The organism is Bacillus luti (assembly GCF_001884105.1).
GTDB classification, from domain to species: domain Bacteria; phylum Bacillota; class Bacilli; order Bacillales; family Bacillaceae_G; genus Bacillus_A; species Bacillus_A luti.
In genome coordinates this window covers 1-56,111 of record NZ_MACI01000059.1, presented here as the reverse complement: position 1 = coordinate 56,111, position 56,111 = coordinate 1, and the positions used below count along the sequence as shown (strand labels likewise).

At 39.2% G+C, this 56,111-nt stretch carries 72 protein-coding genes and 2 other annotated features (1 of these 74 running past the window's edge); of the genes, 70 read left to right on the top strand and 2 right to left on the bottom strand.

The features are described 5' to 3' along the window. From mcsB to BAQ48_RS13635, 68 genes are all read left to right on the top strand, one after another. Positions 1-283, top strand: the 3' end of a protein-coding gene (gene mcsB / locus BAQ48_RS13970; protein WP_071711520.1) for a protein-arginine kinase McsB. 782 nt of this gene lie to the left of the window's left edge; the window shows 283 of its 1,065 coding nt (coding positions 783-1,065); the start codon falls outside the window, past its left edge; it ends in the stop codon at positions 281-283. A 22-nt stretch (positions 284-305) separates the two neighbouring features. Next, a complete protein-coding gene (gene clpC, locus BAQ48_RS13965; protein WP_000971178.1) occupies positions 306-2,741 on the top strand; it encodes an ATP-dependent protease ATP-binding subunit ClpC in 2,436 nt (811 codons plus the stop codon). A 96-nt stretch (positions 2,742-2,837) separates the two neighbouring features. After that, entirely contained in the window at positions 2,838-4,214 is a 1,377-nt protein-coding gene (gene radA / locus BAQ48_RS13960; RefSeq protein WP_071711519.1) for a DNA repair protein RadA, read from the top strand. Positions 4,215-4,217: 3 nt separating this feature from the next. After that, a complete protein-coding gene (gene disA, locus BAQ48_RS13955) occupies positions 4,218-5,291 on the top strand; it encodes a DNA integrity scanning diadenylate cyclase DisA (RefSeq protein WP_000392167.1) in 1,074 nt (357 codons plus the stop codon). Between the two features lie 160 nt (positions 5,292-5,451). Beyond that, positions 5,452-6,561, top strand: coding sequence for a PIN/TRAM domain-containing protein (locus BAQ48_RS13950; RefSeq protein ID WP_000919690.1), 1,110 nt, complete (start codon positions 5,452-5,454; stop codon positions 6,559-6,561). Positions 6,562-6,577: 16 nt separating this feature from the next. Next, positions 6,578-7,258, top strand: a complete 681-nt coding sequence (gene ispD, locus BAQ48_RS13945) for a 2-C-methyl-D-erythritol 4-phosphate cytidylyltransferase (RefSeq protein WP_071711518.1) — start codon at positions 6,578-6,580, stop codon at positions 7,256-7,258. A gap of 116 nt (positions 7,259-7,374) precedes the next feature. Then, a complete protein-coding gene (gene ispF / locus BAQ48_RS13940; RefSeq protein WP_000488395.1) occupies positions 7,375-7,851 on the top strand; it encodes a 2-C-methyl-D-erythritol 2,4-cyclodiphosphate synthase in 477 nt (158 codons plus the stop codon). Between the two features lie 89 nt (positions 7,852-7,940). Next, a complete protein-coding gene (gene gltX / locus BAQ48_RS13935; protein ID WP_071711517.1) occupies positions 7,941-9,398 on the top strand; it encodes a glutamate--tRNA ligase in 1,458 nt (485 codons plus the stop codon). 47 nt (positions 9,399-9,445) lie between these two features. Further along, positions 9,446-9,693, top strand: a binding site (T-box leader). Between the two features lie 148 nt (positions 9,694-9,841). Next, positions 9,842-10,507 (top strand): serine O-acetyltransferase, encoded by a 666-nt coding sequence (cysE, locus tag BAQ48_RS13930; protein ID WP_000476499.1) that lies wholly within the window; start codon positions 9,842-9,844, stop codon positions 10,505-10,507. Then, positions 10,488-11,885 carry a cysteine--tRNA ligase gene (cysS, locus tag BAQ48_RS13925; protein WP_071711515.1) on the top strand — a complete coding sequence of 466 codons (1,398 nt, stop codon included), beginning with the start codon at positions 10,488-10,490 and terminating at the stop codon, positions 11,883-11,885. The genes cysE and cysS overlap by 20 nt, the downstream gene beginning before the upstream one ends. A gap of 2 nt (positions 11,886-11,887) precedes the next feature. Further along, entirely contained in the window at positions 11,888-12,295 is a 408-nt protein-coding gene (locus tag BAQ48_RS13920; RefSeq protein ID WP_000564261.1) for a Mini-ribonuclease 3, read from the top strand. Next, positions 12,292-13,035, top strand: a complete 744-nt coding sequence (gene rlmB, locus BAQ48_RS13915) for a 23S rRNA (guanosine(2251)-2'-O)-methyltransferase RlmB (RefSeq protein ID WP_000093767.1) — start codon at positions 12,292-12,294, stop codon at positions 13,033-13,035. The genes BAQ48_RS13920 and rlmB overlap by 4 nt, the downstream gene beginning before the upstream one ends. Positions 13,036-13,038: 3 nt before the next feature. Beyond that, positions 13,039-13,551, top strand: coding sequence for an NYN domain-containing protein (locus BAQ48_RS13910; RefSeq protein ID WP_000997881.1), 513 nt, complete (start codon positions 13,039-13,041; stop codon positions 13,549-13,551). A 67-nt stretch (positions 13,552-13,618) separates the two neighbouring features. Continuing rightward, complete coding sequence (locus BAQ48_RS13905) at positions 13,619-14,278, top strand: RNA polymerase factor sigma-70 (protein ID WP_000387198.1); 660 nt, start codon at positions 13,619-13,621, stop codon at positions 14,276-14,278. Positions 14,279-14,408: 130 nt separating this feature from the next. Further along, complete coding sequence (rpmG, locus tag BAQ48_RS13900) at positions 14,409-14,555, top strand: 50S ribosomal protein L33 (protein ID WP_002070160.1); 147 nt, start codon at positions 14,409-14,411, stop codon at positions 14,553-14,555. 32 nt (positions 14,556-14,587) lie between these two features. After that, a complete protein-coding gene (gene secE / locus BAQ48_RS13895; protein WP_001241321.1) occupies positions 14,588-14,767 on the top strand; it encodes a preprotein translocase subunit SecE in 180 nt (59 codons plus the stop codon). 131 nt (positions 14,768-14,898) lie between these two features. Further along, positions 14,899-15,432, top strand: a complete 534-nt coding sequence (nusG, locus tag BAQ48_RS13890) for a transcription termination/antitermination protein NusG (protein ID WP_000415794.1) — start codon at positions 14,899-14,901, stop codon at positions 15,430-15,432. Positions 15,433-15,598: 166 nt separating this feature from the next. Next, on the top strand, positions 15,599-16,024 hold the full coding sequence (gene rplK / locus BAQ48_RS13885; RefSeq protein WP_001085872.1) for a 50S ribosomal protein L11: 426 nt from the start codon (positions 15,599-15,601) through the stop codon (positions 16,022-16,024). Positions 16,025-16,201: 177 nt separating this feature from the next. Further along, a complete protein-coding gene (gene rplA, locus BAQ48_RS13880; RefSeq protein ID WP_002020168.1) occupies positions 16,202-16,894 on the top strand; it encodes a 50S ribosomal protein L1 in 693 nt (230 codons plus the stop codon). A 49-nt stretch (positions 16,895-16,943) separates the two neighbouring features. Further along, positions 16,944-17,088: a sequence feature (ribosomal protein L10 leader region), on the top strand. A 39-nt stretch (positions 17,089-17,127) separates the two neighbouring features. Then, entirely contained in the window at positions 17,128-17,628 is a 501-nt protein-coding gene (gene rplJ, locus BAQ48_RS13875; RefSeq protein WP_000048723.1) for a 50S ribosomal protein L10, read from the top strand. 67 nt (positions 17,629-17,695) lie between these two features. After that, positions 17,696-18,055, top strand: coding sequence for a 50S ribosomal protein L7/L12 (gene rplL, locus BAQ48_RS13870; RefSeq protein ID WP_000159737.1), 360 nt, complete (start codon positions 17,696-17,698; stop codon positions 18,053-18,055). 76 nt (positions 18,056-18,131) lie between these two features. Further along, a complete protein-coding gene (locus BAQ48_RS13865; protein WP_000763285.1) occupies positions 18,132-18,731 on the top strand; it encodes a class I SAM-dependent methyltransferase in 600 nt (199 codons plus the stop codon). A gap of 290 nt (positions 18,732-19,021) precedes the next feature. Next, the gene (gene rpoB, locus BAQ48_RS13860) at positions 19,022-22,555 is read left to right on the top strand and encodes a DNA-directed RNA polymerase subunit beta (protein ID WP_071711514.1); all 3,534 of its coding nucleotides are present in this window, start codon (positions 19,022-19,024) and stop codon (positions 22,553-22,555) included. A 37-nt stretch (positions 22,556-22,592) separates the two neighbouring features. After that, positions 22,593-26,204, top strand: a complete 3,612-nt coding sequence (gene rpoC, locus BAQ48_RS13855; RefSeq protein WP_000567935.1) for a DNA-directed RNA polymerase subunit beta' — start codon at positions 22,593-22,595, stop codon at positions 26,202-26,204. A gap of 113 nt (positions 26,205-26,317) precedes the next feature. Continuing rightward, the gene (locus BAQ48_RS13850; RefSeq protein ID WP_000121827.1) at positions 26,318-26,566 is read left to right on the top strand and encodes a 50S ribosomal protein L7ae-like protein; all 249 of its coding nucleotides are present in this window, start codon (positions 26,318-26,320) and stop codon (positions 26,564-26,566) included. A gap of 114 nt (positions 26,567-26,680) precedes the next feature. Continuing rightward, positions 26,681-27,103, top strand: a complete 423-nt coding sequence (gene rpsL, locus BAQ48_RS13845; protein ID WP_001142341.1) for a 30S ribosomal protein S12 — start codon at positions 26,681-26,683, stop codon at positions 27,101-27,103. A gap of 29 nt (positions 27,104-27,132) precedes the next feature. Beyond that, complete coding sequence (gene rpsG, locus BAQ48_RS13840; RefSeq protein WP_001137492.1) at positions 27,133-27,603, top strand: 30S ribosomal protein S7; 471 nt, start codon at positions 27,133-27,135, stop codon at positions 27,601-27,603. Positions 27,604-27,810: 207 nt separating this feature from the next. Further along, positions 27,811-29,889, top strand: coding sequence for an elongation factor G (fusA, locus tag BAQ48_RS13835; RefSeq protein WP_071711513.1), 2,079 nt, complete (start codon positions 27,811-27,813; stop codon positions 29,887-29,889). A 117-nt stretch (positions 29,890-30,006) separates the two neighbouring features. Next, positions 30,007-31,197: an elongation factor Tu gene (gene tuf, locus BAQ48_RS13830; RefSeq protein ID WP_001029613.1), complete on the top strand. Its 1,191-nt coding sequence runs from the start codon at positions 30,007-30,009 to the stop codon at positions 31,195-31,197. Between the two features lie 401 nt (positions 31,198-31,598). Beyond that, positions 31,599-31,907 (top strand): 30S ribosomal protein S10, encoded by a 309-nt coding sequence (rpsJ, locus tag BAQ48_RS13825; RefSeq protein ID WP_001040596.1) that lies wholly within the window; start codon positions 31,599-31,601, stop codon positions 31,905-31,907. A gap of 34 nt (positions 31,908-31,941) precedes the next feature. Next, positions 31,942-32,574, top strand: a complete 633-nt coding sequence (rplC, locus tag BAQ48_RS13820; protein WP_000160207.1) for a 50S ribosomal protein L3 — start codon at positions 31,942-31,944, stop codon at positions 32,572-32,574. Between the two features lie 25 nt (positions 32,575-32,599). Then, positions 32,600-33,223, top strand: a complete 624-nt coding sequence (rplD, locus tag BAQ48_RS13815; protein WP_001127258.1) for a 50S ribosomal protein L4 — start codon at positions 32,600-32,602, stop codon at positions 33,221-33,223. Then, entirely contained in the window at positions 33,223-33,513 is a 291-nt protein-coding gene (gene rplW, locus BAQ48_RS13810) for a 50S ribosomal protein L23 (RefSeq protein ID WP_001205558.1), read from the top strand. The genes rplD and rplW overlap by 1 nt, the downstream gene beginning before the upstream one ends. Before the next feature lie 28 nt (positions 33,514-33,541). After that, complete coding sequence (gene rplB / locus BAQ48_RS13805) at positions 33,542-34,372, top strand: 50S ribosomal protein L2 (RefSeq protein ID WP_000511585.1); 831 nt, start codon at positions 33,542-33,544, stop codon at positions 34,370-34,372. Positions 34,373-34,432: 60 nt separating this feature from the next. Beyond that, positions 34,433-34,711, top strand: coding sequence for a 30S ribosomal protein S19 (rpsS, locus tag BAQ48_RS13800; RefSeq protein WP_000124454.1), 279 nt, complete (start codon positions 34,433-34,435; stop codon positions 34,709-34,711). Positions 34,712-34,728: 17 nt separating this feature from the next. Next, positions 34,729-35,070 (top strand): 50S ribosomal protein L22, encoded by a 342-nt coding sequence (rplV, locus tag BAQ48_RS13795; protein WP_001148024.1) that lies wholly within the window; start codon positions 34,729-34,731, stop codon positions 35,068-35,070. 3 nt (positions 35,071-35,073) lie between these two features. Continuing rightward, a complete protein-coding gene (gene rpsC / locus BAQ48_RS13790; RefSeq protein WP_000529956.1) occupies positions 35,074-35,733 on the top strand; it encodes a 30S ribosomal protein S3 in 660 nt (219 codons plus the stop codon). A gap of 1 nt (position 35,734) precedes the next feature. Next, positions 35,735-36,169, top strand: a complete 435-nt coding sequence (gene rplP, locus BAQ48_RS13785) for a 50S ribosomal protein L16 (protein ID WP_000928969.1) — start codon at positions 35,735-35,737, stop codon at positions 36,167-36,169. Then, positions 36,159-36,359 carry a 50S ribosomal protein L29 gene (rpmC, locus tag BAQ48_RS13780; RefSeq protein ID WP_000855718.1) on the top strand — a complete coding sequence of 67 codons (201 nt, stop codon included), beginning with the start codon at positions 36,159-36,161 and terminating at the stop codon, positions 36,357-36,359. Before rplP ends, rpmC begins: the two co-directional genes overlap by 11 nt. 20 nt (positions 36,360-36,379) lie before the next feature. Further along, positions 36,380-36,643, top strand: a complete 264-nt coding sequence (gene rpsQ, locus BAQ48_RS13775) for a 30S ribosomal protein S17 (protein WP_000004106.1) — start codon at positions 36,380-36,382, stop codon at positions 36,641-36,643. Between the two features lie 43 nt (positions 36,644-36,686). Continuing rightward, the gene (gene rplN / locus BAQ48_RS13770; RefSeq protein WP_000615912.1) at positions 36,687-37,055 is read left to right on the top strand and encodes a 50S ribosomal protein L14; all 369 of its coding nucleotides are present in this window, start codon (positions 36,687-36,689) and stop codon (positions 37,053-37,055) included. Between the two features lie 38 nt (positions 37,056-37,093). Further along, on the top strand, positions 37,094-37,405 hold the full coding sequence (gene rplX / locus BAQ48_RS13765) for a 50S ribosomal protein L24 (RefSeq protein ID WP_000558200.1): 312 nt from the start codon (positions 37,094-37,096) through the stop codon (positions 37,403-37,405). Between the two features lie 26 nt (positions 37,406-37,431). Then, positions 37,432-37,971, top strand: coding sequence for a 50S ribosomal protein L5 (gene rplE / locus BAQ48_RS13760; RefSeq protein WP_001080829.1), 540 nt, complete (start codon positions 37,432-37,434; stop codon positions 37,969-37,971). Positions 37,972-38,004: 33 nt separating this feature from the next. After that, positions 38,005-38,190: a 30S ribosomal protein S14 gene (gene rpsN / locus BAQ48_RS13755; RefSeq protein WP_001085700.1), complete on the top strand. Its 186-nt coding sequence runs from the start codon at positions 38,005-38,007 to the stop codon at positions 38,188-38,190. 29 nt (positions 38,191-38,219) lie between these two features. Continuing rightward, positions 38,220-38,618 (top strand): 30S ribosomal protein S8, encoded by a 399-nt coding sequence (rpsH, locus tag BAQ48_RS13750; RefSeq protein ID WP_000245511.1) that lies wholly within the window; start codon positions 38,220-38,222, stop codon positions 38,616-38,618. A 32-nt stretch (positions 38,619-38,650) separates the two neighbouring features. Beyond that, on the top strand, positions 38,651-39,190 hold the full coding sequence (rplF, locus tag BAQ48_RS13745; protein ID WP_000086557.1) for a 50S ribosomal protein L6: 540 nt from the start codon (positions 38,651-38,653) through the stop codon (positions 39,188-39,190). A 33-nt stretch (positions 39,191-39,223) separates the two neighbouring features. Next, on the top strand, positions 39,224-39,586 hold the full coding sequence (gene rplR, locus BAQ48_RS13740) for a 50S ribosomal protein L18 (protein WP_000628818.1): 363 nt from the start codon (positions 39,224-39,226) through the stop codon (positions 39,584-39,586). Positions 39,587-39,607: 21 nt separating this feature from the next. Continuing rightward, positions 39,608-40,108 carry a 30S ribosomal protein S5 gene (rpsE, locus tag BAQ48_RS13735; RefSeq protein WP_000554646.1) on the top strand — a complete coding sequence of 167 codons (501 nt, stop codon included), beginning with the start codon at positions 39,608-39,610 and terminating at the stop codon, positions 40,106-40,108. A 13-nt stretch (positions 40,109-40,121) separates the two neighbouring features. Then, entirely contained in the window at positions 40,122-40,304 is a 183-nt protein-coding gene (rpmD, locus tag BAQ48_RS13730) for a 50S ribosomal protein L30 (protein WP_001085231.1), read from the top strand. Between the two features lie 33 nt (positions 40,305-40,337). Beyond that, positions 40,338-40,778, top strand: coding sequence for a 50S ribosomal protein L15 (gene rplO / locus BAQ48_RS13725; protein ID WP_000766083.1), 441 nt, complete (start codon positions 40,338-40,340; stop codon positions 40,776-40,778). Further along, positions 40,778-42,079 (top strand): preprotein translocase subunit SecY, encoded by a 1,302-nt coding sequence (gene secY, locus BAQ48_RS13720; protein ID WP_000490116.1) that lies wholly within the window; start codon positions 40,778-40,780, stop codon positions 42,077-42,079. Before rplO ends, secY begins: the two co-directional genes overlap by 1 nt. Before the next feature lie 56 nt (positions 42,080-42,135). Next, positions 42,136-42,786 carry an adenylate kinase gene (locus tag BAQ48_RS13715; protein ID WP_001048996.1) on the top strand — a complete coding sequence of 217 codons (651 nt, stop codon included), beginning with the start codon at positions 42,136-42,138 and terminating at the stop codon, positions 42,784-42,786. Further along, positions 42,786-43,532: a type I methionyl aminopeptidase gene (gene map, locus BAQ48_RS13710; RefSeq protein ID WP_000582539.1), complete on the top strand. Its 747-nt coding sequence runs from the start codon at positions 42,786-42,788 to the stop codon at positions 43,530-43,532. The genes BAQ48_RS13715 and map overlap by 1 nt, the downstream gene beginning before the upstream one ends. Before the next feature lie 68 nt (positions 43,533-43,600). Then, positions 43,601-43,819, top strand: coding sequence for a translation initiation factor IF-1 (infA, locus tag BAQ48_RS13705; RefSeq protein ID WP_001029884.1), 219 nt, complete (start codon positions 43,601-43,603; stop codon positions 43,817-43,819). Positions 43,820-43,854: 35 nt separating this feature from the next. Beyond that, positions 43,855-43,968 (top strand): 50S ribosomal protein L36, encoded by a 114-nt coding sequence (rpmJ, locus tag BAQ48_RS13700; RefSeq protein ID WP_000868344.1) that lies wholly within the window; start codon positions 43,855-43,857, stop codon positions 43,966-43,968. A 21-nt stretch (positions 43,969-43,989) separates the two neighbouring features. Then, the gene (gene rpsM / locus BAQ48_RS13695; RefSeq protein WP_000090790.1) at positions 43,990-44,355 is read left to right on the top strand and encodes a 30S ribosomal protein S13; all 366 of its coding nucleotides are present in this window, start codon (positions 43,990-43,992) and stop codon (positions 44,353-44,355) included. A gap of 24 nt (positions 44,356-44,379) precedes the next feature. Continuing rightward, positions 44,380-44,769, top strand: a complete 390-nt coding sequence (gene rpsK, locus BAQ48_RS13690) for a 30S ribosomal protein S11 (protein ID WP_000101798.1) — start codon at positions 44,380-44,382, stop codon at positions 44,767-44,769. 181 nt (positions 44,770-44,950) lie between these two features. Beyond that, positions 44,951-45,895 carry a DNA-directed RNA polymerase subunit alpha gene (locus BAQ48_RS13685; RefSeq protein ID WP_000569643.1) on the top strand — a complete coding sequence of 315 codons (945 nt, stop codon included), beginning with the start codon at positions 44,951-44,953 and terminating at the stop codon, positions 45,893-45,895. 35 nt (positions 45,896-45,930) lie between these two features. Beyond that, the gene (rplQ, locus tag BAQ48_RS13680; protein WP_000331490.1) at positions 45,931-46,293 is read left to right on the top strand and encodes a 50S ribosomal protein L17; all 363 of its coding nucleotides are present in this window, start codon (positions 45,931-45,933) and stop codon (positions 46,291-46,293) included. 103 nt (positions 46,294-46,396) lie between these two features. Then, positions 46,397-47,239, top strand: coding sequence for an energy-coupling factor ABC transporter ATP-binding protein (locus BAQ48_RS13675; protein ID WP_000711779.1), 843 nt, complete (start codon positions 46,397-46,399; stop codon positions 47,237-47,239). Further along, entirely contained in the window at positions 47,215-48,096 is an 882-nt protein-coding gene (locus tag BAQ48_RS13670) for an energy-coupling factor ABC transporter ATP-binding protein (protein ID WP_071711512.1), read from the top strand. Before BAQ48_RS13675 ends, BAQ48_RS13670 begins: the two co-directional genes overlap by 25 nt. Beyond that, complete coding sequence (locus BAQ48_RS13665) at positions 48,084-48,878, top strand: energy-coupling factor transporter transmembrane component T family protein (RefSeq protein ID WP_001186522.1); 795 nt, start codon at positions 48,084-48,086, stop codon at positions 48,876-48,878. The genes BAQ48_RS13670 and BAQ48_RS13665 overlap by 13 nt, the downstream gene beginning before the upstream one ends. A 14-nt stretch (positions 48,879-48,892) precedes the next feature. Beyond that, the gene (gene truA / locus BAQ48_RS13660) at positions 48,893-49,636 is read left to right on the top strand and encodes a tRNA pseudouridine(38-40) synthase TruA (protein ID WP_060633077.1); all 744 of its coding nucleotides are present in this window, start codon (positions 48,893-48,895) and stop codon (positions 49,634-49,636) included. Positions 49,637-49,788: 152 nt separating this feature from the next. Then, positions 49,789-50,226, top strand: coding sequence for a 50S ribosomal protein L13 (rplM, locus tag BAQ48_RS13655; RefSeq protein WP_001260795.1), 438 nt, complete (start codon positions 49,789-49,791; stop codon positions 50,224-50,226). A gap of 21 nt (positions 50,227-50,247) precedes the next feature. Next, positions 50,248-50,640, top strand: coding sequence for a 30S ribosomal protein S9 (gene rpsI, locus BAQ48_RS13650; RefSeq protein WP_000079986.1), 393 nt, complete (start codon positions 50,248-50,250; stop codon positions 50,638-50,640). Positions 50,641-50,802: 162 nt separating this feature from the next. Beyond that, on the top strand, positions 50,803-51,231 hold the full coding sequence (locus BAQ48_RS13645) for a YbaK family protein (protein WP_001101006.1): 429 nt from the start codon (positions 50,803-50,805) through the stop codon (positions 51,229-51,231). A 66-nt stretch (positions 51,232-51,297) separates the two neighbouring features. Beyond that, positions 51,298-52,011: an N-acetylmuramoyl-L-alanine amidase CwlD gene (cwlD, locus tag BAQ48_RS13640; RefSeq protein WP_071711511.1), complete on the top strand. Its 714-nt coding sequence runs from the start codon at positions 51,298-51,300 to the stop codon at positions 52,009-52,011. Positions 52,012-52,155: 144 nt separating this feature from the next. Then, a complete protein-coding gene (locus BAQ48_RS13635) occupies positions 52,156-53,223 on the top strand; it encodes an Mrp/NBP35 family ATP-binding protein (RefSeq protein WP_071711510.1) in 1,068 nt (355 codons plus the stop codon). A 56-nt stretch (positions 53,224-53,279) separates the two neighbouring features. Here BAQ48_RS13635 and gerD read toward each other — a convergent pair whose 3' ends face one another. Further along, positions 53,280-53,897, bottom strand: a complete 618-nt coding sequence (gene gerD, locus BAQ48_RS13630) for a spore germination protein GerD (RefSeq protein WP_071711509.1) — start codon at positions 53,895-53,897, stop codon at positions 53,280-53,282. Positions 53,898-54,035: 138 nt separating this feature from the next. On the opposite strand from gerD, the gene kbaA reads away from it, so the two are divergent. Continuing rightward, positions 54,036-54,647 (top strand): KinB signaling pathway activation protein KbaA, encoded by a 612-nt coding sequence (gene kbaA / locus BAQ48_RS13625; RefSeq protein WP_071711508.1) that lies wholly within the window; start codon positions 54,036-54,038, stop codon positions 54,645-54,647. A gap of 127 nt (positions 54,648-54,774) precedes the next feature. Here kbaA and pdaB read toward each other — a convergent pair whose 3' ends face one another. Beyond that, positions 54,775-55,539: a polysaccharide deacetylase family sporulation protein PdaB gene (gene pdaB, locus BAQ48_RS13620; RefSeq protein ID WP_071711507.1), complete on the bottom strand. Its 765-nt coding sequence runs from the start codon at positions 55,537-55,539 to the stop codon at positions 54,775-54,777. Positions 55,540-55,709: 170 nt separating this feature from the next. Between pdaB and BAQ48_RS13615 the strand changes: the two genes are divergently transcribed. Further along, positions 55,710-55,928 carry a hypothetical protein gene (locus tag BAQ48_RS13615; protein WP_000900684.1) on the top strand — a complete coding sequence of 73 codons (219 nt, stop codon included), beginning with the start codon at positions 55,710-55,712 and terminating at the stop codon, positions 55,926-55,928. The last annotated feature ends 183 nt before the right edge of the window (positions 55,929-56,111 follow it).

Genomic DNA, 56,111 nt, shown 5'->3' with positions numbered 1-56,111 from the left:
TTCAAGTATTGAGCTTGAAGATAAAGTTTATCGCTCTTATGGCATACTAGCCAACAGTCGTTTAATTCAATCTGCGGAAGCAGCCAATTGCTTATCAGATTTACGACTTGGTATTGATTTAGGATATATAAAAGGTATATCGAGAAACATTTTGACTGAGCTAATGGTTCTTACACAACCAGGCATTTTACAACAATATGCAGGAGGACCTTTAGGACCAGAAGAAAGAGATTATCGAAGAGCAACCTTAATCCGTGAGCGATTACGTATTGAAAAAAACTAAGCGCAAGTAGGAGGCGATTTCTATGATGTTTGGAAGATTTACAGAAAGAGCACAGAAAGTATTAGCTTTATCTCAAGAGGAAGCAATTCGTATTGGGCATAACAATATTGGAACAGAACACATTTTACTTGGGCTTGTACGCGAAGGTGAAGGAATTGCAGCAAAAGCGTTGATTGCTCTTGGATTAAGTCCAGAGAAGGTTCAAAAAGAGGTAGAAGCGTTAATTGGACGCGGAACAGAAGCTTCTCAAACGGTACATTATACACCGCGTGCTAAAAAGGTTATTGAGTTGTCTATGGATGAAGCTCGTAAATTAGGTCACTCTTACGTTGGAACAGAACATATTTTACTTGGTTTAATCCGCGAAGGTGAAGGGGTAGCAGCACGTGTTTTAAATAACTTAGGTGTTAGCCTAAATAAGGCAAGACAACAAGTATTGCAACTTCTTGGAAGTAATGAAGCAAGTTCAGGTCACCAAGGTGGTTCTTCAACAAATGCAAATACACCAACACTTGATAGCTTAGCACGTGATTTAACAGTTGTTGCACGTGAAAATCGTTTAGACCCTGTTATTGGACGTGGTAAAGAAATTCAACGTGTAATTGAAGTGTTAAGCCGTAGAACAAAAAACAATCCTGTGTTAATTGGGGAGCCTGGTGTAGGTAAAACAGCAATTGCAGAAGGATTAGCACAACAAATCGTAAATAATGAAGTTCCTGAAACTTTAAGAGATAAGCGTGTTATGACACTAGATATGGGTACAGTGGTAGCTGGAACGAAATATCGTGGTGAATTTGAAGATCGTTTGAAGAAAGTAATGGATGAAATCCGCCAAGCAGGAAATATCATTCTATTTATTGATGAACTTCATACATTAATTGGTGCAGGCGGAGCGGAAGGTGCTATTGACGCATCGAACATTTTAAAACCATCTTTAGCTCGTGGGGAATTGCAATGTATTGGGGCGACAACGTTAGATGAATATCGCAAATATATTGAGAAAGACGCAGCTTTAGAGAGACGTTTCCAACCAATTCACGTTGATGAGCCAAGTTTAGACGAATCAACTCAAATTTTGAAAGGTTTACGCGATCGTTATGAGGCACATCACCGCGTGTCTATTACAGATGATGCAATCGATGCAGCTGTAAAGCTTTCAGATCGTTATATTACAGATCGTTTCTTACCAGATAAAGCAATTGATTTAATTGATGAAGCTGCTTCAAAGGTTCGCTTACGCTCTTATACAACACCACCAAATCTAAAAGAGCTTGAAGTGAAGCTTGAGGAAATTAGAAAAGAAAAAGATGCAGCTGTACAGAGTCAAGAGTTTGAAAAAGCTGCTTCCTTACGTGATATGGAACAACGCTTACGCGAGAAGTTAGAAGATACGAAGCGTCAATGGAAAGAGCAACAAGGAAAAGAAAACTCAGAAGTGACAGTAGAAGATATTGCAAATGTTGTTTCTACGTGGACTCGTATCCCGGTTTCTAAACTTGCACAAACAGAGACTGATAAGTTATTAAACTTAGAATCCATTCTTCACGATCGTGTTATTGGTCAAGATGAAGCGGTAGTAGCTGTAGCGAAAGCTGTTCGCCGTGCTAGAGCAGGATTGAAAGATCCGAAACGTCCGATTGGTTCATTCATTTTCTTAGGACCAACAGGCGTAGGTAAAACGGAGCTAGCAAGAGCGTTAGCAGAATCTATGTTCGGTGATGAGGATGCAATGATTCGCATCGATATGTCTGAGTACATGGAGAAGCATTCTACTTCTCGTTTAGTTGGATCTCCTCCAGGATATGTTGGATATGAAGAAGGTGGACAATTAACAGAAAAGGTTCGCCGTAAGCCATATTCAGTTGTCTTATTAGATGAAGTAGAGAAAGCTCATCCTGATGTGTTTAACATTTTACTACAAGTATTAGAAGATGGTCGCTTAACAGATTCTAAAGGGCGTACAGTTGATTTCCGTAATACAATTGTTATTATGACATCTAACGTTGGTGCAGAGGCGTTAAAACGTAATAAACACCTTGGATTTAACGTACAAGATGAGAGCCGCGATTATTCAGATATGAAAGGCAAAGTAATGGATGAACTGAAAAAGGCATTTCGTCCAGAGTTCTTAAACCGTATTGATGAAATTATCGTGTTCCATATGCTTGAGAAAAAACATATTCAAGAGATTGTAAATCTTATGGTAAATCAGCTAGTAAATCGCTTGAAAGAGCAAGAAATTGAATTGCATTTAACAGAAGGAGCGATTTCAGCTATTGCTGATAAAGGATTTGATCGAGAGTATGGTGCTCGTCCGCTTCGTAGAGCAATTCAGAAGCACGTAGAAGACAGACTATCGGAAGAACTTTTAAAAGGTGCTATTGAGAAGGGACAAAAAGTTATCTTTGATGTAGAAGGGGAAACATTTGTCATTCATAGTGCCGAAAAGGTAAAATAAGTATAGACAAACTAAGAGGGCTACGAGATAGCCCTCTTTCTTGTACGAGAAGGATAAAATGTTTATAGATGAAAGTGAAGTGAACTATAAAACGATATGGCTAAAAAGAAAACAAAATTCACATGTCAAGAGTGTGGTTATCAGTCACCAAAATATATGGGTAAATGCCCTGGATGTGGTCAATGGAATACACTTGTTGAAGAAATGGAACCGGTTGTATCATCCAGACGCCTTAATTATGCAAATGCAATTCAAACAGAAGTAACAAAACCAAGACGTCTTACAGAGGTAGAAACAAAGTCAGAGGCACGTATTGAAACAAAATTTCAAGAATTTAATCGTGTACTTGGTGGTGGAATCGTAGATGGATCTTTAGTACTTATCGGTGGGGACCCTGGGATTGGAAAATCAACGTTGTTATTACAGATTTCATCGCAATTAGCAGATTCTTCATATGATGTACTATACATATCAGGTGAAGAGTCAGCTAAACAGATTAAACTTCGTGCAGATCGTTTGGATGTAAAGGGTAGTAATTTATTTGTTGTAGCAGAGACTGACTTACAGCGAATTGCAGCACACATTGAAGAGATGAATCCAGCCTTTGTTGTTATTGATTCCATTCAAACGATACATTTACCAGAGGTGACGTCAGCGCCAGGAAGCGTGGCACAAGTACGTGAATGTACGGCAGAATTAATGAAACTTGCAAAAACGAAAGGAATCCCTATTTTTATCGTCGGACACGTGACAAAAGAAGGTGCAATTGCAGGGCCGCGTATGTTAGAACATATGGTCGATGCAGTTCTTTACTTTGAAGGAGACCGTCATCATACATATCGTATTTTACGAGCTGTGAAGAATCGTTTTGGTTCTACGAATGAAATGGGTATTTTTGAAATGAAAGAACTTGGTCTTGCGGAGGTCTTAAACCCGTCAGAAATTTTCCTTGAGGAAAGACCGGTTGGGGTCGCAGGATCAACAGTGGTTGCCTCAATGGAAGGAACAAGACCAGTTTTAGTAGAAATACAAGCATTAATCTCCCCTACTAGTTTTGGAAACCCTCGAAGAATGGCGACGGGAATTGACCATAACCGTGTATCGCTTATTATGGCAGTGTTAGAAAAAAGAACAGGTTTATTATTGCAAAATCAAGATGCATATTTAAAAGTAGCAGGTGGTTTGAAATTAGATGAACCAGCAATTGATTTAGCTGTAGCTTTGAGTATAGCTTCAAGTTTTAGAGATAAATCTACGGCACCCACTGATGCAGTAATAGGAGAAGTAGGATTAACTGGAGAAATAAGAAGAGTATCAAGAATTGAACAACGTGTACAAGAAGCAGCTAAATTAGGATTCCAACGAGCTATTATTCCTAGAAAAAATTTGGGAGGGTGGACAATTCCGGATGGGATTGAGGTAGTGGGTGTATCTAATTTAGGAGAAGCGCTTCGTTTGACATTAGGAGGCTAGGCTATGGAAGAAAATAAGCAACGTGTCAAAAGTATGATTAATATTTTACAGCTCGTGGCCCCAGGAACACCACTGCGCGAAGGGATAGATAATGTACTTCGTGCACAAACTGGGGGATTAATTGTTCTTGGATATAATGAGCAGATTAAAAGCATTGTTGATGGAGGTTTTCATATTAATTGTGCATTCTCTCCTGCTAGTTTATATGAATTAGCAAAAATGGATGGGGCACTTATTTTAAATGAAACTGGAAGCAAAATTTTAATCGCGAATGCACAACTAGTTCCAGAGTCATCTATTGATTCTATTGAAACAGGTATGCGTCACCGAACGGCAGAGCGTGTAGCGAAACAGACGGGTAGCCTTGTTGTGGCTATTTCACAAAGACGTAATGTAATTACACTATATCAAGGGAATTTACGTTATACACTAAAGGATATAGGGGTTATTTTAACAAAGGCAAATCAAGCTATTCAAACGTTAGAAAAATATAAGGCTGTATGGAATGATGGTATTACGAATTTGGGCATTCTAGAATTTGAAGAGGTCGTTACAATGTCCGAGGTGGTTCATGTTTTACATAGTGTTGAAATGGTATTGCGTATTAAAAATGAAATATTGAGCTATATTCATGAGTTAGGAACAGAAGGCAGGTTAATTCGTTTACAACTTACAGAATTACTAGCCGATTTAGAGGCAGAGGCAGCGTTATTAATTAAAGATTATTATCAAGAAAAAACACAAGATCATCATCAAATTTTGAAAAAGTTACAAGATCTTGCGAATACACAACTTCTAGAGGATAGCGATTTAGTTAAATTACTTGGCTACCCAGGACAAACGAGTTTAGAAGAAAGTGTAACACCGAGAGGATACCGAATCACAAGTAAAATTTCGCGCGTTCCGCCACTTATCATCGAAAATTTAATTAACCGATTTAAAACGCTGCAAGGTGTTTGTCGTGCAACTATCAATGAATTGGATGATGTGGAAGGAATTGGAGAAGTCAGGGCGAAGAAAATACGAGAAGGCCTAAAAAGAATTCAAGAGCATCTCTATATGAGTAGACACAATTAAGAATATTACATTGATTCTATAATATAACGACACTAGAGCATTTTTGGTATATGATATGGTATATTGGTAAATAAAACTATTTATAAAAAAACACGTCCGCTTTTGCATTCGGCGTTTTGATTAGCGAAACAATGGTTAATAATGAGTAGGAGGTGGTTGGATGTTAAAACGGATCGTACAGCTCTTCTTTTTAGTAATCGGAGGAGCGTTAGGGATTTACTTAATCCCAAAAGTTATTAATGTAATGGATATCGGTGCGGTTCCCTGGTTAGAAGGATCGTATGTTCGTGCAATTATTGGTGCAATTATTTTATTTTTAACAACATTTTGGCTTGTAGATTACATTGTTCAACTTATTAAGCATATTGAGGAAGCCCTTGTAAAGGCACCTGTAGCGGATGTTTTATTCGGTACTCTAGGGTTAATTTCTGGTCTTATTGTTGCATATTTAATTTTGATACCAATTCGTGAATTTACGATTCCAGTTATTAGCACGGTATTACAAGTATTCTTTACTCTTTTACTTGGTTATTTAGGATTCCAAGTAGGGTTTAAAAAGAGAAATGAATTATTAGGTTTATTTACATTGCCCCAACGCGGAGGTAAGAAGAAGAACAATAGTGAGAGCGAAGAGGCCGAGGGAGAGGTAGAAAAATCTACAACTCATTGGAAGATTCTCGATACGAGTGTAATTATTGATGGACGTATTGCTGATATTTGTCAAACAAAGTTTTTAGAAGGAACCATTGTGATTCCACAATTCGTATTAGAAGAATTACAGCATATTGCCGACTCTTCCGATGCGTTAAAGCGTAATCGTGGTCGCAGAGGTTTAGATATTTTAAATCGTATTCAAAAAGAGATGCCGATTCCGGTAGAAATTTATGAAGGTGATTTTGAGGATATTCAAGAAGTGGATAGCAAACTTGTAAAGTTGGCGAAAATCACTGGTGGAACTGTGGTAACGAATGATTTCAACTTAAACAAAGTGTCTGAATTACAAGGGGTAACGGTGTTAAACATTAATGATTTAGCTAATGCGATTAAACCAGTTGTACTCCCAGGTGAAGAGCTAAGTGTTTATGTTGTAAAAGACGGAAAAGAACAAAATCAAGGTGTTGCATATTTAGATGATGGCACGATGATTGTAGTAGAAGATGGTAGAGAATTTGTAGGTTCACAGCTCGATGTACTTGTTACTAGTGTGTTACAAACATCGGCAGGGCGTATGATTTTCGCTAAACGTAAATTATTAGAAAAAGCATTATAAGTAGAGGATTATTAATATGTATACATTAATTATTCCAGCAGCTGGTCAAGGAAAGCGGATGGGTGCCGGCAAAAATAAGTTGTTCTTACTTATAAATGAAGTACCAATTATTGTGCATACATTACGTGCTTTTGAAAAAGATAAGGCGTGTAAAAGTATTGTTATGGCAATTAATGAAGAAGAACGCCCGTATTTTGAAGAGCTAATGCAGAAGTATCCGGTTGAAAAGCCAGTACAATTTATTCAGGGCGGAGCAGAAAGACAAGATAGTGTATATAACGCGATTCAGCATACAAGTGATGTTGAGTATGTTCTTGTGCATGACGGTGCGCGCCCGTTCGTAACGAACAAAGTGATTCAAGATGTATTAACAGCAACAGAAAAATATGGGGCTTCCATTTGTGCGGTATCAGTGAAAGATACCGTTAAGAAGGTAGAGCAGGGTGTTGTTGTTGAAACGGTAGAAAGATCTCAGCTTAAAGCTGTACAAACACCACAAGGATTCTCTGTTCCCTTGTTACTAGAAGCTCATAGAAGCGCAAAACAGAGTTGCTATCTTGGTACAGATGATGCAAGTCTTGTAGAGCGTATTGGGAAGCCAGTTGGTGTAGTAGAGGGGAGTTACTATAATATTAAAGTGACGACTCCAGAGGATTTACTAATTGCTGAAAGTTTCCTTCATGCTCAGAAGAAATAGCCGTGATGGTATGATAACAAAGAAAAGCTCGGCAAAAGCCGGGCTTTTCTTTATAAGGATAGCGATATAATATAGAGTCATAAAGCTCAGTAGTTTAGCTTGAGGAGGATATAAAAATGTTTCGAATTGGACAAGGTTTTGATGTACATGAATTCGCGGAAGGAAGACCGTTAATTATTGGCGGAATTACAATCCCTTACGAAAAAGGATTAATTGGTCATTCGGATGCGGATGTATTATTACATACGATTGCGGACGCATGTTTAGGTGCAATTGCAGCAGGCGATATTGGAAAGCATTTTCCTGATACAGACCCAGCGTTTAAGGATGCTGATTCAGCTGTATTACTGCAAAAGGTTTGGGAATTCGTGCGTGAACAAGGTTATGAATTAGGGAATTTAGATTGTACAATTATTGCTCAAAGACCAAAAATGGCACCACATATTGAAAGTATGCGTAAACGTATTAGTGAACTATTAGAAACGTCTATTGATAATATCAATGTAAAGGCAACAACAACAGAAAAGTTAGGATTTACAGGTAGGGAAGAGGGAATTGCTTCTCAAGCAGTTGTTTTATTACAGAAAAAATAATGGTTTTTAATTCGTAAGATGGATAATCACATTTTTTTGGTGTACAATTATAGAATGTGTTGACATTAAGAATGGAAGGTGTACCAATTATGGAAAAGCAAGTGAGAGTGCGCTATGCGCCAAGTCCAACAGGACACTTACATATCGGAAATGCGCGTACGGCATTATTTAATTATTTATTTGCTCGTCATCAAGATGGTAAGTTTATTATTCGTATTGAAGATACTGATGTAAAACGTAATGTTGCAGGTGGAGAAGAAAGCCAATTAAAATACTTGAAATGGCTCGGTATGGACTGGGATGAAGGTGTTGATGTTGGTGGTGAATTTGGACCATATCGTCAAACAGAGCGTTTAGATATTTATAAAAAATTATATCTAGATTTATTAGAGCGTGGTTTAGCTTACAAATGTTATATGACAGAAGAAGAGCTAGAAGCAGAGCGTGAAGGGCAAATTGCTCGTGGTGAGACACCTCGTTACGCTGGTAACCACCGTGATTTAACTGAAGAACAAGTTAAGGAATTTGAAGCTGAGGGACGTATTCCAAGTATTCGTTTCCGTGTACCAGCAGATCGTGATTACACATTTAAAGATATCGTAAAAGACGAAGTTGCATTCCATTCGAATGATTTTGGCGATTTTGTTATCGTGAAAAAAGATGGAATTCCAACTTATAACTTTGCGGTAGCAGTGGATGATCACTTAATGGAGATTACACATGTACTTCGTGGTGATGACCATATTTCAAACACGCCAAAACAAATGATGATTTATGAAGCTTTCGGTTGGGATATCCCGCAATTTGGTCATATGACTTTAATTGTAAATGAAAGCCGTAAAAAGTTAAGTAAACGTGATGAATCTATTATTCAATTTATTGAGCAATATAAAGAGCTTGGATATCTTCCGGAAGCAATCTTTAACTTTATTGCATTACTAGGTTGGTCGCCAGTAGGAGAAGAAGAAATCTTCTCTCAAGATGAGTTTATCAAAATGTTTGATGCAGCTCGTTTATCAAAATCGCCTGCATTATTTGATTCTCAAAAACTAAAATGGATGAACAACCAATATATGAAAAAACAAGATTTAGATACGGTTGTTGAACTAAGCTTACCGCATTTAGTGAAAGCAGGTCGCGTGGGTGAAAACTTAAGCGAACAGGAACAGGCTTGGGTTCGTGATGTTATTGCTTTATATCATGACCAAATGAGCTTTGGGGCTGAAATTGTAGAGCTTTCTGAAATGTTCTTTAAAGATCACGTTGATCACGAAGAAGAAGGACAAGAAGTATTAAATGGTGAGCAAGTACCAGAAGTACTTCGTGCATTTGCGGGTCAAGTAGAAGCTCTAGAAGCAATGGAACCAGCAGCAGTTAAGGCAGCTATTAAAGCGGTTCAAAAGGAAACAGGACATAAAGGTAAAAATTTATTTATGCCAATCCGTGTTGCGACTACTGGACAAACACATGGTCCAGAACTGCCTAATGCGATTGCTCTTCTTGGAAAAGAAAAAGTTTTAAATCGTATTCAGAAAGTAATTGGTTAACATTTTCTAGGTTTAGAAATATAATAAGTATACTTAAAACCTAATAAGGAAAAGCGACGAGAAGGAGAAGTAGAAGATCAGGCTTTTTACAGAGAGAACCACCTTTAGGCTGGGAGTGGTTTATAAGCGGATTTTTGAAATGCCCCTTCGAGTCTTCTGTTGAACAGCGAAGTATTTCGCGGAACGTCTTTGGGCGGCAAAGTAAACAGAAGCGGTGTAAACCGTTATCATGGAAGAGTTTGAGGCTTTCTTTAGCCTAAACAGAGTGGAACCGCGCTTAAAAGGCGTCTCTGTCAATATGACAGAGGCGTCTTTTTTTATACCATATAAATGGATATGAGTATAAAACTTATCTCCTCGTATAGAGATTTAGGGGGATAAGTGGGGAGTTAAAGGAAGTTAGTTCGCTCGAAAAAGCAGCCCATAAAGGGGAGGGAACATCAATGTTTAAGAGGCTTCGGGAAGATATTGAAGTCGTTTTTGAACAGGATCCAGCGGCACGAAGTTATTTCGAAGTTATTTTGACTTACTCTGGATTACATGCAGTTTGGGCTCATCGAATTGCACATGCTTTTTATAAAAAGAATTTCTTCTTTATTGCACGTTGGATCTCGCAAGTTAGTCGTTTCTTTACTGGCATTGAGATTCATCCAGGGGCAACTATTGGTCGTCGTTTTTTCATCGACCATGGAATGGGGGTTGTAATTGGAGAAACGTGCGAAATTGGTGATAATGTAACAATTTATCAAGGAGTTACATTAGGTGGTACAGGTAAAGAAAAGGGAAAGAGGCACCCTACGATTCAAGATAATGTGTTAATTGCAACAGGTGCTAAAGTACTAGGTTCTATTACAGTTGGAGAGAATTCTAAAATTGGAGCAGGATCTGTCGTATTAAAAGAAGTTCCTGCGCATTCTACAGTTGTAGGTATACCTGGCCGAGTCGTTATTCAAAATGGAGTGAAGATTGGTCAAGAATTAAATCATTCTGATCTTCCAGACCCAATTTTTGATAAATTAAAAGTTATGGAAGCAGAACTTGATAAATTGAAAAAGCAACTTGAAGTAAAGGTAGAAAGGAAGGATAAAAATGACTATTCACATTTATAATACGTTAACACGTCAAAAGGAAGAGTTTATTCCATTAGAAGAAAATAAGGTAAAGATGTATGTGTGCGGACCTACAGTATATAACTACATTCACATTGGGAATGCAAGACCACCTATGGTATTTGATACAGTACGTCGTTATTTAGAATATAAAGGGTATGATGTGCAGTATGTATCTAACTTTACTGACGTAGATGATAAATTAATTAAGGCGGCAAATGAATTAGGCGAAGATGTGCCGACAATTGCAGATCGCTTTGTAGAAGCTTACTTTGAAGATGTAACAGCGTTAGGTTGCAAACATGCAACGGTTCATCCGCGTGTAACAGAAAATATGGATATTATCATTGAATTTATTCAAGAACTTGTGAATAAAGGGTACGCGTATGAATCAGAAGGCGATGTGTATTTTAGAACGAAAGAATTCGAAGGCTACGGTAAATTATCGCATCAACCAATTGCAGATTTACGTCACGGTGCGCGTATTGAAGTAGGAGAAAAGAAACAAGATCCTCTTGATTTTGCTTTATGGAAAGCTGCGAAAGAGGGAGAAATCTTCTGGGAAAGCCCTTGGGGTAAAGGACGTCCAGGCTGGCATATTGAATGCTCAGCGATGGCACGTAAGTACTTAGGGGATACAATTGATATTCATGCTGGTGGTCAAGATTTAGCATTTCCTCATCATGAAAATGAAATTGCACAGTCAGAGGCATTAACAGGAAAAACATTTGCACGTTACTGGATGCATAATGGATATATTAATATTAATAATGAGAAGATGTCTAAGTCGCTTGGAAACTTCATTTTAGTTCACGATATTATTAAGCAATATGACCCGCAGTTAATTAGATTCTTTATGTTGTCAGTGCATTACCGTCATCCAATTAACTTTAGTGAAGAGTTATTACAAAGCACAAATAACGGGCTAGAAAGAATTAAAACAGCTTACGGTAACTTGAAGCATCGTATGGAAAGTAGTACAGATTTAACAGATCATAATGAGAAATGGCTAGCTGAAATGGAAAAGTTCCAAGCTGCATTCGAAGAAGCGATGGATGATGATTTCAACACGGCTAATGCGATTACTGAATTATATAATGTAGCAAATCACGCGAATCAATATTTACTGGAAGAACATACTTCTAAAGTTGTGATTGAGGCATATGTAAAACAACTTGAAACATTATTTGATATTTTAGGATTAGAATTAGCACAAGAAGAATTGCTTGATGAAGAAATCGAGGCACTTATCCAAAAGCGTATTGAAGCTCGTAAAAATCGTGATTTCGCATTATCGGATCAAATTCGAGATGATTTAAAAGAACGTAATATTATTTTAGAAGATACCGCTCAAGGTACAAGATGGAAAAGAGGATAAGAATGATTGATGCAAAGCAATTAAACAGCTTAGCGTTAGCATATATGGGTGATGCGGTATATGAACAATATATCCGCTATCACCTCCTTCAAAAAGGAAAAGTCCGCCCTAATCAATTACATCGATTAGGGACGAGCTTTGTTTCGGCAAAAGCACAGGCGAAAGTTGTTTATCATTTATTAGAGACCGCATTTTTGACAGAGGAAGAAGAGGCAGTATTAAGAAGAGGGCGTAATGCAAATTCCGGCACTGTTCCAAAGAATACGGATGTACAAACATACCGACATAGTACAGCCTTTGAAGCCCTAATTGGTTATCATCACTTGTTAAATAATCGTGAAAGATTAGATGAAATTGTATATAAAGCAATTGCTGTTTTAGAAGAAAAGGAAGGGGGCACATCATCATGAGTAGTGAATATATTATCGGACGTAACCCTGTAATTGAGGCGTTACGATCAGGGAGAGATATTAATAAAATTTGGGTCGCAGAAGGTGCTGCCAAAGGTCAGGTGCAAATTGTACTGGCATTAGCGAAAGAGAATAAAATTATTTTACAACATGCACCAAAGAAGAAGTTAGATCAATTAGTTGAGGGTAATCATCAAGGTGTAATTGCTCAAGTAGCTGCATATCAATATGCTGAGTTAGAAGATTTATTTAAGGTAGCAGAGAAGCGTAATGAAGATCCATTCTTCTTAATCTTAGATGAAATTGAAGATCCGCATAACCTAGGTTCTATTATGCGTACTGCTGATGCAACAGGAGCTCATGGGATTATTATTCCGAAAAGAAGAGCTGTAGGACTTACTGCATCAGTTGCAAAAGCATCGACTGGGGCAATTGAATACATTCCTGTTGCGCGCGTGACAAATTTATCTCGTACAATTGATGAATTAAAAGAACGTGGACTTTGGATTGCTGGTACAGATGCCAAAGGGAAAACGGATTATCGTAATTTAGATGGGAATATGCCAATTGGATTAGTAATTGGAAGTGAAGGAAAAGGTATGAGTCGTATTATTGGTGAAAAGTGTGATTTCCTGATCACTTTACCAATGGTTGGAAAAGTTACATCCTTAAATGCTTCAGTAGCCGCAAGTCTGTTAATGTATGAGGTATATCGTAAACGTCACGAAATTGGTAAATAAAAAATGAACGATATTCTGATCGTTGATGGCTACAACATTATCGGAGCTTGGGGAGATTTGAAGAAACTGCGGGATGTAGATTTGCAATCATCAAGAGATGCACTCATTGATAAGATGGCGGATTATCAAGGTTATACAGGCACAAAGGTAATGATAGTCTTTGATGCCTATACAGTTCATGGTATTGAAAAAAAGATGAAACAATCGCGTGTGGAAGTAATATTCACGAGAAAGAATCAAACTGCGGATGAAAAGATAGAGCAACTTGCGATTGAACTTAGAAATATAAATACACAAATATATGTTGCGACTTCTGATTATACGGAGCAGTGGGTTATATTTGCACAAGGTGCTCTTCGGAAATCTGCACGTGAACTCGAGTTGGAAGTACAAGCGATGGAACAACAAGTGAGAAGACGTACAAAAGACACGAAAGAAAAGCAACCCGCCATGCGAAAGATATTTAGTAAAGATATTACAGAAAAATTAGAAAAATTAAGAAGAGGAGAGCGTTGAAGCATTGACGCTCTTTATCTTTTTGCTGTATAATATTGCTAAATAAATAGCGGTCGGAGGGATCAAGGTGGAAGCAGGCTTCGTAAGTGTAGGCGACGTTACATTTCGTGATTTAGAGGATGAGGCAATCGTTGAGTTAGTTCGAAAAGGTAATACTGACGCTCTAGAATATTTGATTCACAAATATAAGAACTTTGTTCGCGCGAAATCAAGATCTTATTTCTTGGTGGGTGCCGATCGAGAAGATATTGTTCAAGAAGGTATGATTGGATTGTTTAAAGCAATTCGTGATTATAAAGAGGACAAGCTGTCTTCATTCAAAGCATTTGCTGAACTGTGTATCACTCGACAAATTATTACCGCTATTAAAACGGCAACCAGGCAAAAACATATTCCATTAAATTCATATGTTTCTTTAGATAAACCGATTTATGATGAGGAATCTGATCGAACATTATTAGACGTTATTTCGGAAGCAAAAGTAACTGATCCTGAGGAAATGATTATAAGTCAGGAAGAATATACAGACATAGAATCAAAAATATCTGAATTATTAAGCGATTTAGAAAGAAAGGTACTATCTCTATACTTAGATGGTCGTTCCTATCAAGAGATTTCAGAACAGTTAAACAGGCATGTGAAATCTATTGATAATGCGTTACAGCGTGTGAAAAGGAAATTGGAAAGGTATATGGAGATGAGAGAGAGTACAACCTTAAATTCATAACAAGTATCGCAGGTGTAAAGTAATTCACCTGTTTTCTTTTTGTAAAGAGAGTAAGAGTCATGACATTGACATTGTCTTTTGTTGTATGATACATTTTTAGGGACATAATGTTACAAGGTTGGTGTAACTAATGAGGAAAAAAGTTGTACTCTCATGTGAAGAGTGTAAAAATCGAAACTACTCTACGATGAAAGATACGAGCTCAGTAGAGCGACTTGAGATAAAGAAGTTTTGTAAAACATGCAATCAGCATACAGTTCACAAGGAAACAAAATAAATAATTGAAATACTAAATTGGAGGTCCCGTAGATGCGTTTAACGAACTTTTTCGGCGATGTAGGTCGCGAAATGAAAAAAGTAAGTTGGCCTAAAAAAGATGAATTACTCCGCTCAACAGCGACAGTTATTGCTACAGTTGTCTTCTTTGCGATTTTCTTCGCAGTAGTTGATATGGGCATTTCTTCTTTAATTCGGTTAATTCTTGGTTAATTCTTGAATAAGAAGCACTTATCCATGATATAATGTTATTTATAAGAACTGTGTAAAAGCCCGGTGAACGGGTTTTTTCATTTGCGCAAAAAAATGTACGTCAGGGAGGGAAGGACGCTCGTCCTAAATGAATGGAAAAAAGTTGGTATGTTGTCCATACTTATTCTGGATATGAAAATAAAGTAAAAGCAAACCTAGAGAAACGTGTAGAATCAATGGGTATGCAAGATAAAATTTTCCGTGTTGTTGTCCCGGAAGAAGTAGAAGTAGAAATGAAAAACGGTAAAGAAAAATTAATGAAAAGAAAAGTGTTCCCAGGTTACGTATTAGTAGAACTAATCATGACTGATGACTCTTGGTATGTTGTACGTAACACGCCGGGTGTAACTGGGTTCGTTGGTTCTTCTGGTTCTGGTTCTAAACCATCACCTCTATTAGAAGAGGAAGTTGTTACCATTATGAAGCATATGGGAATGGACAACGAAGTGGTTGATTTCGACTTTGAACTTCATGAGACAGTACGTGTAAATGAGGGACCATTCGCAGATTATACAGGTGCTATTGAAGAAATTGATGTGGAGAAGAAGAAGGTTAGCGTGCTTGTGGACATGTTTGGTCGCGAGACTCCAGTTGAACTTGACTTCCATCAAATTGAAAAATTATAAAATGAAACTTGAAATGAATTGTAAAAAGTGATAATATCTTTTAAGTCAGTACGTCTTCGTTATCGGAGACGTTTTTTGAAAGATTTTATCACTACGATAAAATATGACGTGGGAGGGCAAATCACTGTCCAATTGACCACATCACGGACTTAAGGAGGTGTGTCTCGTGGCTAAAAAGGTAATTAAAATGGTAAAGCTTCAAATTCCTGCAGGTAAAGCTAACCCAGCTCCACCAGTTGGTCCAGCATTAGGACAAGCAGGTGTTAACATCATGGGCTTCTGTAAAGAGTTCAACGCTCGTACAGCAGATCAAGCTGGTCTTATCATCCCTGTTGAAATTACGGTATTTGAGGACCGTTCATTCACTTTCATTACTAAAACTCCTCCTGCTGCTGTTCTTCTTAAGAAAGTAGCTGGTATTGAGTCTGGTTCTGGTGAACCAAACCGTAATAAAGTGGCAACTGTTAAGCGTGATAAAGTACGCGAAATCGCTGAAACTAAAATGCCTGACCTAAACGCTGCTAGCGTAGAAGCTGCAATGCGTATGGTTGAAGGTACTGCACGCAGTATGGGCATCGTTATCGAAGACTAATTCGATTTGTTTTTAAAAAAAGGTTGCGGGTCTGGAATTCCAATTCGCAACCTTTATTATCGTAAATGATTATCGTTTTTAAATAAATGGATGGCGCGCATCCTCAGGTTATACCTGAAAATAAGCGTAAACGTGGGAGGTTATTCCGCTAAAACCACATTCGAGGAGGAAATAAAAATGGCTAAAAGAGGTAAAAAGTACGTAGAAGCTGCGAAGCTTGTTGATCGTGCAGCTGCTTACTCTGCAACAGAAGCAGTAGAATTAGTAAAGAAAACAAACACAGCTAAATTTGATGCAACTGTAGAAGCTGCATTCCGTTTAGGTGTTGACCCTAAGAAAGCTGACCAACAAATCCGTGGTGCAGTTGTTCTTCCACACGGTACTGGTAAAGTACAACGTGTATTAGTATTCGCTAAAGGCGAAAAAGCTAAAGAAGCTGAAGCTGCTGGAGCTGACTTCGTAGGCGATGCTGATTACATCGGTAAAATCCAACAAGGTTGGTTCGATTTCGATGTAGTAGTAGCAACTCCTGACATGATGGGTGAAGTTGGTAAACTTGGTCGCGTATTAGGACCAAAAGGTTTAATGCCAAACCCTAAAACTGGAACAGTTACTTTCGATGTAACTAAAGCTGTTAACGAAATCAAAGCTGGTAAAGTTGAATACCGCGTTGATAAAGCTGGTAACATCCACGTTCCAATCGGTAAAGTATCTTTCGAAGATGCTAAATTAGTAGAAAACTTCAGAACAATTGCTGACACTTTACAAAAAGTTAAGCCAGCTGCTGCAAAAGGTACTTACATGAAGAACGTAACAGTTGCTTCTACAATGGGACCTGGCGTACGTGTAGACGTTTCTACATTAGCGTAAATTTTGGAAGTTGACTTCATAAAGAAGTTTTTATATAATCATTTATGTTGTGAATTTAATTAGTGTACCGTAGACAGTAGGTGTCAATAGACTTAATTTCCTACCTAGGTGTTAATATACGAAACGGAATTTTTTTTCTGTGACTATATGCCTCCATGTCTACAAGTTGGGCATGGAGGTTTTTAGTGCACTTTCGGTACATCTTCTATATAATCTACAGGAGGTGTAATAACATGAGCAAAGTAATCGAAACTAAACAACAAGTTGTAACTGAAATCGCTGAAAAACTTCGCGAAAGTAAATCTACAATCGTTGTTGACTACCGTGGTTTAACAGTTTCTGAAGTAACAGAATTACGTAAAAACTTACGTGAAGCTGGCGTTGAGTTCAAAGTTTACAAAAACTCTTTAACTCGTCGTGCTGCAGAGTCTGCTGAAATGGCTGAGTTAAACGAATTCTTAACAGGACCAAACGCAATCGCGTTCAGTAACGAGGATGTAGTTGCTCCTGCGAAAGTATTAAACGACTTCGCTACAAAACATGAAGCTTTAGAAATTAAAGCTGGTGTAATCGAAGGTAAACTTGTAACACTTGATGAGGTTAAAGCTATCGCTACTCTTCCATCACGTGAAGGCTTACTTTCTATGCTTCTTAGCGTTCTTCAAGCTCCAATCCGTAACCTTGCACTTGCTACTAAAGCAGTTGCAGACCAAAAGGAAGAGCAAGGCGCTTAATTTTTTAAAAGATAATTACTTGTTATCTATAAAACAATACAAACCTATTTAAGGGAGGATATTTACAATGACTAAAGAACAAATCATTGAAGCAGTTAAATCTATGACTGTATTAGAACTTAACGACTTAGTAAAAGCTATCGAGGAAGAATTCGGCGTAACTGCTGCTGCTCCTGTAGCTGTAGCTGGTGGCGCTGGTGAAGCTGCTGCTGAGAAAACTGAATTTGACGTAGTACTTGCAAGTGCTGGCGCTCAAAAAATCAAAGTTATCAAAGCTGTACGTGAAATCACTGGTCTTGGCTTAAAAGAAGCTAAAGAATTAGTTGACAACACTCCAAAAGCAATCAAAGAAGGCGTTTCTAAAGAGGAAGCTGAAGAAATGAAAGCTAAACTTGAAGAAGTTGGCGCTGCTGTAGAAGTTAAGTAATTAACTTTTGATGCTTTAAAAAAAGCTCGCTCTCATGCGAGCTTTTTTTTTAACTGTAAAGAAAAGAGGTGGCCATATGGCAGACCATTATTTTTCTAACGACCCTTCTAGTAAAAGTGATCGTAAACGGTGGGAATTTACCCTTCGTGGATCTCGATTTACTTTTTTATCTGACCATGGGGTGTTTTCGAAAAACGAGGTGGACTTTGGTTCTCGTCTTTTAATTGAAGCGTTTCAAATGCCGGATATTAAAGGTGATATATTAGACGTAGGTTGCGGATACGGTCCTATTGGTTTGTCGTTAGCGAAAGAGTTTCAAGGCTGTAACGTTCACATGGTGGATGTGAATGAAAGAGCGCTTGGGCTTGCGAAAGAAAACGCCGCTAATAACAGAATCGAGAATATACGTATTTTTCAAAGTAGCGTCTATGAAAATGTAGATGGCAAGTACGCTGCTATTCTATCTAATCCTCCAATTCGTGCAGGGAAAGACATCGTGCACGAGATTTTAGAAAAAGCTGTGGAGTATTTAGTTCCAGGTGGAGAACTGTGGATTGTTATTCAAAAGAAGCAAGGTGCACCATCTGCACTGAAGAAACTAGAAGAAGTGTTTTCTGAAGTTGAAGTTGTAGAAAAGAAAAAAGGATATTATATCATAAAATCAAAAAAACGTTGACGGTTATTTTTGGCTATGTTAACATTATACAATGCCAATATATGATTTTCTGCGTTGAGAAAGATGTATATTTTTGTTTCTCTTGGAAAAGATAGTAAAATCAGCAGATTATGAAACAGAATGATGGTTTTCTTATAGAAGCCATTTTTCTTTTTTGAGCAGGTAGAAAGACTCAACGTATTTATCTTTAAGAGAAAAGACTACGCGAATAGCAGTAGTTGTATTTATTTGTGATTTTGCACAAATTTTTTTGTGCATTTATAATACTCATGATTTGAGGGGTGAAGCAGTTGACAGGTCAACTAGTTCAATACGGACGCCACCGCCAACGAAGAAGTTATGCCCGTATTAGTGAAGTATTAGAGTTACCAAATCTTATCGAAATTCAAACCTCTTCTTATCAGTGGTTTCTTGATGAGGGTTTGCGAGAAATGTTCCAAGACATTTCTCCGATTGAAGACTTTACGGGAAATCTATCGCTTGAATTTATCGACTACAGCTTAGGTGAACCTAAATACTCTGTAGACGAATGCAAAGAGCGTGATGTGACGTATGCAGCACCACTTCGTGTAAAAGTGCGTCTAATCAACAAGGAAACTGGTGAAGTAAAAGAACAAGATGTGTTCATGGGAGATTTCCCACTCATGACAGAGACTGGAACATTCGTAATTAACGGTGCAGAACGTGTTATCGTTTCCCAGTTAGTTCGCTCTCCAAGCGTATACTATAGTGGCAAAGTGGATAAAAACGGAAAACGTGGTTTTACTGCTACTGTAATTCCAAACCGCGGAGCTTGGTTAGAGTATGAGACAGATGCTAAGGATGTTGTATATGTGCGTATTGACCGTACGCGTAAACTTCCTGTAACTGTTTTGTTACGCGCATTAGGGTTTGGCTCTGATCAAGAAATCACCGAGCTTTTAGGTGATAACGAATACTTAAGCAACACATTAGAAAAAGACAACACAGATAGCACAGAAAAAGCATTGCTTGAAATTTACGAGCGTCTACGCCCTGGTGAACCACCAACAGTAGAAAATGCAAAGAGCTTACTTGTGTCTCGTTTCTTCGATCCAAAGCGCTACGATTTAGCAAATGTAGGTCGCTATAAGATCAACAAAAAGTTACACATTAAAAACAGATTGTTTAATCAACGTTTAGCTGAAACATTAGTGGATCCAGAAACTGGTGAAATTTTAGCGGCAGAAGGAACAATCTTAGATCGTCGTACACTTGATCGCATTTTACCTTACTTAGAGAAAAACATTGGATTCAAAACAGCGAAACCAATGGGTGGAGTGGTAGAAGGCGATGTTGAGCTGCAATCTATTAAGATTTATGCTCCTGAGTCAGAAGGCGAACGCGTAATTAATGTAATTGGTAATGCAAATATTACTCGTGATATCAAACACATCACACCAGGTGATATCCTTGCTTCTATCAGTTACTTCTTCAACCTACTATACAAAGTAGGGGATACAGATGATATCGACCACTTAGGAAACCGTCGTCTGCGTTCTGTTGGAGAATTATTACAAAATCAATTCCGTATCGGTCTTTCTCGTATGGAACGTGTTGTTCGTGAGAGAATGTCGATTCAAGATACAAATGCAATTACACCACAGGCACTAATTAATATTCGTCCTGTTATTGCATCTATTAAAGAGTTCTTCGGAAGTTCTCAGTTATCTCAGTTCATGGACCAAACAAACCCATTAGCAGAGTTAACTCACAAACGAAGACTATCTGCATTAGGACCCGGTGGTTTAACGCGTGAGCGCGCAGGCTTTGAAGTGCGTGACGTTCATTACTCTCACTATGGTCGTATGTGTCCGATTGAAACACCAGAGGGACCAAACATCGGTTTGATTAACTCGTTATCTTCGTTCGCGAAAGTAAATGAGTTTGGTTTCATTGAAACACCATACCGTCGTGTTGACCCAGAAACTGGTTTAGTAACAGGGCAGGTTGATTACTTAACGGCAGATGAAGAAGATAACTATGTTGTAGCCCAAGCGAATATGAAATTATCTGATGAAGGTGAATTCCTAAGTGAAGATATCGTAGCTCGTTTCCGTGGTGAAAACATTGTGACAAATAGAGAACGCATCGACTACATGGATGTATCTCCAAAACAAGTAGTGTCGGCAGCGACAGCTTGTATTCCGTTCTTAGAAAACGATGACTCTAACCGCGCACTTATGGGAGCGAACATGCAACGTCAGGCGGTTCCGTTAATGAATCCGGAATCTCCGATTGTAGGTACAGGTATGGAGTACGTATCAGCAAAAGACTCAGGTGCTGCAGTAATCTGTAAACACCCTGGTGTTGTTGAACGCGTAGAAGCACGTGAAGTTTGGGTACGTCGTTATGTAGAAGTTGACGGTCAAACAGTAAAAGGCGACTTAGATCGCTACAAAATGCAAAAATTCATTCGTTCTAACCAAGGAACTTGCTACAACCAACGTCCAATCGTAAGTGTCGGAAATGAAGTTGTAAAAGGTGAAATCCTTGCGGATGGTCCTTCTATGGAATTAGGTGAACTAGCACTTGGACGTAACGTGCTTGTTGGCTTCATGACTTGGGACGGTTATAACTACGAGGATGCGATCATTATGAGTGAGCGCCTTGTAAAAGATGATGTGTACACTTCTATTCATATTGAAGAATATGAGTCAGAAGCCCGTGATACGAAGCTTGGACCAGAAGAAATTACACGTGACATTCCAAACGTTGGGGAAGATGCATTGCGCAACCTTGACGAGCGCGGTATCATTCGCGTTGGTGCTGAAGTAAAAGATGGAGACTTACTTGTTGGTAAAGTAACACCTAAAGGTGTAACAGAATTAACAGCTGAAGAACGTCTATTACACGCTATCTTTGGGGAAAAAGCACGTGAAGTACGTGATACATCACTACGTGTACCACACGGTGGTGGCGGTATTATCTTAGACGTAAAAGTATTCAACCGTGAAGATGGCGATGAATTGCCACCAGGCGTGAATCAACTTGTACGTGCATATATCGTTCAAAAACGTAAAATTTCTGAAGGTGACAAGATGGCCGGACGTCACGGTAACAAAGGTGTTATCTCTCGTATTTTACCAGAAGAAGATATGCCTTACTTACCAGACGGTACGCCAATCGATATCATGTTAAACCCATTAGGGGTACCATCTCGTATGAATATCGGTCAGGTATTAGAGCTTCATCTTGGTATGGCAGCAAGATACCTTGGTATTCACATTGCAACACCAGTATTCGATGGTGCTCGTGAGGAAGATGTTTGGGGCACGATTGAAGAAGCTGGTATGGCAAATGACGCGAAAACAATCCTGTATGACGGACGTACTGGTGAACCATTCGATAACCGTGTATCTGTTGGTGTCATGTATATGATCAAACTTGCGCACATGGTTGACGATAAACTTCATGCTCGTTCTACTGGACCATACTCACTTGTAACGCAGCAACCTCTTGGAGGTAAAGCTCAGTTCGGTGGACAGCGTTTCGGTGAGATGGAGGTTTGGGCACTTGAAGCTTACGGTGCTGCTTATACTCTTCAAGAAATCTTAACTGTGAAGTCTGATGACGTTGTTGGACGTGTTAAGACGTATGAAGCAATTGTTAAAGGCGAAAATGTTCCAGAACCAGGAGTTCCAGAATCATTCAAAGTATTGATTAAAGAGCTTCAAAGTTTAGGTATGGACGTTAAAATGATGTCTAGCGACGATACAGAAATTGAAATGCGTGATACGGAAGATGATGATGATCATCAATCAGCAGATAAATTGAATGTTGAAGTTGAGACAACTAAGGAATAATTGGGATAACCTGTAGACTAAAAGGGAGGTAGGCCCCTTGATAGATGTAAATAACTTTGAATATATGAAGATTGGACTTGCTTCACCTGACAAGATTCGTTCTTGGTCATACGGTGAAGTTAAGAAACCAGAAACTATTAACTATCGTACGTTAAAGCCTGAAAAAGATGGCTTGTTCTGTGAGCGTATTTTCGGACCACAAAAGGACTGGGAATGTCATTGCGGAAAATACAAACGTGTACGTTATAAAGGTGTAGTTTGTGATCGATGTGGCGTTGAAGTAACGCGTGCAAAAGTTCGTCGTGAACGTATGGGTCATATCGAATTAGCTGCTCCTGTATCTCATATTTGGTATTTCAAAGGTATCCCGAGCCGCATGGGACTTGTCTTAGACATGTCCCCTCGCGCGCTTGAAGAAGTAATTTATTTCGCTTCTTATGTTGTAACAGAAAGTGGAGATACACCACTTGATAAGAAGCAATTACTTTCTGAAAAAGAATACCGTGCATATCGTGACCGATATGGTAGCACATTCCAAGCTGCTATGGGTGCAGAAGCGATTAAAAAACTACTACAAGATATCGATTTAGATAAAGAAGTAGACTTCTTAAAAGAAGAATTAAAAACAGCACAAGGACAACGCCGTACTCGTGCTATTAAACGTCTAGAAGTATTAGAAGCATTCCGTAACTCTGGAAATGAACCATCTTGGATGATCTTAGATGTTCTACCAGTTATCCCACCAGAACTTCGCCCAATGGTACAGTTAGATGGTGGACGTTTTGCTACTTCTGACTTAAACGACTTATACCGTCGTGTAATTAACCGTAACAACCGTTTAAAACGTCTATTGGACTTAGGTGCACCAAGCATCATCGTTCAAAACGAAAAACGTATGTTACAAGAAGCTGTAGACGCATTAATCGATAATGGTCGTCGTGGCCGTCCGGTAACTGGACCAGGTAACCGTCCATTAAAATCACTATCTCACATGCTTAAAGGTAAACAAGGACGTTTCCGTCAAAACTTATTAGGTAAACGTGTTGACTACTCTGGCCGTTCTGTAATCGTTGTAGGACCGAACTTAAAGATGTACCAATGTGGATTACCGAAAGAAATGGCGCTTGAACTGTTCAAGCCTTTCGTTATGAAAGAGTTAGTTGAAAAAGGATTAGCACACAACATTAAGAGTGCGAAACGTAAAATCGAGCGTGTACAACCTGAAGTTTGGGACGTTTTAGAGTCTGTGATCAAAGAGCATCCGGTACTTCTAAACCGCGCACCAACACTTCACCGTCTTGGTATCCAGGCGTTTGAACCTACATTAGTAGAAGGTCGCGCAATCCGTCTTCACCCACTTGTATGTACTGCATACAACGCGGACTTTGACGGTGACCAAATGGCCGTTCACGTACCTTTATCATCAGAAGCACAAGCTGAAGCTCGTCTTCTTATGTTAGCGGCACAAAACATCTTGAACCCGAAAGACGGTAAACCAGTTGTTACTCCATCTCAGGATATGGTATTAGGTAACTACTACTTAACACTTGAGCGTGAAGGCGCAATCGGTGAAGGTATGGTCTTCAAAGATGCAAACGAAGCAATACTTGCATATCAAAATGGATATGTACATCTGCACACACGTGTTGCAGTTGCTGCAAGCTCAGTAAATAATGTAACGTTTACTGAAGAGCAAAAGAGTAAGCTTCTATTAACAACAGTTGGTAAATTAATATTCAACGAAATCTTACCAGAGTCGTTCCCTTATATTAATGAGCCAACAAACTCAAACCTTGAAAAAGAAACACCAGCGAAATATTTCGTTGAAAAAGGTGCGAACATTAAAGAAATTATTGCTAGTCGCGAAGAAGTGGCACCATTTAGCAAGAAGATCCTTGGTAACATCATTGCGGAAGTGTTCAAACGTTTCCAAATTACAGAAACGTCTCGCATGCTTGACCGTATGAAAAACTTAGGATTTAAGTACTCTACAAAAGCTGGTATTACAGTTGGGGTATCTGACATTCTTGTATTAGGTGAAAAAGATGAAATTCTCCACGAAGCACAAGCAAAAGTAGATAATGTAATTAAACAATTCCGTCGCGGTTTAATCACGGAAGAAGAACGTTACGATCGCGTTATCTCTATTTGGAGTAATGCAAAAGATGTTATCCAAGGAAAACTGATGAAGTCCTTGAATAAACGCAACCCGATCTTCATGATGAGTGATTCCGGTGCCCGTGGTAACGCATCGAACTTTACTCAGCTTGCTGGTATGCGTGGTCTGATGGCCAATCCATCTGGTCGTATCATCGAACTTCCGATCAAATCAAGTTTCCGTGAAGGTTTAACAGTACTTGAGTACTTCATTTCTACGCATGGTGCGCGTAAAGGTCTTGCCGATACAGCACTTAAAACTGCCGATTCTGGTTACTTAACACGTCGTCTAGTTGACGTTGCACAAGATGTAATCGTTCGTGAAGATGATTGTGGAACAGATCGTGGTTTACTAATCGGTGCGATTAAAGAGGGTAATGAAGTTATTGAGTCGTTATATGATCGTCTTGTTGGACGTTTTGCAAGAAAAACTGTAAAACATCCTGAAACAGGTGAAGTATTAGTTGGTGAAAATCAATTAATTACTGAAGATATCGCTCATATCGTTGAAAATTCGGGTGTTGAAACTGTAAACATTCGTTCAGCGTTTACGTGTAACACTCGCCATGGTGTATGTAAGAAGTGTTACGGTCGTAACTTAGCAACTGGTACAGACGTAGAAGTAGGAGAAGCGGTAGGTATTATCGCAGCTCAATCTATCGGTGAGCCAGGTACACAGTTAACGATGCGTACGTTCCATACAGGTGGGGTTGCCGGAGATGATATCACTCAAGGTTTACCTCGTATCCAAGAGATCTTCGAAGCTCGTAATCCGAAAGGTCAGGCAGTTATCAGTGAAATCGACGGTGTTATCGCAGCGATCAACGATGTTAAAGATCGTCAAGAAGTAGTTGTACAGGGTGAAGTAGAAGCTCGTACGTATGCTATTCCTTACGGTGCTCGTCTGAAAGTAACTCTAGGACAGCCAATTAGCCACGGTAAAGAGTTAACAGAAGGTTCTATTGATCCGAAAGAATTACTAAAAGTAACGGACATTACAGCAGTACAAGAATACTTATTACGTGAAGTTCAAAAAGTATACCGTATGCAAGGGGTAGAAATTGGTGACAAACACGTAGAAGTAATGGTACGTCAGATGCTACGTAAAGTTCGTGTAAGTGATGCAGGTGAAACAGATGTATTACCAGGAACGTTACTAGATATCCATCAGTTTACTGATGCGAATGCGAAGGTGTTACTGAAAGGTAAACAACCAGCAACAGCTAGACCTGTTCTACTTGGTATTACAAAAGCTTCACTTGAAACAGATTCATTCTTATCTGCAGCATCGTTCCAAGAAACAACTCGTGTCTTAACTGATGCAGCAATTAAAGGTAAACGCGATGAACTTCTAGGATTGAAAGAAAATGTTATTATCGGTAAACTTGTTCCTGCTGGAACAGGTATGAATCGTTATCGCAAAGTGGATCTTGTAAAAACAACACAAGATGACATGAATGTAGAGAACGATGAAGTTTATGTGGAACAGTAAAATTTTCCGTCGTAAATTTTGTATAAAAACAGTTAATCCTAGTTGACATTGTATGAGTCAAAATGTTACTATAAGCAAGGTTGCTCCTGAACGATGCTTTGGAGGATATTTATATGTCTTATCAAAAAGTGTCAAATGCTGAAAATGTAGTCGTTGGTCATAAACGTACATTGGAAGCAATCAAAAACGGTATAGTTAAAGAAGTTGTTATTGCAGAAGATGCTGATATGCGGTTAACCCATATTATCACTCGTACTGCTCTGCAACATAACATACCCATAACAAAAGTTGAATCAGTTCGTAAACTTGGAAAAGTTTCGGGGATTCAAGTAGGAGCTTCAGCAATAGGAATAATAAGTTAAAACTGTTTTTGTGAGGAGAGAGCATTTGCTCTCCCTTGCAAAAACTTTGTTTTCAACTAATAATGAACCACCTGGATATGTGGTCATACAAACATGCGAAGGGAGGATAATCAAATGCCTACTATTAACCAATTAGTGAGAAATGGTCGTACTGATAAAGTATGGAAATCTAAATCACCTGCGTTAAACAAAGGGTTCAACTCTTTAAAGAAAAAATCAACTGATATCTCTGCACCTCAAAAACGTGGTGTATGTACTCGTGTTGGTACAATGACTCCAAAGAAACCTAACTCAGCGTTACGTAAATACGCTCGTGTACGTTTAACAAACGGTATCGAGGTTACAGCTTACATCCCAGGTATCGGTCATAACCTACAAGAGCATAGCGTAGTATTAATTCGCGGTGGTCGTGTAAAGGATTTACCGGGGGTACGTTACCACATCGTTCGTGGTGCGCTTGACACAGCTGGTGTTGACAAACGTATGCAAGGACGTTCTAAATATGGTACTAAGAGACCAAAACCTGCTAAAAAATAATAACTTTAAAATGAAAGGAGGAACTCAATATGCCTCGTAAAGGACCTGTTGCAAAACGTGACGTGTTACCAGATCCAATGTACAATTCGAAACTTGTAACACGCCTAATCAACAAAATGATGGTTGACGGTAAAAAAGGTAAATCTCAAACAATTCTTTATAACGCTTTCGATATCGTTCGTGAACGTTCAGATAAAGAACCAATGGAAGTATTCGAGCAAGCTCTTAAGAACATCATGCCTGTTCTTGAAGTACGTGCTCGTCGTGTTGGTGGTGCTAACTACCAAGTTCCAGTTGAGGTTCGTCCAGAACGCCGTACAACTTTAGGTCTTCGCTGGTTAGTAAACTATGCTCGTCTTCGTGGTGAAAAAACTATGGAAGAGCGTCTAGCTTACGAAATCTTAGATGCAGCTAACAACGCTGGTGCATCTGTTAAGAAACGTGAAGACACTCATAAAATGGCAGAAGCTAACAAAGCATTTGCTCATTACCGTTGGTAGGATTCAACGTAAAATAAATGTAAGCATAAACCGCTTTATTTGTCGCTTATGGAAGTGTGGAGAGGGAGAATGCCTCTCCCTTTCGTTGGGCGCTCGTTTTACATAATGAGGGTACTGGACATACTGACATGTGTAACAATATAAAGTGGCTTTTTTGCTACTTAAAATAAAAAATCCAATCCATATATGGAAGGAGCAAGACACCAAATGGCAAGAGAGTTCTCTTTAGAAAACACTCGTAATATTGGTATCATGGCTCACATCGATGCTGGTAAAACAACAGCAACTGAGCGTATTCTGTATTACACAGGACGTATTCATAAAATCGGTGAAACTCACGAAGGTGCATCTCAGATGGACTGGATGGAGCAAGAGCAAGAGCGTGGTATCACAATTACTTCTGCTGCAACTACAGCACAATGGAAAGGTCACCGTGTAAACATCATTGACACTCCAGGTCACGTAGATTTCACAGTAGAAGTAGAACGTTCTTTACGCGTACTTGATGGCGCAGTAGCAGTACTTGATGCACAATCTGGTGTAGAACCACAAACAGAAACTGTTTGGCGTCAGGCTACTACTTACGGCGTACCTCGTATCGTATTCGTTAACAAAATGGATAAAATCGGTGCAGATTTCTTATACTCTGTAGGAACAATCCACGATCGTTTACAAGCAAACGCACACCCAATTCAGTTACCAATCGGTGCTGAAGATGAGTTCAATGGTATCATTGACCTTGTTGAAGAATGTGCTTACATGTACGGTAACGATTTAGGAACAGACATTCAACGTGTTGAAATTCCTGAAGAGCACAAAGAACTAGCTGAAGAATACCGTGGAAAGCTTATTGAAGCGGTAGCTGAGCTTGATGAAGAAATGATGATGAAGTACCTAGAAGGCGAAGAAATCACTGTAGAAGAGCTTAAAGCTGGTATCCGTAAGGCTACAACTTCTGTAGAATTCTTCCCAGTAATCTGTGGTTCTGCATTCAAAAACAAAGGTGTTCAAATTCTGTTAGACGCAGTTATCGACTACCTACCATCTCCATTAGATGTACCTGCTATCAAAGGTACTCTTCCGGATACAGATGAAGAAGTAGAACGTAAGTCTAGCGATGAAGAACCATTCGCAGCTTTAGCATTCAAAATCATGACTGACCCTTATGTTGGTAAGTTAACGTTCTTCCGTGTGTACTCTGGTGTGTTAAACTCTGGATCATACGTGAAAAACTCAACTAAAGGTAAGCGTGAGCGTGTAGGTCGTATCCTACAAATGCACGCTAACAGCCGTGAAGAGATTTCAACAGTTTACGCTGGTGATATCGCTGCTGCTGTAGGTTTAAAAGATACTACTACTGGTGATACTCTTTGTGACGAGAAGAGCCTTGTTATCCTTGAGTCTATGGAATTCCCAGAGCCAGTTATCTCTGTAGCTATCGAACCAAAATCAAAAGCTGACCAAGATAAAATGGGTACAGCTTTATCTAAGCTTTCTGAAGAAGATCCAACATTCCGTGCTCACACTGACCAAGAAACTGGCCAAACAATCATCGCTGGTATGGGTGAACTTCACCTTGATATCATCGTTGACCGTATGCGCCGTGAATTCAAAGTTGAAGCAAACGTTGGTGCTCCTCAGGTAGCATACCGTGAGACTTTCCGCGCTGCTGCGAAAGTTGAAGGTAAGTTTGCTCGTCAATCTGGTGGACGTGGACAATTCGGTCACGTTTGGATTGAGTTTGCACCTAACGAAGAAGGTAAAGGTTTCGAATTCGAAAACAAAATCGTCGGTGGTGTAGTTCCTCGTGAATACATCCCAGCTGTTGGAGCGGGTCTTGAAGACTCACTTAAAAATGGTGTACTAGCTGGTTACCCACTAGTTGACATTAAAGCAGCATTAGTTGACGGTTCTTACCATGATGTCGATTCATCTGAGATGGCGTTCAAAATCGCTGCATCTATGGCACTTAAAGCTGCGGTTTCTAAATGTAACCCAGTAATTCTTGAGCCAATGATGAAAGTTGAAGTTGTAATTCCTGAAGAGTACATGGGAGACATCATGGGTGACGTAACGTCTCGTCGTGGACGTGTAGAAGGTATGGAAGCTCGCGGTAACGCACAAGTTGTTCGCGCTATGGTTCCACTTTCTGAAATGTTCGGTTATGCGACAGCATTACGTTCTAACACTCAAGGACGCGGAACATTCTCAATGACATTTGATCATTATGAAGAAGTACCAAAGTCTGTTTCAGAAGAAATTATTAAAAAAAATAAAGGTGAATAATTGATTTTTATCGATTGTTCAAGTATAACTACTTATGTAAGCTTAGAAAGTGGGGCGCAAGTTTCACTTTCTAGACTAAATATAAAATAACCTATATAAACTAAGGAGGAATTTAGAATGGCTAAAGCTAAATTCGAACGTTCTAAACCCCATGTTAACATCGGTACAATCGGCCACGTTGACCATGGTAAAACTACATTAACTGCTGCGATCACTACAGTTCTTGCAAAAGCTGGTGGTGCTGAAGCACGCGGATACGATCAAATCGATGCTGCTCCAGAAGAAAGAGAGCGCGGTATCACAATCTCAACTGCACACGTTGAGTACGAAACTGAAACTCGTCACTATGCACACGTTGACTGCCCAGGTCACGCTGACTATGTTAAAAACATGATCACTGGTGCTGCTCAAATGGACGGCGGTATCTTAGTAGTATCTGCTGCTGATGGCCCAATGCCTCAAACACGTGAGCACATCCTTCTTTCTCGTCAAGTAGGTGTTCCTTACATCGTTGTATTCTTAAACAAATGCGACATGGTAGACGACGAAGAATTATTAGAATTAGTAGAAATGGAAGTTCGCGACCTATTATCTGAATACGGATTCCCAGGCGACGACATTCCTGTAATCAAAGGTTCTGCTCTTAAAGCTCTTCAAGGAGAAGCTGATTGGGAAGCAAAAATCATTGAATTAATGGCTGAAGTTGATGCTTACATCCCAACTCCAGAACGTGAAACTGACAAACCATTCTTAATGCCTGTAGAGGATGTATTCTCTATCACAGGTCGTGGTACAGTTGCTACTGGTCGTGTTGAGCGCGGTATCGTTAAAGTTGGTGACGTAGTAGAAATCATCGGTCTTGCTGAAGAAAATGCTTCTACAACTGTAACTGGTGTAGAGATGTTCCGTAAACTTCTTGACCAAGCTCAAGCTGGGGACAACATCGGTGCTTTACTTCGTGGGGTTGCTCGTGAAGACATCCAACGTGGACAAGTACTTGCAAAAAGCGGTTCTGTAAAAGCTCACGCTAAATTCAAAGCTGAAGTTTTCGTATTATCTAAAGAAGAAGGTGGACGTCATACTCCATTCTTCGCTAACTACCGTCCTCAGTTCTACTTCCGTACAACTGACGTAACTGGTATCATCCAATTACCAGAAGGTACTGAAATGGTAATGCCTGGTGACAACATCGAAATGACTATCGAACTTATCGCTCCAATCGCTATCGAAGAGGGAACTAAATTCTCTATTCGTGAAGGTGGACGTACAGTAGGTTACGGTGTAGTTGCTACAATCGTTGCTGAGTAATCTTTAAATAGATTATTAAAAACTCAAGGGATTCTCCCTTGAGTTTTTTTATTGCTTATTAATATAGAAGAAAGAGGCGTGTTTTCTATTTTTGAATGAGTTTCTTCTATAGTATATAAAACGAAAAACAGCATCCAAAAACTGTAAGTTGAATAAGAACAGATGAAAACTTGAAATTCTTTAAAGTGCCATGTATAATAGCAAAAGTAGAGAAAAGCAGATGCAAACAAAAAGATGCTTGCATCTAGACGAATAACATTGTATAATAGACAATGTTGGTCTTTGACTGCGATGAAGTGGAAGGTTGCTGACACACCCGGCCGCTTTGCCATGGCATGGTGTGGGGAAATTTCCATGGAGAAGGTCTATTTTAGAAATAGGCGAACGAAGGAGGGAAAATAATGGCAAAAGAAAAAATTCGTATCCGTTTAAAAGCTTACGATCACCGTATTCTTGATCAGTCAGCTGAGAAAATTGTAGAAACAGCTAAGCGTTCTGGGGCAACAGTTTCTGGTCCGATCCCATTACCAACTGAGAAGACTGTTTACACAATTCTTCGTGCTGTTCATAAGTACAAAGATTCTCGTGAGCAATTCGAAATGCGCACGCACAAACGTCTAATCGACATCGTGAGTCCTACTCCACAAACAGTAGATTCATTAATGCGTTTAGACTTACCATCTGGTGTAGATATCGAAATCAAACTATAATTTATATAACTTAAAAATGTAGGAGGTGTAACTCATGACCAAAGGAATCTTAGGAAGAAAGATCGGTATGACTCAAGTATTTGCTGAGAACGGTGAGTTAATCCCAGTAACAGTTATCGCTGCTAATCCAAACGTTGTTCTTCAAAAGAAAACAACTGAAACTGATGGCTACAATGCAATCCAGTTAGGATTTGAAGATAAACGTGAAAAGTTAACTAACAAACCTGAACAAGGCCACACTGCCAAAGCATCTACAACTCCTAAGCGCTTCATTCGCGAAATCCGCGATGCAGACGTGGACGGATTAGAGGTTGGTCAAGAGGTAAAAGTTGACGTATTCGCTACAGGTGAAATCGTTGATGTAACAGGAATTTCTAAAGGTAAAGGTTTCCAAGGTGTTATCAAACGCCACGGACAATCTCGCGGACCTATGTCTCATGGTTCTCGCTATCACCGTCGTCCAGGTTCAATGGGCCCAGTTGCTCCGAACCGTGTATTCAAAGGCAAAAAACTTGCTGGACGTATGGGTGGAGACCAAGTTACTATCCAAAACTTAGAAATCGTTCAAGTTGACACTGAGCGCAACTTATTACTAGTAAAAGGTAACGTTCCAGGTGCTAAGAAATCTCTTGTAGTTGTTCAAGGCGCTGTGAAAGTTAGCAAATAATTCACAATAGGAAGGAGGAATTCCAATGCCAAAAGTTACTGTATATAACCAAACTGGTTCACAGGTTGGTGAAATCGAATTAGCTGAAGCTATTTTCGGTATCGAACCAAATGAAGCTGTACTTTTCGAAGCTGTAATGATGCAACGTGCATCTTTACGTCAAGGTACACACAAAGTAAAAACTCGCTCTGAAGTTCGCGGTGGTGGTCGTAAACCATGGCGTCAAAAAGGAACTGGACGTGCTCGTCAAGGGTCTATCCGCTCTCCTCAATGGCGTGGTGGTGGTACGGTATTCGGACCTACACCAAGAAGCTATGCGTACAAACTTCCTAAGAAAGTTCGTCGTTTAGCAATCAAATCTGCATTAGCTACTAAAGTAGTTGAGAACAACATTGTAGTTCTTGAAGACCTAGTGTTAAATGCACCAAAAACAAAAGACATGCTAGCAGTACTTAAAGGATTAACTGTTGAGAAGAAAGCTCTTATCGTAACTGCTGATGCAAACGAATCTGTAGAGTTATCTGCTCGCAATATCCCTGGAGTAACAGTAATCACTGCTGATGGCGTAAACGTTTTAGACGTGCTTCATCATGATAAGCTAATCATGACAAAAGCGGCAGTGGAAAAAGTAGAGGAGGTGCTTGCATAATGAGAGATCCTCGTGATATCATTAAGCGCCCAGTTATCACTGAACGTTCTATGGAAATGATGGCTGAAAAAAAATACACGTTCGATGTGGACGTTAAATCTAATAAAACAGAAGTTAAAGATGCTCTTGAAGCGATCTTTGGTGTTAAAGTAGAAAAAGTGAACATCATGAACTACAAGCCGAAAGCAAAACGCGTTGGTCGTCACGCTGGTTTTACTAGCCGTCGTCGTAAAGCAATCGTTAAGCTAACTGCTGACAGCAAAGAAATCGAAATCTTCCAAGGCGTTTAATTCTTACTAAAGAAGGAGGGAAATTGAGATGGGAATTAAAAAGTATAATCCAACTACTAACGGTCGTCGTAATATGACTACGAATGATTTCGCTGAAATCACGACTGACAGACCCGAAAAGTCATTACTTGCTCCTTTAAGCAAGAAGGCTGGTCGTAATAACCAAGGTAAAATTACTGTACGTCATCAAGGTGGCGGACATAAGCGTCAATACCGTATCATCGACTTTAAGCGTAACAAAGATGGAATTCCAGGACGCGTTGCTACGATCGAATACGATCCAAACCGCTCTGCGAATATCGCATTAATTAACTACGTTGACGGTGAAAAACGTTACATTCTTGCTCCTAAAACTTTAGAAGTAGGTATGGAAGTTATGTCTGGCCCAGAGGCTGACATCAAAGTCGGTAACGCATTACCATTAATCAACATTCCAGTAGGTACTGTTGTTCATAACATCGAGCTTAAGCCTGGTCGTGGCGGACAATTAGTTCGTTCTGCTGGTACATCTGCTCAAGTACTTGGTAAAGAAGGTAAATACGTACTTGTACGTTTAACTTCTGGTGAAGTACGTCTTGTATTATCTGCTTGTCGCGCTTCAATCGGTCAAGTAGGTAACGAACAACACGAACTTATCAAAATCGGTAAAGCAGGTCGCTCTCGCTGGTTAGGTAAACGCCCAACAGTTCGTGGTTCTGTAATGAACCCGGTTGATCACCCACACGGTGGTGGTGAAGGACGTTCTCCAATCGGACGTAAGTCTCCAATGTCTCCATGGGGTAAACCAACTCTTGGATTCAAGACTCGTAAGAAAAACAAAGCGTCTGACAAATTTATCGTTCGTCGTCGTAAAAAATAATGGGATTGTAGTACGGTTCATTTCTAGAACCGTACGCCAATCACGAAGGGAGGCACCAAAATGGCTCGTAGCTTAAAAAAAGGACCATTTGTCGATGATCACTTAATGAGCAAAATGGAAAAATTAGTTGCATCTGAGCAAAAACAAGTTGTTAAAACTTGGTCTCGCCGTTCAACAATCTTCCCTCAGTTCATCGGACACACAATCGCTGTATATGATGGTCGTAAACACGTACCTGTGTACATCACTGAGGATATGGTTGGCCATAAGTTAGGTGAATTCGCACCAACTCGTACGTATAAAGGTCACCTTGCTGACGATAAGAAAACTAGAAGATAATGAGAGGAGGCACTTCAATGCAAGCTAAAGCAGTAGCGAGAACAGTTCGTATTGCTCCTCGTAAAGTTCGTTTAGTAGTAGACTTAATCCGAGGTAAGCAAGTGGGTGAAGCGATTGCTATCCTTAACCACACACCAAAAACTGCTTCTCCAGTTGTAGAAAAAGTTTTAAAATCTGCAATCGCAAATGCAGAGCACAATTATGAGATGGATATTAACAACCTAGTTGTTGAAAAAGTTTTCGTTGACGAAGGTCCAACGTTAAAACGTTTCCGTCCACGTGCAATGGGTCGTGCAAGCCAAATTAACAAGCGCACAAGCCACATCACAGTTGTGGTATCAGAAAAGAAGGAGGGATAATCGATGGGTCAAAAGGTTAATCCAATTGGTCTTCGTGTCGGCGTTATTCGTGATTGGGAATCTCGTTGGTTCGCTGAGAAAGATTACGCTACATTATTACATGAAGACATCAAAATCCGTGAGTACATTAATGTACGCTTAAAAGATTCTGCTGTTGCTAAAGTAGAAATCGAACGTGCAGCAAATCGTGTAAATGTTACAATTCACACTGCAAAACCTGGTATGGTAATTGGTAAAGGTGGTACTGAAGTTGAAGCACTTCGTAAAGCTCTTAACCAATTAACAGGCAAGCGTGTACACATCAACATTTTAGAAGTTAAGAGAGCTGATCTTAACGCTAAATTAGTAGGCGAAAACATCGCTCGTCAATTAGAAAACCGTGTATCATTCCGTCGTGCACAAAAGCAAGTTATTCAACGTGCTATGCGTGCAGGTGCTAAAGGTATTAAAACACAGGTTTCTGGTCGTCTTGGCGGAGCTGATATCGCTCGTGCAGAATCTTACAGTGAAGGAACTGTTCCACTTCATACACTTCGCGCTGATATTGACTATGCAGCAGTTGAAGCTGATACAACATACGGTAAATTAGGCGTAAAAGTATGGATCTACCGTGGAGAAGTCCTTCCTACAAAAAAGAAAGCTTCTGAGGAAGGAGGAAAATAATATGTTAATGCCAAAACGCGTAAAATATCGTAGAGAGCATCGTGGTAAAATGCGTGGTCGTGCAAAAGGTGGAACTGAAATTGCTTTCGGTGAATTCGGTTTACAAGCACAAGCTGCTTCATGGATTACAAACCGTCAAATCGAAGCTGCTCGTCGTGCAATGACTCGTTACATGAAACGTGGCGGTAAAGTATGGATTAAAATTTTCCCTTCTAAACCTTACACTGCAAAACCTCTAGAAGTACGTATGGGTTCCGGTAAAGGGGCACCAGAAGGCTGGGTAGCAGTAGTAAAACCTGGGAAAATTATGTTCGAAATCGCGGGTGTATCTGAAGAGGTAGCACGCGAAGCATTACGTCTTGCAGCTCACAAGTTACCTGTGAAATGTAAATTCGTAAAACGTGAAGAAAATGGTGGTGAATCTAATGAAAACTAATGATATTCGTGAATTAACCACTGCCGAAATCGAAACAAAAGTTAAAGCTTTAAAGGAAGAGTTGTTTAATCTTCGCTTCCAACTTGCTACAGGACAATTAGAGAATCCAACTCGCATTCGTGAAGTGCGTAAAGCAATTGCTCGTATGAAAACTGTAGTTCGTGAAAGAGAGATCGGAATTAATCGATAAATTGAGGGGAGGTTTGCATAGTGAGCGAACGTAACCAACGCAAAGTTTATACTGGTCGTGTAGTGTCTGACAAAATGGACAAAACGATTACAGTTTTAGTTGAAACTTACAAAACTCATTCCTTGTACGGAAAACGTGTTAAGTATTCTAAGAAGTACAAAGCCCATGATGAGCAAAACCAAGCGAAACTTGGCGATATCGTTAAAATCATGGAAACTCGCCCGCTTTCTGCTACTAAGCGTTTCCGTTTAGTTGAAATCGTTGAAGAAGCGGTTATTATCTAAATAGACGAATCGGAATTTTTAGTCCGAAGGGAGGTTTCATAACATGATCCAACAAGAATCTCGTTTGAAAGTTGCTGACAACTCTGGTGCACGTGAACTTTTAACAATTAAAGTATTAGGCGGCTCTGGTCGTAAATATGCTAACATTGGTGATATTATCGTTGCTACGGTAAAACAAGCAACACCAGGTGGCGTTGTTAAAAAAGGTGACGTTGTTAAAGCAGTAGTAGTACGTACGAAGAGCGGAGCTCGTCGTCCGGACGGTTCTTACATCAAATTTGATGAAAACGCAGCGGTTATCATTAAAGACGATAAGAGCCCACGTGGTACTCGTATCTTCGGACCAGTAGCTCGTGAATTACGTGATAGCAACTTCATGAAGATCGTTTCTTTAGCTCCAGAAGTTCTATAATTTAAGGTATTGCCTTGCTAAGGAGGTGCAGAATTAAGATGCATGTAAAAAAAGGTGATAAAGTACAGGTAATCACTGGTAAAGACAAAGGAAAACAAGGCGTTATCCTTGTGGCTTTCCCAAAGCAAAACCGTGTTATCGTTGAGGGTGTCAATATCGTTAAGAAGCACTCTAAGCCATCTCAATTAAATCCACAAGGTGGAATTATTACTAAAGAAGCACCTATTCACGTTTCTAACGTTATGATTTTAGATCCGAAAACAGGTGAACCTACTCGTGTAGGCTTCAAAGTAGAAGATGGTAAAAAAGTTCGTATTGCAAAAAAATCTGGTGAATTATTAGATAAATAATTTTCTTAAGAAAGGAGGTCACTTCATTGAATCGCCTTAAAGAGAAGTTCCAAAAGGAAATTACTCCTGCTCTAGTGAGCAAGTTTAACTATAAATCTGTGATGGAAGTACCGAAAATCGAAAAGATCGTAATCAACACTGGTGTTGGTGACGCGGTATCTAACTCAAAAGCTTTAGACAATGCAGTAGAAGAATTAACACAAATCGCAGGTCAAAAACCTGTTGTAACTCGTGCTAAAAAATCAATCGCTGGTTTCCGTCTTCGTGAAGGTATGCCAATCGGTGCGAAAGTAACTTTACGCGGCGAGCAAATGTATGAGTTCTTCGACAAATTAGTGTCAGTTTCTTTACCACGTGTACGTGATTTCCGTGGTGTTTCTAAGAAATCATTCGATGGTCGTGGAAACTACACATTAGGTGTTAAAGAGCAACTTATTTTCCCTGAGATCGACTATGATAAAGTAAGCAAAGTCCGCGGTATGGACATCGTAATCGTTACTACAGCGAAAACTGATGAAGAAGCTCGTGAACTTTTAACACAATTCGGTATGCCATTCCAAAAATAATGGAAGCCAACGCTAAGTAGAGGAGGCGAAAACGTGGCTAAAAAATCTATGATAGCGAAACAAAAGCGTACTCCTAAGTTTAAAGTACAAGAGTATACACGTTGCGAACGCTGCGGTCGTCCGCATTCTGTATACCGCAAATTTAAACTTTGCCGTATTTGTTTCCGTGAACTTGCATATAAAGGTCAAATTCCTGGTGTTAAAAAAGCTAGTTGGTAAAACCCACAAATGGGAAGGAGGTAAAACACATGGTGATGACAGATCCAATTGCAGACATGCTTACTCGCATCCGTAATGCGAACATGGTACGTCATGAGAAATTAGAGGTTCCTGCTTCTAAAATCAAAAAAGAGATCGCTGAACTTTTAAAACGTGAAGGTTTCATTCGTGATGTAGAATACATCGAGGATAACAAACAAGGTATCCTTCGTATTTTCCTGAAATATGGTGCAAACAATGAACGTGTAATCACTGGATTAAAACGTATCAGTAAACCTGGCTTACGCGTTTACGCTAAAGCTGATGAAGTACCACGTGTACTTAACGGATTAGGTATCGCTCTTGTTTCTACATCTAAGGGAGTAATGACGGACAAAGACGCTCGTCAATTACAAACTGGTGGAGAAGTAGTAGCATACGTTTGGTAATATATATTTAAAACGAACGGAGGTGTGACCACATGTCTCGTATTGGTAAAAAGATTCTTGAAATCCCTGCAGGTGTTACAATTACAGTTGCAGAAGACAATACTGTAACAGTAAAAGGCCCTAAAGGTGAATTAACTCGTACTTTCAATGCTGATATGCTTATCAAAATTGAAGAGAATACATTAACAGTTGAGCGTCCATCTGAACAGAAGGAACACCGTGCATTACACGGTACAACTCGTGCTTTAATCGGAAACATGGTTGAAGGTGTAACTGCAGGTTTCGCACGCGGACTTGAATTAGTCGGTGTTGGTTACCGTGCCCAAAAACAAGGTGATAAACTTGTATTAAGCGTAGGTTATTCTCATCCAGTAGAAATGACTCCGGAAGCAGGTCTTGAAGTTGAAGTACCTGTACCAACAAAGATCGTAATCAAAGGTATCGACAAGCAACGTGTTGGCGAATTCGCTGCTAACATCCGCGCTGTACGTGCTCCTGAGCCTTATAAAGGTAAAGGTATTCGTTACGAAGGCGAAGTTGTTCGTCGTAAAGAAGGTAAAACTGCTAAGTAAACCCGTTAGGTGAGAGAAAGGAGTGACAAGAAAATGATCACTAAAGCTGATAAAAATGCGACTCGTAAGAAAAGACATGCACGTGTACGTGCTAAACTTACTGGTACTGCAGAGCGTCCACGTTTAAACGTGTTCCGTTCTAACCAACATATTTACGCTCAAGTTATTGATGATGTGAATGGTGTAACGTTAGTAAGTGCATCTACTCTTGATAAAGACCTTGCTCTTAACGGTACTAGCAATACTGAAGCTGCTACGAAAGTTGGAGAATCAGTTGCTAAGCGTGCTGTAGAGAAAGGCGTTAAAGAAGTAGTATTTGATCGCGGTGGTTACTTATACCATGGCCGTGTTAAAGCTCTAGCTGAAGCTGCTCGTGAGGCTGGATTACAATTTTAATGGTCAAAGGAGGGAAAATTGATGCATCGCATTGACCCAAGTAAATTAGAACTTGAAGAACGTGTAGTTACGATAAATCGTGTCGCGAAAGTTGTTAAGGGTGGTCGTCGTTTCCGCTTTGCTGCACTAGTTGTAGTTGGCGATAAAAACGGTCATGTTGGATTCGGTACTGGTAAAGCACAAGAGGTACCAGACGCAATCCGCAAAGCTATCGAAGACGCTAAGAAAAACTTAATCGCTGTACCATTAGTTGGTACAACAATTCCACACACAATCAACGGTCACTTTGGAGCTGGTGAAGTATTCTTAAAACCTGCTGCTGAGGGTACTGGTGTTATTGCTGGTGGACCTGTTCGTGCGGTACTTGAATTAGCTGGTGTACAAGATATTCTTTCGAAATCTCTTGGTTCTAACACACCAATCAACATGATTCGCGCTACTGTGAACGGATTAAGCGAACTTAAGCGCGCTGAAGATGTTGCAAAATTACGCGGTAAATCTGTAGAAGAGCTACTAGGTTAAGGAGGGAAAACAAATGGCGAAAAAGTTAGAAATTACCCTCACTCGTAGTGTAATTGGTCGTCCACAAGATCAACGTGCGACGGTAGAAGCTTTAGGTCTTAAAAAGTTGAATTCAACTGTAGTTAAGGAAGAAACTCCTGCTATTCTTGGTATGATCAACAAAGTTTCTCACCTTATAACTGTAAAAGAAGCTTAAGGATAACTCATTAATATAAGGAGGTGCCTGGGAATGAAACTTCATGAATTAAAACCTGCAGAAGGTTCTCGTAAAGTACGTAACCGTGTCGGTCGTGGTATCGGTTCTGGTAACGGTAAAACTGCTGGTAAAGGTCATAAAGGACAAAACGCACGTTCTGGTGGCGGTGTTCGTCTTGGCTTCGAAGGTGGTCAAACTCCATTATTCCGTCGTTTACCAAAACGCGGCTTCACAAACATTAACCGTAAAGAGTTTACTATTGTAAACTTATCAACGTTAAATCGTTTTGAAGATGGTACAGAAGTAACACCTGAATTATTGCTGGAAACTGGCGTTATCAGCAAGTTAAACGACGGTGTTAAAATTCTTGCAAGCGGAGCAGTAGAGAAAAAACTAACTGTTAAAGCGCACAAGTTCTCTTCAAGTGCTAAAGAAGCAATTGAAGCAGCTGGCGGATCAGTTGAGGTGATCTAATGTTTCGTACAATCTCCAACTTTATGCGCGTTGCTGAGATAAGACGTAAAATATTATTCACTTTAGCGATGTTAATCGTATTCAGGATTGGCACGTTTATCCCCGTGCCATTTACAAATGGAGACGTACTGAAGGCACAAGATCAATTAAATGCTTTAGGTATTCTAAATACATTTGGCGGTGGAGCCTTGAAAAACTTCTCCATCTTTGCGATGGGAATCATGCCGTATATTACAGCATCCATCATCGTGCAATTATTGCAGATGGATGTTGTTCCTAAATTTTCGGAATGGTCGAAGCAAGGTGAAATGGGCCGTCGTAAACTAACGCAATTCACGCGTTATTTTACAATTGTTCTTGCGTTTATTCAGGGGTTTGGTATGTCAATCGGTTTTAACGGTATGGTAGGTGGGCAATTAATTTTGAATCCTGGTTGGAGCACTTATTTATACATTGCTACGGTACTGACTGCTGGTACTGCATTTTTAATGTGGTTAGGTGAACAGATTACAGCTAAAGGTGTAGGTAATGGTATTTCCATCCTTATCTTTGGTGGTATTGCCGCAGCGATCCCAAGTGTTATATCTCAAGTGTATCAGCAACAGTTTCAAAATATCGGAGATCAATTGTTCATGAGTATCGTTAAAGTTGCATTGATTTTACTAGCTGTGCTAGCGGTTATTGTGGGTGTTATTTTCATCCAACAGGCTGTTAGAAAGATCCCAATTCAATATGCGAAGCGTGTAACAGGAGGAAATGGTGGTTATGCTGGAGCACAAAACACACATTTACCGCTTAAGGTAAATAGTGCTGGTGTTATTCCAGTAATTTTTGCTGTTTCATTCTTAATTACGCCTCCGACTATTGCACAGTTCTTCCCGGATCATGATGTATCGCAGTGGATTATTGCAAACTTTAACTATTCTCACCCAGTGGGAATGATCATATATGTTGCGCTCATTGTAGCCTTCACATATTTCTATGCATTTGTTCAGGTTAACCCAGAGCAAATGTCAGAGAATCTAAACAAGCAAGGTGGATATGTTCCAGGTATTCGTCCGGGTAAGAATACAGAACAATATCTAACAAAAATCTTGTATCGTTTGACCTTTGTAGGATCAATTTTCCTAGCAGCGATTGCAATCTTACCAGTTATCTTTACGAAACTGGGAAATCTTCCTCCGTCTGCACAGATTGGTGGAACGAGTATGTTAATCGTTGTCGGCGTTGCTTTAGAAACAATGAAGCAGCTAGAAAGCCAACTGGTAAAACGCCATTACAAAGGGTTTATCAAGCAGTGAGTAAGTGGGAAGAATCGTCTTCCCTACATGCTCATGTACTCTGAGGGGGAACAAGGATGAACTTAATTTTAATGGGGCTTCCTGGTGCTGGTAAAGGTACACAAGCCGAACAGATTGTTGCCAAGTATAACATCCCTCACATTTCAACAGGAGATATGTTCCGTGCAGCTATGAAGGCTGAAACTGAAATGGGTCTACAAGCAAAATCTTTTATTGATAAAGGTGCACTTGTTCCAGATGAAGTTACAATCGGAATCGTTCGTGAACGTTTAAGTCAAGAAGACTGCGTAAGAGGTTTCTTACTAGACGGTTTCCCACGAACTGTTGCACAGGCATCAGCTCTTGAAGAAATTATGAAAGATCTTGGCAAAAAAATCGACTATGTTTTAAACATTAATGTGGATTCAGGGTTGTTATTAAAACGCCTTACAGGCCGTCGCATTTGTAAAGAGTGCGGTGCGACTTACCACTTAGAATTCAATCCACCAGCAAAAGCTGATGTGTGCGATAAATGTGGTGGCGAATTATATCAACGCTCTGATGACAATGAAGAAACTGTAGCAAATCGTTTAGATGTAAATATTAAGCAAACAAAACCTTTGCTTGATTTCTACGAGGAGCTTGGTTACCTACAAAGCATTAATGGTGAGCAAGATATCAATAAAGTATTTGCTGATATCGATGTTCTCATCGGAGGCTTAGCGTAATGATAATCTGCAAAACTCCTCGCGAGATAGAAATCATGCGAGAAGCTGGCAGGATCGTTGCTTTAACTCATCAAGAGTTGAAACAACACATTACTCCAGGAATTACAACGAAAGAGCTCGATCAAATAGCGGAAAAGACGATTCAAAAATATGGTGCTACGCCATCTTTTAAAGGATACAACGGATTTCCGGGGAGCATATGTGCTTCTGTAAATGAAGAGCTTGTACACGGAATTCCAGGGAAGCGCAAGCTCAAAGAGGGCGATATCATCAGTATCGATATTGGTGCGAAATACAATGGGTACCATGGAGATTCTGCATGGACGTATCCAGTTGGAAACATTTCTGAATCTGTTCAAAAGCTACTTGATGTCACAGAAAAATCGTTGTATCTTGGTCTAGAACAAGTAAAACCAGGCGAGAGATTATCAAATATCTCACATGCGGTTCAAACCCATGCTGAAGAGAATGGATTCTCGATCGTTAGGGAGTATGTTGGTCACGGAATCGGGCAAGACTTACATGAGGACCCTCAAATCCCGCACTATGGTCCACCAAATAGAGGCCCTAGATTAAAGCCGGGAATGGTCATCTGTGTTGAGCCGATGGTGAATCAAGGAAGACGATATGTAAAAACACTATCTGATGACTGGACAGTGGTAACGGTAGATGGTAAATGGTGTGCCCATTTTGAGCACACGATTGCTCTTACAGAAGCAGGATACGAAATCCTTACCACTTTATAAGTAGCTGGCTCTCCGGGATTTCAGAGCAGTGTAAAATGTTACTGATTTGATGAAGGGAGAACTATTGAATGGCTAAAGATGATGTAATTGAAGTCGAAGGTACCGTTCTTGAAACGTTGCCAAATGCTATGTTCAAAGTAGAATTAGAGAATGGGCATGTCGTATTGGCTCACGTTTCTGGTAAAATCCGTATGAACTTCATTCGTATTTTACCAGGAGACAAAGTTACGGTAGAATTATCTCCGTACGATTTAAATCGTGGTCGTATTACGTACCGTTTTAAATAATATAGCACTCCGTAATCTTTAAGGAGGTTCGAGACATGAAAGTAAGACCGTCAGTTAAACCAATCTGCGAAAAATGTAAAGTTATTCGTAGACGTGGAAAAGTAATGGTTATTTGTGAAAACCCTAAACATAAACAAAAACAAGGTTAATCAGAAGGAGGTGCATTCGTAATGGCACGTATCGCAGGTGTAGATATTCCTCGAGACAAACGCGTTGTTATTTCTTTAACTTACGTATTCGGCATTGGTCGCACAACTGCTGAAAAAATTCTAACTGAAGCTGGTATTTCTTCAGAAACACGAGTTCGTGATTTAACGGAAGACGAATTAGGACGTATCCGTGATATCATCGATCGTATTAAAGTTGAGGGAGACCTTCGTCGTGAAGTATCTCTTAACATTAAACGTCTAATGGAGATCGGTTCTTACCGTGGTCTTCGTCACCGTCGTGGCTTACCAGTTCGTGGTCAAAATTCTAAAAACAATGCTCGTACACGTAAAGGTCCACGTCGTACAGTAGCAAATAAAAAGAAATAATAAGTAAAGGAGGTTGAACTAACAATGGCACGTAAAACAAACACTCGTAAAAAACGTGTGAAAAAGAATATTGAAGCTGGTATAGCTCATATTCGTTCTACTTTCAACAACACAATCGTAACACTTACAGATACTCACGGTAACGCACTTTCTTGGTCTAGTGCTGGTGCACTTGGTTTCCGTGGATCTCGTAAATCTACTCCATTCGCTGCGCAAATGGCTGCTGAAACTGCTGCTAAAGCTGCAATGGAACACGGTTTAAAAACTTTAGAGGTTACTGTTAAAGGTCCTGGTGCTGGTCGTGAAGCTGCAATTCGTGCTCTTCAAGCTGCAGGTCTAGAAGTAACAGCAATTAGAGATGTTACTCCAGTTCCTCATAATGGATGTCGTCCACCAAAACGTCGTCGTGTGTAATTTTTCTGTATAGAATTTTCCCTTTTGTCTATAATGGATATGATGCATTATCGAGAAATTTCGTACAGAAACATCGCTTGTTGTGCACAATCGGGAACTGCCTAAGGGGGACTTTCGGTTAGACAGGGGTTTATGCCTTTGTTTAACCGGGGTTTCGACGTTTTGAAGGAGGGTTTAGTTAATGATTGAAATCGAAAAGCCGAAAATCGAAACGGTTGAACTTAACGAAGATGCTAAATATGGTAAATTCGTAATTGAACCGCTTGAGCGTGGATATGGTACTACTTTGGGTAACTCCTTACGTCGTATTCTTTTATCCTCACTCCCTGGTGCCGCTGTTACTGCTATCCAAATCGATGGCGTATTACATGAATTTTCAACAGTTGAGGGCGTAGTAGAAGACGTTACGACGATCATCTTAAACTTGAAAAAGTTAGCTCTTAAAATCTACTCTGAAGAAGAGAAGACGTTGGAAATTGATGTGCAGGGCGAAGGTATTGTCACAGCTGCTGATATTACTCACGATAGTGATGTAGAAATCTTAAATCCAGATTTACACATTGCAACGTTAGCAAAAGATGCGCATTTCCGCGTGCGTTTAACTGCAAAGCGTGGCCGTGGGTATACGCCAGCTGATGCAAATAAAAGCGAAGATCAACCAATAGGAGTAATTCCTATTGATTCTATTTATACTCCAGTATCACGTGTGACTTACCAAGTGGAAAAGACACGTGTCGGACAAGTGGCTAATTATGATAAGCTTACGCTTGATGTATGGACGGATGGAAGCATCGGGCCAAAAGAAGCTATCTCTTTAGGTGCCAAAATCTTAACTGAGCATTTAAATATCTTTGTTGGTTTAACTGATGAAGCACAAAATGCTGAGATTATGGTCGAGAAGGAAGAAGATCAAAAAGAGAAAGTTCTTGAGATGACTATCGAAGAACTAGACCTTTCTGTTCGTTCTTATAATTGCCTAAAACGTGCAGGAATTAATACTGTACAAGAGCTTGCGAACAAAACAGAAGAAGATATGATGAAAGTTCGTAACTTAGGACGTAAATCCTTAGAAGAAGTTAAACATAAACTTGAGGAATTAGGTTTAGGTTTACGTAAAGACGACTGAGGATTTAAACCCATCAACAAAGGAGGGAACTACGAATGGCATACAGAAAATTAGGCCGTACAAGTGCGCAACGTAAAGCTATGTTACGTGACTTAGCTACTGATTTAATTATCAACGAGCGCATCCAAACGACAGAAACTCGTGCAAAAGAACTTCGTTCTGTAGTGGAAAAAATGATCACTTTAGGTAAACGCGGAGATCTTCATGCTCGTCGTCAAGCAGCAGCTTTCATTCGCAATGAAGTAGCTAACGCTGAGACTGGTCAAGATGCACTTCAAAAATTATTCGCTGATGTAGCTCCACGCTATGCTGAGCGCCAAGGCGGATACACTCGTATTGCAAAAATTGGTCCACGTCGCGGAGACGCAGCACCAATGGTAATTATCGAGTTAGTATAATGATAATTAAAAGGGCAGGACAGTTCTTTTCAAGAAACTGGTCATGGCCCTTTTTTTTAAATATAAAAATAGGCTAACTTGGCAAAAGAAAGGGTGCCTTGTATTGAAAAAAGAGAAACTTCGGACAGAAAATATATCATTTCAATATCCTGGGGCAGCCACTTATGCATTAAAAGATGTTTCATTTTCCTTATATGAAGGAGAATGGGTATCTGTTATTGGACAAAACGGTTCAGGTAAGTCTACACTTGCAAAATTATTGAATGGTTTGTTTTTACCAGAAGCAGGGACTATTACTGTAAATGATACAATAGTTTTATCAGAGGAAACGGTATGGGATGTTCGAAAACAAATTGGGATGGTATTTCAAAATCCGGATAATCAATTTGTTGGAACGACAGTACAAGATGATATTGTATTTGGCTTAGAGAATATCGGAATGCCAAGGGAGCAGATGATAGAAAGATTAGAACAGGCTCTGCAACTTGTCCGTATGGAAGATTTTCTTAATGATGAACCCCATTCGTTATCTGGTGGACAAAAACAGCGAGTCGCAATAGCAGGCGTTTTAGCGCTTCAGCCATCTATTTTAATACTAGACGAAGCAACGTCAATGCTAGACCCTCAAGGAAGACGTGAAGTAGTAGAAACGGTTAGACAGCTTGTTAATCAAAAAGGTATCACTGTGTTATCAATTACGCATGATTTAGAAGAGGCGGCACAGTCAGACCGGGTTATTATTTTAAACAAGGGAGAAATATTAGAGGAAGGGACTCCAGAGCAAATCTTCAAATCCTCTCATATGCTCCAAGAAATTGGATTAGATGTACCTTTTTCAGTAAAAATAGCAGAATTATTAAAAAGAAATGAAATTCTCTTGCAAAATACGCACCTTACAATGGAAAGCTTGGTGAACGAACTTTGGAGATTACATTCCAAAAAGTAGAACATCGTTATCAATATAAAACTCCATTTGAAAGACTCGCACTTTATGATGTAGACGTGTCGTTTCCAAGTGGGGGCTATTATGCCATTATCGGTCATACTGGTTCAGGTAAGTCGACGATGATTCAACATTTAAATGGTTTATTGCAGCCGACAAATGGTACAGTTCAAATTGGTGAACATCTCATTTCGGCAGGAAAGAAAGAAAAGAAGCTAAAGCCACTACGTAAAAAAGTAGGGGTTGTCTTTCAATTCCCAGAACATCAGTTGTTTGAAGAGACTGTGGAGAAAGATATTTGTTTCGGCCCTACAAACTTTGGGGTTTCTGTAGAAGAAGCGAAGCAAAAGGCCAGAGAGGTAATTGAACTTGTAGGATTAGATACAGAACTATTAACACGTTCTCCATTCGAGTTAAGTGGTGGGCAAATGAGGCGTGTTGCGATAGCGGGCGTACTGGCTATGGAACCCGAAGTGCTTGTATTAGATGAACCTACAGCAGGGCTAGATCCTAAAGGGCAGAATGAACTTATGGAGATGTTTTATAAGCTACATAAGGAGAAAGGTCTTACAGTTATCCTTGTAACGCATAATATGGAGGATGCTGCTAAGTATGCAGAGCAGGTTGTAGTCATGCATAAAGGAACGGTCTTTTTGCAAGGAAGTGCAGAGGAAGTATTTTCACATGCTGATGAATTAGAAAAAATTGGCGTTGATCTTCCTATGTCTTTAAAGTATAAACGTGCAATTGAAGAGAAGTTTGGCATTTCAATTCCAAAGGCTACCTTATCTTTAGAGGATCTTACTCATGAAGTTGTGCAGGTGTTACGAAAAGGTGGTCATGAATCATGCAGCAGTTGATTATTGGGAGATATATCCCAGGGAATTCACTTATTCATCAACTTGATCCACGTACGAAGCTGCTGATTGTCTTTTTATATGTATTTGTTGTTTTCTTGGCAAATAATGCGATTTCATATGGATTTTTATTTTTATATGCACTCATTGCTTTATTTTTTGCAAAAGTGCCGATTCGTTATGTACTTTCGGGCTTAAAACCAATTTTATGGATTTTTCTTTTTACATTTTTCCTGCATATTTTTACAAATAAAGAAGGGGATGTACTATTCCAACTTGGTTGGTTTTCTATACATGAAAAAGGATTAGAGCAAGGGATATACATTTCTATACGATTCTTCGTTATTATTCTAATGACGACATTATTAACGTTAACGACGACACCTATTGAGATTACAGATGGGCTGGAGACGTTATTAAAGCCATTGAAGCGTATAAAAGTTCCTGTTCATGAAATCGCATTAATGATGTCAATTTCTCTTCGTTTTATCCCGACACTAATGGATGAAACGAGTAAAATAATGAAGGCACAAGCGTCACGTGGTATTGATTTCGCAGGGGGCCCGATAAAGGATAGGATGAAAGCTATCATTTCATTACTCGTTCCTCTATTTATCAGTGCTTTTAAGCGTGCAGAGGACTTAGCAATTGCTATGGAAGCTCGTGGATATCAAAGTGGCGAAGGACGTACTAAATTTAGGCAACTGCGCTGGAAAACAAGCGATACAGTAACGATTATAAGCTTACTTTGTTTAGCTTGTATTTTGGCATGGGTGCGATCGTAATGGAGAATAGAGAAATGGATAGAATAAAATGTACGGTTGCATATGATGGCATGCATTTTTGTGGTTATCAAATTCAGCCGCAGCATCGTACTGTTCAACAAGAGATAGAGAAAGCATTGCAGAAATTGCATAAAGGAGAACTTGTTCGTGTTCAGGCATCGGGCAGAACGGATTCTACTGTTCATGCTAAAGGACAAGTGATACATTTTGATACACCGTTGTCTCTTGAAGAGTGGCAATGGAGCAATGCATTAAACACAATGTTACCAGATGATATTGTTATCAGACAGGTAGAGAAAAAAACAGAAGAATTTCACGCACGTTACGGTGTTGAGAGAAAAGAATATCGTTATCGTGTATTATTATCAAAGACTGCGGATGTATTCCGTAGAAATTACGTATATCAATATCCATATCCACTCGAAATCAACTCGATAAGAAAAGCGATCCCGTATTTTATTGGGACGCATGATTTCACTTCTTTTTGTTCGGCAAAAACTGACAAAAAGGATAAAGTGAGAACAATTTATGAAATTGAGCTAATTGAGCAAGATGATGAATTAATTTTTCGTTTTGTAGGTAATGGATTTTTATATAATATGGTCAGAATTATTGTTGGTACGTTACTGAGCGTAGGGCAAGGAAAGCTTGATCCTGATAGCATTCCAGAGATTCTCGCGAAACAAAATCGTCAGTTTGCTGGAAAGATGGCTCCAGGTCATGGGCTTTACTTATGGCAGGTAAACTATAACAACTAATCCTGGTGTAACATTTGCTTGACATTAGAAACTCAAAAGTATATCATAACATATGGTATTGTTTCTAAAACCACGATTAGCCCCGGAAGGAAATCGTGTTTAAGATAAACAATAGATTTTTTCTATGGAAAAGATAACGAGGAGGGAAACACATGCGTACGACTTTTATGGCAAAAGCTAACGAAGTTGAGCGTAAATGGTATGTGGTTGATGCTGAAGGTCAAACTTTAGGTCGCCTATCTACGGAAGTAGCATCTATTTTACGCGGTAAAAACAAACCTACATTTACACCACACGTTGACACGGGTGATCATGTAATTATTATTAACGCTGAGAAAATTCATTTAACAGGTAATAAATTAAACGATAAAATTTACTACCGTCACACTAACCACCCAGGTGGACTTAAGCAAAGAACAGCTCTAGAAATGCGTACAAACTACCCTGTACAAATGTTAGAGCTTGCAATTAAAGGCATGCTTCCAAAAGGACGCTTAGGCCGTCAAGTTTCTAAGAAACTAAACGTGTATGCTGGAGCAGAGCATCCACACCAAGCACAAAAACCAGAAGTTTACGAACTTCGCGGATAATCAATTAAAGGAGGGCTTACTTTGGCACAGGTTCAATACTATGGCACTGGACGTCGTAAGAGTTCAGTAGCGCGCGTACGCCTAGTTCCAGGCGAAGGACGCGTTATCATTAACGGTCGTGATTTTGAAAACTATATCCCATTTGCTGCATTACGTGAAGTAGTGAAACAACCTCTAGTTGCAACAGAAACTTTAGGTAACTACGATGTACTTGTAAACGTAAATGGTGGTGGATACACTGGTCAAGCTGGTGCTATTCGTCACGGTATTTCTCGCGCTTTATTAAAAGCTGATCCAGAATACCGTCTAACACTAAAACGTGCAGGTCTATTAACTCGTGACGCACGTATGAAAGAGCGTAAAAAATACGGTCTTAAAGGCGCACGTCGTGCACCTCAGTTCTCAAAACGTTAATTTTTGCGAACTACAAACCCCAACCATTTTGGTTGGGGTTTTTTTATGTTTCATTCCTCTTTTATAATTTTTGTTGCTTGGAATATTTTAGTGCTATCCGCTCGCGTATGCTTCTTCTCTAGAAGTTTAGACTAATACGTAGTAGGGAGGTTTATAAGTACTATGAATGTCATTGTCAGCTTACAAGAAAAACAAAAAGAAAAGCAGTTGAAATATGAACGAAAGATGCTGCGGGAATTATCATTAAAAACATTACGTTCAAATATTAGAGATGCCTTTCAGATGCAGGAGCTTCATCGTCAGTATGAAGATTACTGCATTGAATTAGGGATAGAATCGTATTTATTAGGAGCAAGATATAGTAAATTTGGCTATTATGGCGAATCGTTCTTTGATGTGAAATATAGAGCTTTAGAAGAAGAGCAACAATTAACAGAAACACTATTTCAATTTTTAACGAGCATGACTATGCGAGAAATTAAGTTACAAGATGAGGAATTACTTTTTGAATCTTGCCAGCAGTTTATCGGCTTATGGTGGCAGGAAGGATATGAAAAAGGTGAAAGAAGATATCGATTAAAGCTTCATTAAGACAAGCATAAACTTTCCTCTTGTCCCATATAAGTAATTAGAGGGACTAGCTGGAGGAGGAAAGGTATGAAGAGAATTCGAATTATCTCTTTTGCACTCGCTGCGGTTGTTTTGTTTTTTTTAGTTAAACAAGAGTTTCAAATTACAAAATCGTGGCGAGCTTGGAATTTACCCTTATCAGGGAAAGTAATTGTACTAGATGCTGGGCATGGTGGGCCAGACGGAGGAGCTGTTGGTGGAAAGGATATTATAGAAAAAGATATTACACTTGAGATTACAAAGAAAGTACAAGATTATTTACAAGAACAAGGTGCGTTAGTTATTTTAACGCGTGAGGGAGACTATGATTTAGCTCACAAAGATACAAAGTCCTATAGTAGACGTAAAGCAGAGGATTTAAAAAAGCGTGTAGAGATCATTAATAAACCTGATGTAGACTTTTTTGCAAGTATCCATTTAAATGCTTTAACAAGTAGTGGATCGAAAGGCGCACAAACGTTCTACTACCGTTCGTTACTTGAAAATGAGCGTGCTGCGAAATTTATACAAGCTGAATTGAGAACGAGTTTAGAAAATACGAATCGTTCCGCTAAAACGATTTCTCATGTGTACTTATTAAAGTATGCGAAAACACCAGGTGCTTTAATTGAAGCGGGCTTTTTATCGAATGTGAATGAAAGGTATATGTTGAATTCGGAGAAATACCAACAGAAGGTAGCTGCGGCTATATATCGTGGTATATTACGTTATTTCACGGAAAAAGGAAATCCTCCAGAATAAGGAGGATTTTTTTGAGTTTCTCTCGTTAACGAAGTTTTCCGAAAATATGTTATACTGGAAATGTAAACGCATTTATTTCAGGAATGAAAAGAGATATATTTAATTAACATTATGTTATTTTGCATACAGGGGGCTGGGCTAATTATGGTAACAAAAGAGCAAGTAGTGGAAGCGTTAGAAGGGATTGTAGATCCGTTTTTACATAAAACGTTAAAAGAAACAGGGGCAATTAAAGAGGTAACAGTCAAGCCTGATAAGGAACATGTAAGTGTTAAAATTGCAATCGTAAAAACCGGTACAGCAGAACAAATGCAATTGCAATCTGGAATTGTAAAGTTAGTAAAAGAACTAGGAGCAGCAACAGTAGGGCTTCGTTTTGCGGAATTCACAGAAGAGGAATTAGCTCAGTTTGCACCGGAACAAGAAGAAGAGCAAACGGAATCTTTATTGTCACCAAACTCAAAAACGACATTTTTAGCAGTGGCGAGTGGAAAAGGTGGAGTGGGAAAATCAACGGTTTCTGTTAACCTTGCAATTGCTTTAGCTCGTCTAGGAAAAAAGGTTGGTATTATTGATGCGGATATTTACGGTTTTAGCGTACCGGATATGATGGGGATAGAAAAACGTCCTATCGTAAGAGGCGATAAAATCATTCCGGTAGAGCGTCTAGGTGTAAAGGTAATCTCAATGGGATTCTTTGTAGAAGATAATGCACCGGTTATTTGGAGAGGGCCAATGCTTGGGAAGATGTTAAATCACTTCTTCACAGAAGTAGAATGGGGCGATTTAGATTATTTAGTATTAGATTTACCTCCAGGTACAGGTGATGTTGCGCTAGACCTACATTCGATGTTACCGGCTTGTAAAGAAATTATTGTAACGACGCCTCATCCAACAGCTGCATTCGTAGCAGCACGTGCTGGAGCAATGGCTTTACGTACAGAACATAGTATTCTTGGTGTTGTTGAAAATATGGCTTATTTTGAAAGTAAAGTAACTGGAGAGAAAGAGTATGTATTTGGAAGAGGTGGAGGAGATAAATTAGCTACAGAACTCCAAACGGATGTACTTGGCCGAATTCCACTCCAACAACCTGATTGGAATAAAGAAGACTTTGCACCGTCAGTATATGAAGATACACATACAACGGGTCTTATTTATCGTACGATAGCTGAGACAGTGATTGACAAAACAGCTGTCGCGCAAAAGTAAAGTAATAATGAGTGGATGATACATAGATCGTCCACTCATTATTATAGTTATTATTTTTACTGCTGTTCCTTATTCCCATCTTGGGAACCACCTTCACCGCCTGCTTCTTTTTTATCAGACCCGCCTTTTTCAGCTTTTTGCACACCTTTACTAATGATGTCAATCATCTTAGCTTGGAAGAGAGGGCTTTCAGCGGTTTCTGTTAGTACTTGTTGTAAATATTGACGGTATTCTTTACTTTTCATTGTTTGCAGCATCATTTTTTCTACTTCAGGGTTCTTCATAATTTCTATAACACCTGATTGGTATTCAGGATCTTTTAGGAGAGTTTTCATTAAGTTTGTCTGTTCTTTCCCCATACTTTTAGCAAATTTCGATGAGAACTCAGGGTCTTTAAAGAGCTTTTCCCAGAATTGTTGCCCTTTGTCGGATACCATTGCATCTTCAATCGTTTTCTTTACTACTGTTTCATCTAGTATGAGTGCTTGTTTCATTTTTTCATCTGTTAATACATCTTGAATGGCTTTCTTTCCTTGGTCGGTTTTTAAAATATCAATAATCATTTTCTTCGTTTGATCATAATCTAGTTCGGATTTAGCTTCTTTTTCTTGTGCACATGCTACAAGTGCGATAAATAGAAAAGAAGAAATCAAAACGAGTAGCATCCGTTTCATAAATTCGAACTCCTTTCAACACAGTTCTCTTTTTTAATATAAATATCTTTAAGGAATTTATACATGAACATGGCTAGCTTTTTGAAATTGTCATTGATACAATTTAATTAGAAATATACGAATAATGGGGGATGTGTTGTGAATAGCCGCAAGTGGGTACGCCTATTTTTAACGACGTTGTTTCTTGGTGGAATTAGTACGGTCTTTATCGGGTTTGTTTTAGAGTGGGACGAGTACGCTAAATTTTTTCAAAATTTCGACGTTAAGGAGATTCTAGCGATTTCTTTCTGGTTAATGGGAGTAGGATTTATTTTTAGTGTTATAAGTCAAATGGGGTTCTTTGCATATTTAACAATCCATCGTTTTGGACTTGGGATGTTTCGTTCATCCTCTTTATGGAATGCAGTACAACTCTTCTTTATTGCATTTGTATTATTTGATTTTGTGTATTTAAGATCTGTACTGATTGCAAATGGAGAGGTTTCATTAGGGAATAACGTACTTGTTGCTGGGGTGTTATTTGTGTTTGGAGCGATTGTTGCTTATGTAAAAAGTAAAGAAACGAATAAAAAAGCATTTGTGCCCGCCCTGTTCTTTATGGTTGTGGTAACAATTCTTGAGTGGGTACCGGCGCTTCGGATTAATGACACAGATTGGTTGTATTTAATGGTTATACCACTTTTATTATGTAATGCATATCAGTTACTTATATTACATCGTTTAATTGGAAGAGCGAGTAAAACTGTTTAATTAAGAAAATTATCTTTGGTTTTTACGTAGTGGTAGTTATATTACTGTGAATATCAGGATAGAAAAAAGCTCTATTATCTTTTATTAAGATAATAGAGCTTTTTATGTGTGAAGGGTAGTAGGGACATTACTTTACATCTTCACTTTTTGTACTTGTGTTGGAAATAAGTTGTGAAACGGATATTTGTTCATATCCATCACTCTTTAACTTTTGCAGAAGTAGTGGTAAAGCTTTATTTGTTTGGAGGGCAGAGTCGGATGCGTGTAATAAGACGATATCTCCACCTTTCAAATTATTAGAGACGGTCGAAACGATATTATTTACACCTGGGTTTTTCCAATCGTTCGAATTATTACTCCAGTGAACGATAGTATATCCGAGTGATTCAGCTACTTTAAGTGTTGCTTTGTTAAAGTCGCCACTAGGTGGACGTAATAGCTTGACTTGTTTCACGCCGAGTTTCGTAAAAACATCTTGTGCACGCAAAAGATCTCTTCGTATTTCATTTGTCTCTAGAGAAGTGTAGGACGTGTAATTATAGCCCATACTACCGATTTCATGTCCATCTTTCAGGATGCGTTCAACAATATCAGGGTGTCTTTCTGCCCATGCAGCAGAAAGGAAGAAGGTTGCATTCTTAATATCTCTTTCTTTAAGTGTATCAAGGATTGGAATAGCTTTTTTGTCTCCCCAACTAATATCAAACGTGAATGCAACTTGTTTTTTAGCCGTGTCTCCTTTGTAAATTACCTTAGGTCCTGTAGCTGTTGAAAAAGCAGACTCATGTGAATATGTTTTTAAAAAGAGAAGCCATGCTGTAAATAAGGAAAGTATTACTATTAAGCTAATGTGTTTAAAAGTTCTTTTACTCGTAATAAAAAAGAAAAACATAATATTACGCCCCTTTGTCCAATCCTTTTCAGTTACATATATGCTTAAAATATAAAAAAGAGAACAAGTGATTAACATCGTAAGTAGTGGATATAATGAATGAGAGGATTTTGATCAGTGAAAATGAGCGGAATGTTTATTGCCCCGTAAGGGATTATTGAGGTGATGATTTGCTTGGGATTATGTTGACGAAAGAAGAGAGAAAAGAAATGGAGTACATATTGAAGAGAGAGTTAGAGGAACTTTTATTTGATTTTGAAGATGAGCGTATTCATGACGTTGTAAAAAAAGCGATGGAAGAAAGATATAAAATCGTTTTTTGTTTATTTCGGAGAGTCGCTAATGCAGAGGAATGTATTCGTTATGTGAGAAAAAGAAGTTTTTATTAAAAAGTGTTGACGTTAATAGTTAATGTATGATAAATTAATAACCGTCGCTGATGCAGAAACGCAGAAAACGACAAAAAAGAAATTGAAAAACTTAGTTGACATTGAAAAACAAAGATGTTAACATAAGGAAGTCGCAAATGAGCGACCAAGTAGTTCTTTGAAAACTGAACGAAACAAACAACG

Excerpts from the sequence above, each read along its gene's own strand:
- clpC (WP_000971178.1), top strand. The coding sequence starts at position 306 with ATGATGTTTGGAAGATTTACAGAAAGAGCACAGAAAGTATTAGCTTTA.
- radA (WP_071711519.1), top strand. The coding sequence starts at position 2,838 with ATGGCTAAAAAGAAAACAAAATTCACATGTCAAGAGTGTGGTTATCAG.
- disA (WP_000392167.1), top strand. The coding sequence starts at position 4,218 with ATGGAAGAAAATAAGCAACGTGTCAAAAGTATGATTAATATTTTACAG.
- BAQ48_RS13950 (WP_000919690.1), top strand. The coding sequence starts at position 5,452 with ATGTTAAAACGGATCGTACAGCTCTTCTTTTTAGTAATCGGAGGAGCG.
- ispD (WP_071711518.1), top strand. The coding sequence starts at position 6,578 with ATGTATACATTAATTATTCCAGCAGCTGGTCAAGGAAAGCGGATGGGT.
- ispF (WP_000488395.1), top strand. The coding sequence starts at position 7,375 with ATGTTTCGAATTGGACAAGGTTTTGATGTACATGAATTCGCGGAAGGA.
- gltX (WP_071711517.1), top strand. The coding sequence starts at position 7,941 with ATGGAAAAGCAAGTGAGAGTGCGCTATGCGCCAAGTCCAACAGGACAC.
- cysE (WP_000476499.1), top strand. The coding sequence starts at position 9,842 with ATGTTTAAGAGGCTTCGGGAAGATATTGAAGTCGTTTTTGAACAGGAT.
- cysS (WP_071711515.1), top strand. The coding sequence starts at position 10,488 with ATGACTATTCACATTTATAATACGTTAACACGTCAAAAGGAAGAGTTT.
- BAQ48_RS13920 (WP_000564261.1), top strand. The coding sequence starts at position 11,888 with ATGATTGATGCAAAGCAATTAAACAGCTTAGCGTTAGCATATATGGGT.
- rlmB (WP_000093767.1), top strand. The coding sequence starts at position 12,292 with ATGAGTAGTGAATATATTATCGGACGTAACCCTGTAATTGAGGCGTTA.
- BAQ48_RS13910 (WP_000997881.1), top strand. The coding sequence starts at position 13,039 with ATGAACGATATTCTGATCGTTGATGGCTACAACATTATCGGAGCTTGG.
- rpmG (WP_002070160.1), top strand. The coding sequence starts at position 14,409 with ATGAGGAAAAAAGTTGTACTCTCATGTGAAGAGTGTAAAAATCGAAAC.
- secE (WP_001241321.1), top strand. The coding sequence starts at position 14,588 with ATGCGTTTAACGAACTTTTTCGGCGATGTAGGTCGCGAAATGAAAAAA.
- nusG (WP_000415794.1), top strand. The coding sequence starts at position 14,899 with ATGGAAAAAAGTTGGTATGTTGTCCATACTTATTCTGGATATGAAAAT.
- rplA (WP_002020168.1), top strand. The coding sequence starts at position 16,202 with ATGGCTAAAAGAGGTAAAAAGTACGTAGAAGCTGCGAAGCTTGTTGAT.
- rplJ (WP_000048723.1), top strand. The coding sequence starts at position 17,128 with ATGAGCAAAGTAATCGAAACTAAACAACAAGTTGTAACTGAAATCGCT.
- rplL (WP_000159737.1), top strand. The coding sequence starts at position 17,696 with ATGACTAAAGAACAAATCATTGAAGCAGTTAAATCTATGACTGTATTA.
- BAQ48_RS13865 (WP_000763285.1), top strand. The coding sequence starts at position 18,132 with ATGGCAGACCATTATTTTTCTAACGACCCTTCTAGTAAAAGTGATCGT.
- BAQ48_RS13850 (WP_000121827.1), top strand. The coding sequence starts at position 26,318 with ATGTCTTATCAAAAAGTGTCAAATGCTGAAAATGTAGTCGTTGGTCAT.
- rpsL (WP_001142341.1), top strand. The coding sequence starts at position 26,681 with ATGCCTACTATTAACCAATTAGTGAGAAATGGTCGTACTGATAAAGTA.
- rpsG (WP_001137492.1), top strand. The coding sequence starts at position 27,133 with ATGCCTCGTAAAGGACCTGTTGCAAAACGTGACGTGTTACCAGATCCA.
- fusA (WP_071711513.1), top strand. The coding sequence starts at position 27,811 with ATGGCAAGAGAGTTCTCTTTAGAAAACACTCGTAATATTGGTATCATG.
- tuf (WP_001029613.1), top strand. The coding sequence starts at position 30,007 with ATGGCTAAAGCTAAATTCGAACGTTCTAAACCCCATGTTAACATCGGT.
- rpsJ (WP_001040596.1), top strand. The coding sequence starts at position 31,599 with ATGGCAAAAGAAAAAATTCGTATCCGTTTAAAAGCTTACGATCACCGT.
- rplC (WP_000160207.1), top strand. The coding sequence starts at position 31,942 with ATGACCAAAGGAATCTTAGGAAGAAAGATCGGTATGACTCAAGTATTT.
- rplD (WP_001127258.1), top strand. The coding sequence starts at position 32,600 with ATGCCAAAAGTTACTGTATATAACCAAACTGGTTCACAGGTTGGTGAA.
- rplW (WP_001205558.1), top strand. The coding sequence starts at position 33,223 with ATGAGAGATCCTCGTGATATCATTAAGCGCCCAGTTATCACTGAACGT.
- rplB (WP_000511585.1), top strand. The coding sequence starts at position 33,542 with ATGGGAATTAAAAAGTATAATCCAACTACTAACGGTCGTCGTAATATG.
- rpsS (WP_000124454.1), top strand. The coding sequence starts at position 34,433 with ATGGCTCGTAGCTTAAAAAAAGGACCATTTGTCGATGATCACTTAATG.
- rplV (WP_001148024.1), top strand. The coding sequence starts at position 34,729 with ATGCAAGCTAAAGCAGTAGCGAGAACAGTTCGTATTGCTCCTCGTAAA.
- rpsC (WP_000529956.1), top strand. The coding sequence starts at position 35,074 with ATGGGTCAAAAGGTTAATCCAATTGGTCTTCGTGTCGGCGTTATTCGT.
- rplP (WP_000928969.1), top strand. The coding sequence starts at position 35,735 with ATGTTAATGCCAAAACGCGTAAAATATCGTAGAGAGCATCGTGGTAAA.
- rpmC (WP_000855718.1), top strand. The coding sequence starts at position 36,159 with ATGAAAACTAATGATATTCGTGAATTAACCACTGCCGAAATCGAAACA.
- rplN (WP_000615912.1), top strand. The coding sequence starts at position 36,687 with ATGATCCAACAAGAATCTCGTTTGAAAGTTGCTGACAACTCTGGTGCA.
- rplX (WP_000558200.1), top strand. The coding sequence starts at position 37,094 with ATGCATGTAAAAAAAGGTGATAAAGTACAGGTAATCACTGGTAAAGAC.
- rpsH (WP_000245511.1), top strand. The coding sequence starts at position 38,220 with ATGGTGATGACAGATCCAATTGCAGACATGCTTACTCGCATCCGTAAT.
- rplF (WP_000086557.1), top strand. The coding sequence starts at position 38,651 with ATGTCTCGTATTGGTAAAAAGATTCTTGAAATCCCTGCAGGTGTTACA.
- rplR (WP_000628818.1), top strand. The coding sequence starts at position 39,224 with ATGATCACTAAAGCTGATAAAAATGCGACTCGTAAGAAAAGACATGCA.
- rpsE (WP_000554646.1), top strand. The coding sequence starts at position 39,608 with ATGCATCGCATTGACCCAAGTAAATTAGAACTTGAAGAACGTGTAGTT.
- rpmD (WP_001085231.1), top strand. The coding sequence starts at position 40,122 with ATGGCGAAAAAGTTAGAAATTACCCTCACTCGTAGTGTAATTGGTCGT.
- rplO (WP_000766083.1), top strand. The coding sequence starts at position 40,338 with ATGAAACTTCATGAATTAAAACCTGCAGAAGGTTCTCGTAAAGTACGT.
- secY (WP_000490116.1), top strand. The coding sequence starts at position 40,778 with ATGTTTCGTACAATCTCCAACTTTATGCGCGTTGCTGAGATAAGACGT.
- BAQ48_RS13715 (WP_001048996.1), top strand. The coding sequence starts at position 42,136 with ATGAACTTAATTTTAATGGGGCTTCCTGGTGCTGGTAAAGGTACACAA.
- map (WP_000582539.1), top strand. The coding sequence starts at position 42,786 with ATGATAATCTGCAAAACTCCTCGCGAGATAGAAATCATGCGAGAAGCT.
- infA (WP_001029884.1), top strand. The coding sequence starts at position 43,601 with ATGGCTAAAGATGATGTAATTGAAGTCGAAGGTACCGTTCTTGAAACG.
- rpmJ (WP_000868344.1), top strand. The coding sequence starts at position 43,855 with ATGAAAGTAAGACCGTCAGTTAAACCAATCTGCGAAAAATGTAAAGTT.
- rpsM (WP_000090790.1), top strand. The coding sequence starts at position 43,990 with ATGGCACGTATCGCAGGTGTAGATATTCCTCGAGACAAACGCGTTGTT.
- rpsK (WP_000101798.1), top strand. The coding sequence starts at position 44,380 with ATGGCACGTAAAACAAACACTCGTAAAAAACGTGTGAAAAAGAATATT.
- BAQ48_RS13685 (WP_000569643.1), top strand. The coding sequence starts at position 44,951 with ATGATTGAAATCGAAAAGCCGAAAATCGAAACGGTTGAACTTAACGAA.
- rplQ (WP_000331490.1), top strand. The coding sequence starts at position 45,931 with ATGGCATACAGAAAATTAGGCCGTACAAGTGCGCAACGTAAAGCTATG.
- BAQ48_RS13665 (WP_001186522.1), top strand. The coding sequence starts at position 48,084 with ATGCAGCAGTTGATTATTGGGAGATATATCCCAGGGAATTCACTTATT.
- truA (WP_060633077.1), top strand. The coding sequence starts at position 48,893 with ATGGATAGAATAAAATGTACGGTTGCATATGATGGCATGCATTTTTGT.
- rplM (WP_001260795.1), top strand. The coding sequence starts at position 49,789 with ATGCGTACGACTTTTATGGCAAAAGCTAACGAAGTTGAGCGTAAATGG.
- BAQ48_RS13645 (WP_001101006.1), top strand. The coding sequence starts at position 50,803 with ATGAATGTCATTGTCAGCTTACAAGAAAAACAAAAAGAAAAGCAGTTG.
- cwlD (WP_071711511.1), top strand. The coding sequence starts at position 51,298 with ATGAAGAGAATTCGAATTATCTCTTTTGCACTCGCTGCGGTTGTTTTG.
- BAQ48_RS13635 (WP_071711510.1), top strand. The coding sequence starts at position 52,156 with ATGGTAACAAAAGAGCAAGTAGTGGAAGCGTTAGAAGGGATTGTAGAT.
- gerD (WP_071711509.1), bottom strand. The coding sequence starts at position 53,897 with ATGAAACGGATGCTACTCGTTTTGATTTCTTCTTTTCTATTTATCGCA.
- pdaB (WP_071711507.1), bottom strand. The coding sequence starts at position 55,539 with ATGTTTTTCTTTTTTATTACGAGTAAAAGAACTTTTAAACACATTAGC.